The following is a 44,599-nucleotide window of genomic DNA, read 5'->3' as shown; positions in this document are numbered from 1 at the left end:
TTCGCGCCCAGCGTTCCAGGGTGGCCCGCTCATCGGCAGAAAGCGTCACCGGAGTCTTTGGTCGTCCCGTCCGCGCCATAAATTCCACTCTAGACTTAGCCGACGAATTTTAGACGCAGGACACTAGTGGGCGGGTGAAGCGGCCATCGACCATGTGAGGTGTGCCATCGCGCGATGACTTGACCTCAAGTGCTCTTGAGATTCAAGAATGATCCTCATGAGCACGACAATCATTGACGAACAGGCACGCGAGGCCGAGATCGCGACGATCAAGCAAGTGGTCGCCGCGGTGGAGCACGCCCAGAACAATGAGCTGCCCGACGAGTTCGTCGGGCTCTTCCGGGCGGATGCGATCTGGACGACGGGTGGCGGTAAGCGTCTCTTCGGCCGTGATGCGATCTCGACGTTCACGCACCAGGTGCTTCCCGGTGGAATGCGGGGCTCGACGGTCTCGTTCGAGGTGGAGCACGTGCTGTTCGTCCGCCCCGACGTCGCCGCTGTCAAGGTCCGTCAGGTGTACCAGACGCCCGACGGGTCAGAGGTGGGCACTCCGCTGTTCGTGATGGCCAAAGAAGACGGGCGGTGGCGCCTGACCGCCTGCCAGAACACCAGCGTGCTCGACGAGTGACCGAGTTCGACGCGCCTGGGCCGGTTATGCGCCGTCTGGTTCGGAGCTCTGCTCCCACAACGATTTCATCTCGGCGAACCCCTGCTCCATGATCCCCACCATGGCCTCCCGGGCCCGCTCGCCGTCGCGCCGCTGGATCGCCTGGGCCACGTCGGTGTGCAGCTGCAACGCCTGCTCGTCCGGGTAGTGAGGCATCAGGTGGTGGTAGTGCCGGCCGGCGAGCACCTCAGCGACGATCAGTTGCAGTTTCGCGAACATCTCGTTACCGGAGGCGGCCAGCACCCGCCCGTGGAATTCGATGTCCAGGTTGAGGAAGCGCGCTTCGTCGCCGGCCTTCCCCGCGGCCCACATCTTGGCCGCGAGCCCGACCAACTCGCTCGCCTCGTCGTCGTCGATCCGCGCGGCGGTCAACCAGGCGGCGTGCGGCTCGATCGCGGTCCGCAGTTCGGTGATCGAGCGCATCTGTGCCATCCGCCCGTCCGAGGCGAGCCGCCAGCGGATCACCTGCGGATCGAAGACGCTCCACACCTCGGCGGGCTGGATCATGATCCCGACCCGGCGCCGGGTCTCGATGAGACCCATGGACGCGAGCACCCGCAGCACCTCGCGGATCACCGAGCGGGAGACCTGGTAGCGGTCGATCAGGTCGTCGATGCTCAGGACGGAACCGGCGGCCATGCCGCCGCTGCAGATGGCGGTGCCGAGGTGGTCGAGGACACGCGCGTGCAGCCCGGCCTCGACAGGAGCGTGCTGGGAGGGTCCGACACCTGGGGAGGACTGGTTCACGGCACAGAGCATATCAGTGGAGGCTAGACCTTGAATAAATCACCCTTATTGTCCTAGCATCCTCGCATTAAGCAGATGTTAAGAACGCGTGGCGCTCTTCCGAGGGCGGCGACCATGCCAGAAGGGAGAGATGACGTGCGACGTCAATCGATATTTGGTGCGTCTCTGGCCGTGGTTGTCGCCATGGGCCTGTCCGCCTGTGGCGGGGACGACAGCGGTGCGTCCAAGACGGTCCGGGTCACCCTGGCCAACCATGTGTGGACGGATAACGTCAAGCAGGCCCTGCCCGAGTTCGAGAAGCAGACCGGGCTCAAGGTCGAGCTCACCCAGCTCGGCGAGGACCAGCTCTCCGACCAGTACAACGTCAAGCTGAATGCCGGCTCGTCCGACATCGACGTGATGATGTACCGCCCCTTGCAGGAGGGGAAGCTCTTCGCCAAGAACAAGTACCTGGCCGACCTGTCGGAGCAGGTGAAGTCCAACAAGGACTGGGACTTCAGCGACTTCCAGGCCAACCCGGTGGAGGCCACCACGCACGAGGGCAAGCCGGTCGGTGTCCCGATCATCACCGAGCAGGAGGTCCTCTACTACCGTAAGGACCTGCTCGCCAAGGCCGGCCTGAGCGCACCGCCGAAGACCCTCGACGAGCTGACGGCCGCCGCTGCCAAGATCAAGGCTGCCGAGCCGGGCGTCGCCGGCTTCATCGCCCGTACCGGCAAGTCGGCGGCGGTCACCCAGTTCTCCAGCTTCCTGTACAGCTTCGGCGGCGACTTCGTGGACAGCAGCGGCAAGGCCGCGGTCAACAGCGACGCGGCCAAGCAGGCGTACGCCCTCTACGGCAAGCTGATCAAGGACTCCGGCCCGGCGAACGTCAGCACCGACATGGGCTGGCCCGAGGCGATGGCCATCTTCACCCAGGGCAAGGCCGCCTTCTACACCGAGGCCAACTCGCTCTACAAGAACGCCACCGACCCGGCCAAATCCAAGGTCGCGGACAAGGTCGGCTTCGCGGTGTTCCCGGCCGGCCCGGCGGGTTCGAAGCCGTACAACATCCCGTCGTGGGCGCTGGGGGTCAACGCCAACTCGGAGAACACGGGCAACGCCTGGAAGTTCGTCGAGTGGGCCACCAGCAAGGCGCAGACGCTCGCCCAGCAGAAGTCCGGTGTGCCGGGCGCCCGTACCTCCGTCTGGGCGAACCCGGAGGGCACCTCGACCTTCCCGAAGGACATGGTGGAGGCCATCGAGGCCAGTACCAAGTCCGGAGTGAGCCATGACCGGCCGCTGGTCGTGAAGATTCCCGAGGCCCGCGAGATCGTCGGCCAGCCGATCGTTGACGCGATCACCGGCAAGGACGCCGCGGCGGCCGCTGACACGGCCAACGCCGCTTTCCAGAAGTTCCTGGACGACGAGGCCAAGTAAGGGGCGCACACAGGTGGTGGGTTGAGCGCCCGCCACCCGTGTACCCCGCAGGCCCGCCCATCTCTGGAGACCCAATGGCTACGATCACCACCACAAAGGGGTCGCGCAGCGCCCCCACCGGCCCCGATACGCCCGCCTGGGTGCGCTGGGCCAACGACCACCGCAAATGGCTCTTCGCCGCGCCCGCGATGGTCTTCGTCGCCGCGCTGATCGCGATCCCACTGGCGTGGACCGGCTATCTCAGCCTGACCGACACCGAGGGATCCGTCCGCGCGGAGAGCACGTTCGTGGGCGTCCAGAACTACCTCGACGTCCTCTCGGACACCGAACGGTTCTGGCCCGCCGTCGGGCGGACCGCCACGTTCACCGTCGTCGCGCTGTTGTTCGAAGTGGTCCTCGGGATGGCGATCGCGCTGCTGCTCTGGCGGCCGTTCAAAGGACAGAAGTGGGTCCGGGTCGCCATCCTGATGCCGCTCGTCGCCACCCCGGTCGCGGTCGGCATGATGTGGCGGCTCATCTTCGACCCGAACATCGGCATGGCCAACCAGATCCTCGGCTGGGTCGGAATCGGGCCGCAGCCGTGGCTCGCCGGCCAGTACACGGCCCTGCCCACCACGATCTTCATCGACGTGTGGCAGTGGACGCCGATGGTGGTGCTGATCCTGCTCGCCGGGCTCACCTCGCTGTCGGAGGAGCCGCAGGAGGCGGCGCGGATCGACGGCGCCAGCACCTGGCAGCGTTTCCGGCACGTCACCCTGCCGCTGCTGATGCCCACGGTGACCGTGGCGATCCTGCTGCGCGGCATCGACGCGCTGAAGACCTTCGACGTCCTCTACGCCACAAAGGGCCGCGGCGGCGGTTCGTTCCACGAGGTGGAGACCCTCAACGTGTACGCGTACGGCCTCAGCTTCGACTACAACGAGTACGGCGTCTCCTCCACCGTCCTCATCCTCTTCTTCCTGATCATCATCGGGTCGATGTGGGCCCTGACCGCCCGGCGCAAGGAGGCGAAGCGATGAAGGCCAGTCCCGCATACCGGGTGTTCCGGGTGGTGGCGCTCACCGTCGTGGTGCTCGCACTGATCGCGCCCCTGCTCTGGATGATCGCCGCGTCGTTCAAGACCAACGTCGACATCTACGACACGGGCAAGGCGCTGGTCTTCTCGCCCACCATGGACAACTACGTCAAGGTGCTCCAGCAGGCGAACTACGTCCAGTTCATCGGCAACAGCCTCTGGGTGGCGTTCGCCGCCACCGTGGCGTCGCTGGTCCTCGGCGTGCCGGCCGCGTACTCGATGAGCCGGTTCAACATGAAGAAGTCGGCGCTGGTGGTGCTGATGGCCCGGGTCATCCCCGGCGTCTCGCTGCTGGTGCCCTGGTACTACGTCTTCTCCAACCTGAAGATGGTCGGCGGTTCCGGGGTACTGATCCTCAGCCACATGTTCGTCTCGCTGCCCCTCGTGGTCTACATCATGATGGGCTACTTCGACAGCATGCCCGAGGAGCTGGAGGAGGCGGCGCTGGTCGATGGGCTGACCCATATCGGCGCGTTCCGCCGCATCATGCTGCCGCTGTCGGTACCGGGTATCGCCACCGCCGGCATCCTGTCCATCATCTTCTCCTGGAACAACTTCATGTTCGCGCTCGTGCTCTCCGACGCTGACACCAAGACCCTGCCCGTGGCCATCTTCGACTTCGTCGGCTACGCCAGCATCGACTGGGGCGGCCTGATGGCCGCGGCCACCGTGGTCACCGTACCGATCATGCTGATCGCCCTGTTCGTGCAGAAATATGTGGTCTCCGGCCTCACCGCCGGTGCGACCAAGGGGTGACCGCCATGATGACCATCGCGCGCATAGAGACCTTCCTTGTCGCCCCCCGCTGGCTCTTCGTCCGGATGGAGACCGACTCCGGGATCGTCGGCTGGGGCGAGGCCACCTGCGAGGGGCGCTCCGAGACCGTCCGGGCCGCCATCGACCAGCTCGCGGAGCTGCTGATCGGCCGGGACGCGCTGCGCATCGAGGACCACTGGCAGGTGCTGACCAAGGGCTCGTTCTACCGGGGCGGTCCGATCCTGGCGAGTGCCGTGGCGGGCATCGACCAGGCCCTCTGGGACATCGCCGGCAAGCACTTCGGCGCCCCGGTGCACCAACTGCTCGGCGGTCCGGTCCGGGACCGGATCCGGGTGTACGGCTGGGTCGGCGGTGACGAGCCCGGCGAGGTCCGTGACCACGTCGCCGCCCAGGTCGAGGCCGGGCTCACCGCGGTGAAGATGAACGCCTCCGGCGAGATGAGCCCGGTCGCCTCAGTCGCCGAGCTGAACGGCGTGGTCGCCCGGGTGGCCGCCGCCCGCGAGGTGCTCGGCGACGACCGCGACGTCGCCGTCGACTTTCACGGGCGGTTCACCCTGGCCAACGCTCGCCGTGTGGCGCCGCTCCTGGAGCCGTATCGGCCGCTGTTCCTGGAGGAGCCGGTCGTCCCGGAGAACTCCCACCTCATCGGCGAGTTCGTCCGCTCGACCACCACCCCGGTGTCGACGGGGGAGCGGCTCTACAGCCGGCAGGAGTTCCTGCCCGTCTTCCAGGCCGGCATCGCGGTCGCTCAGCCGGACCTCTCGCACGCCGGCGGCATCACCGAGGTGCGCAAGATCGCCGCGCTCGCCGAGGTGTACGACGTGCAGCTCGCCCCGCACTGCCCGCTCGGCCCGCTCGCCCTCGCGGCCTGCCTGCAGATCGGCTTCGCCACGCCGAACTACCTGATCCAGGAACAGAGCATCGGCATCCACTACAACCAGGGCGCCGAGGTGCTCGACTACTGCCTCGACAAGACGCCGTTGGCTTTCGTGGACGGATACGTCGAGCGGCTCACCGCGCCCGGACTGGGTATCGAGATTGACGAGCAGGCGGTCCGCTCCGCCGACAAAAGAGGACACACCTGGCGCAGCCCCATCTGGCGGCACCGGGACGGTTCCTACGCGGAATGGTGACCATGACCCTCGACCTTCACCGCCGGGGCGCCAACCCCGACCGAGGCGTACGCCGTGGCCGGCGGGGCTGATGTTCCTGGAACGGCGAACCGCCGACCTGACCCGGGTGCGCCACCACCGGGCCGGCCTGTAGCCCGGCGGCGCCCTTCGCCGCCACCACCTGTGAGAAAGGCACCTGCGTGAAGATCATCGCGGCGGACGTCATCGTCGCCAGCCCCGACCGCAATTTCGTCACCCTCAAGATCACGACGGACGAGGGGATCACCGGGCTGGGGGACGGCACCCTCAACGGGCGGGAGCTGGCGGTCGCCTCGTACCTGGCCGACCACGTCGTCCCCTTGCTGATCGGGCGGGACCCGCATCGCATCGAGGACACCTGGCAGTTCCTCTACCGCTCGGCGTACTGGCGGCGGGGACCCGTCACCATGGCCGCCATCGCCGCCGTGGACGTGGCGCTGTGGGACATCAAGGCCAAGGCCGCCGGGATGCCGCTCTACCAGCTGCTCGGCGGAGCCTCCCGGAACGGGATCATGGCGTACGGGCACGCCTCGGGCCGGGACCTGCCGGAGCTGTTCGACTCGATCCGCCGGCACCTGGAGATGGGCTACCGGTCGATCCGGGTGCAGACCTCCGTACCAGGCATCAACGCCGTGTACGGCGTGGCCGCCCAGGCCGGCGTGGACGGCAAGCGGTACGACTACGAGCCCGCCCAGCGCGCCGCGCTGCCCGCCGAAGAGGACTGGGACACCCGCGCCTACCTGCGCCACCTGCCCGGCGTCTTCGAGGCGGTGCGCAACGAGTTCGGTCCCGAGCTGCCGCTGCTGCACGACGGGCATCATCGGATGACCCCCATCCAGGCCGCCAAGCTCGGCAAGGCCCTCGAGCCGTACGACCTGTTCTGGCTGGAGGACTGCACGCCGGCCGAGAACCAGGAGGCGCTGCGCCTGGTCCGCCAGCACACCACCACCCCGCTGGCCATCGGCGAGATCTTCAACACCGTGTGGGACTACCAGACCCTGATCCGCGAGCAGCTCATCGACTACGTCCGGTCCGCCGTCACCCACACCGGGGGGATCACGGCCATGCGGAAGCTGCTCGACTTCGCCGCCCAGTACCAGATCAAGTCCGGCATCCACGGCCCGACCGACATCTCGCCGGTCGGCATGGCCGCCGCCCTGCACCTGGACCTGGCGATCCACAACTTCGGCATCCAGGAGTACATGCAGCACGGCCCGCCGACCAACGAAGTGTTCCATCAGTCGTTCAGCTTCACCGACGGCTACCTGCATCCCGGTGAGCTGCCGGGGCTCGGCGTGGAGTTCGACGAGGAGGCCGCGGCGCGGTTCCCGTACCAACCGGCGTACCTGCCGTTCAACCGGCTCAAGGACGGCACCGTCCATGACTGGTGAGCACCGGCGCACCCGGCACATCGTGGTCATGGGGGTGTCGGGCGCGGGCAAGACGACCGTGGCCCGGGGGATCAGCGAGCTGACCGGACTGCGGTTCGCCGAGGCGGACGAGTTCCACCCGGAGGCGAACGTGGCGCGGATGCGCGCCGGCATCCCGCTGGACGACGCGGACCGCTGGCCGTGGCTGCGTAACCTGGCCGCGTGGATGGCCGCCCGGCACGCCGAGGGCGTCTCCACGGTGCTGGCCTGCTCGGCGCTCAAACGCTCCTACCGGGACGTGCTACGGGAGGGCCCGCCGGAGGTGGAGTTCGTCCACCTGGACGGGTCCGCGGAGCTGATCCGGGAACGGATGACCCGCCGCACCGACCACTACATGTCGGCCAGCCTGCTCGACTCGCAACGGGCGATCCTGGAGCACCTCGACCCGGACGAGTCCGGGATGGTGCTGGAGGTGACACTGCCACCGGACGAACTGGTGGCGGCGGGAATCGCCCAGCTCGGCCTGCCACTGGCCACCCCGGCCCCCCGCCCCGCGACCGATCTTCGTCAGCCGGGCGGCGCATCCAGATAGCCGCCCTCCCTACTGCTTGACGCACGGCGGGTGGTCGATCCCGGTTGCCTGGTCGCGCGGTCGACCACCACGCTGCTGATCTTGAGAGGGATGGCGCGGTGGAGCCCGGCTATGCGCTTGCCGGTTATCGGGTCGCCACACGCGCTGAGCGACGAACCTGTGATCTCAAACCGGATCAAGCCCCGGCATCCGGCCGTAGCGGCGGGCCTGCAACATGTACGACTCGTAGTAGAGGCCGCCCAGGGAGAGCAGATCGTCGTGAGTTCCGCTCTCCGCCACCCGCCCGTGCGCCAGGACGTAGGCGCGGTCGCAGTGGCGGACGGCCTCCAGGCGGTGGGTGATGAGGATGACCGCCCGGTCCTCGGCGAACTCCCGGATCGCGGTGAGCAGCGCGTTCTCGGCGGCCGGGTCCATCGCCGCGGTGGGTTCGTCGCAGATCAGCAGCGACGCGTCCCGGTAGAAGGCGCGGGCTGCCGCGACCCGCTGCCACTGGCCCTTCGAGAGTTCCTGGCCGCCCTTGAACCTCCGGTCCAGGAGCGTGTCGTAGCCCTCGGGCAACCCCGCGATCACGGAGTCGGCGCCGGACGCCAGCGCGGCGGACGCCAGCCCGTCCTCGTCGGGCCGGTTGCCCATGACGATGTTGTGCCGGGCGGAGAGCGGCCACTGCGTGTAGTCCTGGGCGATGACGGCGACGTGCCGCCACAGGTCCTCGCGTCTGACGCCCTGGATGTCGTCCCCGTCCCAGCGCACGGCCCCCTCGGTGACCTCGTAGAAACCCGCGAGGAGTTTGGCCAGGGTGGACTTGCCGGATCCGTTCTCGCCGACCAGGGCGATCATCTCGCCTTTCCGCACTCGTACGGACACGTCGTGGATGACACGCGAGTCCGTTCCCGGATACGCGAAACCGATGCCGTCGGCGCTGATGGTCTCGAAGTCCGCCGGCCCGGGGCGCTCGTCGCGCCGGGAGCGGGCGGTGGCGGTGGCGAGGAAGGAGACCAGGTCCTCGAAGTACAGCCCGGACTGGAAGCAGGAGGTGGCCGAGCCCACCAGGTTGCGCAGTGAGGAGTTGCTCACCTGTACCGCGATCACCGCCGTCGCCGCGGCGCCGACTCCCACCATGCCGGTGCCCACCAGGATCGCCAGCGCTCCGTAGACGACGCCGGCGCAGAGCCCGCGGGCGGAGACGCCCTGCAGCCCGACGACGAACTCGCGCCGAGACAGCCGGAGTTCGAGCCGTTCTTCTTGAGCGGAGATCTTGTCGTACTCCTCCAGCAGGAACTCGCGCATCATGTACGCCCGCACCTCCAAGGCGGAGGCGCGGCCGCACATCAGCTCATGGAGTATCCATTTGCGCCGTCGACTGGCCGTGAGCTGGAACATCAGGCGGTAGCGCATCAGGCCCGCCCGGGCGGCCGCCCAGCCGTCCGGCACGGAGGCGATCAGCACCAGGGGCAGCAGGACCGGGTGCGTGGCCGCGAGCACGGACCCCGCGGCGGCGAGACCGATCACCGCCGCGGCGACGTCCACCATCCTCTGGACCATCTCGGGCGCCTCGTGCAAGCCCCGGTCCTTGGCCAGGCGCATGAAATCGTAGAGCTCCGGCTCGTCGAAGTCCGCCAGCGGCAGCCGGGTGCCCGCCATCGCGAGACGGGCGGCGACGATCCGTTCGACCTGGGGCCGGAGGCGGGCCTGACTCCAGGAGGCGAGCGCCAGCAGGGACGAACGCAGTACGGCCAGCGTGCACACCATCACCAGCGGGCCGCTCGCCGCCTGAAGGCTTTCCCAGGTCATGGCCTGCGACAGGAGACGGGACAGCACCACGGTGCCGGACACCAGCCCGGAGACCATGCAGACGCCGGCCAGCAGGTTCAGGCTCACGGCGAGGAGCAGGTCGCGCCGGTTGGCCGCCCACGCCAGCTTCACCGCCTCCCGCATGAGTCTGGGGAACCGGCGCAGGATGCCGAGGGTGGTCGCCGAGGCGACGACGGTTTCATGGGACTGCCAGACCAGCGGCTTCATATCGGTTGACGCCAGCGGCTTCGAGGAGACCAGAGTCATACGCACCTACCGGATCGACGGAGCGGTTGAAGAGGTCGTGGCGGTCACGAGAGCAGCAGCATCGAGTCCCAGCCCGTCGCCGACCGGGTCCCGTTCAGATAGGCGTCCAGCGCGAGCGCGACACCCGCGGCGCCTTCCAGCAGTCCTGGAATGTCCAGGTCGAGGGAGTCGCCCATCCGGTTGACCCGGAACCCGAACGGGAGGTCGTCGTCGTAACGCTCGACGATCCTCTCGACGATGAAGTCCGCGTGCCGGGCGACGTCGAGGTGCGGCGAGCCCTCGGCGTACCTGAGCACCGTCTGCAACACCCCGGCCCAGCCATGGCAGATGAACGCCTGCGGCAGCGGTGGTGCGTCGGCCAGCCTCGCGAGTTCGGCGGTGAAGACGTCGTCGGCCGTCTTGACCCAGCGGTCCTCCCCGAAGGCGTGGCCGGCCAGTTGCAGGGCGCGGGCCACTCCCAGACCGCCGTAACACCACGTCGGCGCCGACTTGACGCCCTTGCCCAGCTGGTACTCGTCCCACTCCAGCAGCCGCGCCCAGTGCGGGCCCGCCTCGTCGGTCTGGACCTTTTCGACCAGCGTCTCGGCGATGGCCGCGGCGGCCTCAGCCTGGTCGGGCGCGCGCCGGCCCGCGCTCCACGCGAGCGAGAAGAGCGCCAGCGGCCCGCTGATCCCGTGGGCCAGGCCCAGGTTGAGGTGTTCCCGGCGGAACGGCGTGATCGGTGAGGCCTGTGTCTCCCCGATCCACCAACCGGGCCGCCAGGCGCCGTCCCACCGGCGGGGCCGTCCCAGCTTGACCAGGCAGTCGAGGACGTCGAGGAGCAGTTCGTCACCAGCGTTGCCTGCCTTGAGCAGATATGCCCCGATCCCGGTCAGGCCTTGGATGACGTCGTAGGCGCGATACATGTTCGCGCCTTTGATCCGTGGTCCGCCGTTCGCGATCTGGTCGGCCCTTTCCCGCACGGACTCCCCGACGGCGGTGTTGATGACGTCGCGAGCGTTTCCGCAGTCGCTCCGGGCGCACGCGTCGAGGATGAAGCCGATGCCCGCTGCTCCCTGGTAGAGGCCGGAGCCTATGATCTCTGCCACGCTCCCCAGGGTGCGCCGGACGTACTCTCGCGCGATGGGCGCGTATTTCGCGTCCGACCGAGCCAGTTCCGCGTAGAAGAGGGCCAGGCCGCCGTATCCGGAACCGAGGCTCGGGCGGTGCCAGATCTCGCGCCGCCCTCCCGTCTCAAGGGCGATCGACGTGCTCCCCGGCTGGATGACGCCGAGGACGTGCTCAGGGTCGCCGAGTCTCTCCGCGATGCGGCTGACGATCTCACGAGCATTCTCATGGGGGTGGCTCATTTCGTGTCCTTCCTGTTGAGGAACGTGCGGGCGGCCGACTGCAGGATCTTGTACGAGAGCCCCTCCGCTTCCCGGTCCACGCCGAGGAGGCGATTGGCGTGCATGTGCAGGAGGTCGATCGCGATCGAGCCGAGCGAGTCGGCCCAGACCGCCGACGGGTCCTGCGCGGAGTACGCCTTCGCCTCCTGGCTGCGGAGGGTCCACGATTGCCGGAGCAGCGTGCCGCCGCGCAATCTGTCGAGACCGGCCCATCCGCCCCGCGGATCCACCGCTCTGAGCTGCCCGCGTAGCCGCGGGGGAGTTCTGACGGCGGAGACCTGGGCGGGAAACGTCCCGGTGGCCCAGTGCGCCCAGTCGAGACCGAGATCGGTGAGGAGCTGGATGTGGTTCATGGCCGCCAGGACCTCGGGGGCCAGGTCCAGTTCTCCCCGTGCCACCAGGTCGAGCTGGCAGAGAACCAGATCGCTGTCCGCCGAGAAGTACGCTTCCGCGGCCGGCATATGGTCAGGGCCTCCATATCTGGCCACCTCCGGGTGGTACGTCCCGGTGGTCCAGTGCGAGATCTCCCCGTCGTCGCTCAGCCGCTCCAGCGTCCCGGCGACCCGCGGCAGCACCTGCGTCAGCAGGTTCCCTGGATCGCCGTGCATGCGCAGCCTGACGTGGTGCTCGGGATCGACGTACCGGATGAAGAACCACTTGTCGACGTGCGGGGCCACGGAGTCCAGCAGCAGCGGGAGGCTCCTGCTCAGCAGCTGGTCCTGGGACTCGGCTCGTGAGTAGAGCTTGAGGTAGAGCCACTCGCTCCCCAGCGGATGACGGGCGGAGCCGCTCGCGGGCCTCGGGGGCCGCCGCAGTGACAGCGCCTCCTTCTCCGCCTGTCCTTTGACGGAGACCACGATCTCCGTGGTACGGCCGGCGAGCCAGGATCCCGGCCGGTCGGCGGCGACCTCCCTGAGCTCGACGCCGGGACGCTTGCGCAGCTCGTCTCGCAGGAGCTCCAGATGCAGTCCCGAGGTCAGGTCCAGGTCCAGCCGGTTGTCGCCGTCGCTGAGTTCGACCCTGTCGGGCACCCGGTAGAGGCGGCGCCAGTCCTCAAGCGCCGTGCACCACTCCGGCCAGGACAATTTCCCGTCCTTCAGCGTCGCGGCGGGACGCCACCTCGCCTTCGCGAGGATCGTCCGCCCGTAGCGCACCCTGGGCAGGTAGGGAAATGTCGAAAAATGCCCCCAATTCCAGCCGAAGGGCGAGGTCACCCAGCCCTGCGAGATCTCCGCGAGCAGCCGAACGGCGTTGGGGGCGAACACGTCCTGGCGCAGCATGTTCGGCACCGCCGCGAAGACGCGGCGTCCGTGCGCCTTCGACCACACGTAGAGCCGCTCGTCGGTCGCGCCGACGGCCAGATCGGTGAGCGGCAGCACGTCGACCCCCGGCTCCTGAGACTCGTACGGCACGCCCACCGGGATGATGTGCGCGAGCACGTTCGGGACCTTGGAGACGTTGAGATGGCGCGGCTGGAAGGGGCTGTACACGAGCTGCGCGGTCAGCCATTCGTCCGCCGGCAGCGGGGCCCGCAGCGAGCCGGCCAGGACCCGTTCCGCCCGAAGGTGCCGGGCGAAGCGCCCGAGAATCGCGCCAGAGGTGGGAACGGCGCCGATCCCGCTCACGGACAGGGTGAAGTCGCCCTCCTGCGCCGCGCGGAGCGATTCGCAGTCCAACGTCAGGCAGAGGTCGAAATAGGCGGGGAGCCTCGCACCGTGGTGCCGCCCCCCGAGGTCTTTCACGACGTCGTCGTCGATCGAGATCTCCTCGGCGCCCGTCATGATCGCCTCTTCCAGGAGCAGGGCGAGCGCACGGGGAAACCGGGGGCCTTCCGGCTCGGCCGGCGCGTTGTGATGGTCTTTGACGTCCGCCGGCATCTCGTAGCCGCGCGGCGCTCCCAGCCCGAGGTGCGGATCCAGCAGTTCCAGCAGCGGAACCAGGGTCTGCTGGCCGTACCGCTCGAGGAACGCCGTGTGGTATCCGCGCAGGCCCGGTGACAGCGCCTGAACGGTCATCGAGTCGAGCCGGCACAGGGTGGCCGTCAGATCCTCGATCTCGTCCTTGACGGTCACGGGCAGCGTCACGTCCACGTCGAGTTCGAGGTCGACCTGCAGGTCGATCGCCTCGCCCGAACTCGCCGCCCGGCCGTCCAGCAGGACTCGGCGGCCCTCTTCCGGAGAGCGGCGGGCGAAATCGCCGATGAAGGACTCCGCCGCGCGCAGCACCTCCGCGTGCGGGTGCGAGCCGAGGCGTCGGATCAGCGGGGCGAGGCCGTCGCCGGACGCCTGGTGCCACTGGAGATCCGACAGCAGGAAGCCGACGTCCAGCAGTTTGAGGAGCAGACCGTCCAGCCGGGCCGGCGGAATCTCCGGGAACCGGTCCGCCAGGTTCGCACGGAGCTCGTCGTAGCGCACGGGGCGCTCCGTGGCCGCGAGGACGGCCTGGACGGCCGGCGTGTCGCGGATGGTTATCTCCTTCGCGGACGACGCCCCTTCCTCCAGGGCTCCGGTGGGGTGACTCGCGTAGGGCAGCACCATGCGGGCGCCGCGTGAATAGGACAGGGAGTTGCGGACGAACGAGAGCGAGGCGAGGGTCTCCGGCGCCTGCTGCCCTTCGCGCAGCAGCGGGGCGAGCCAGGCCCCGTCGGGCCGCACATGCTTCGTGTGGGCATCGCCCCACCGCGCCACCGGCCGTTCGCCGAAGCCGCCGGTCGCCACCCCGGCGAAGAGCCCGAACGGCGTGGGCCGGCACGTCGCCCTGATGACGTACTTGGCGAGGTTGAGGGCGACGCGCCGCACCTTCGCGTTCTCCGGCCGCCGGCCGTCGCGAATCGCCTCCAACTCCCGCGCGAAGTCCGGGCTCGCGACGGCGATGGCCTCCATCAGCACGGAGTCCGTTGACTGCCGGAGGATGAAGCGGTGGAGCCCGTCGAGATACTCCTCGGTCCCCGGCCGGCCCGCGATGAGAGTTTCGTCGCGGCGAGCGCCGTCCAGAATCGCCGCGCGAACCACAAAGGTATTGTCGACAAGCATTGTTTCGCTCCACTTCCCTGGTGCGTGGTCTCGCGACGAACCGATGGAATGCAGCCGGGCCCGGACGAGGCCGATTCGCGGCGTCATCCGGTGGCCCGGCGGTTCTCGCCGTATCAGCAGTCGGGGCAGAGGTTGACGCCCTGCGCGCCGGTCGGATGAACGCAAATGGTCAGGATGTAGCAGGTGTTGCTGGTGCCGCCGGTCTTCTCGGAGCAGAGCGCGAAGTCGCTGTGCCGTACGGCCTGCGACACGACCTGAAGATCCAAATCGAAGTAGTCATTCTCGGGCATTGGATCGCCTCTCTTTTATTTGGTCCGTTCGATGCCGCGGGAACCTTCACGTTCGCGGCGGACCAACTGTTTTCTTGAGATTAGGATCGCCGCGCACACGCAGGGCACATGCGGAGTATTTCGCTCCATTTCCCTGGTGCGTGGGCTCGCGAGGAACCGATGGAATGTAGCCGGGCCCGGATGAGGCCGATTCGCGGCGTCATCCGGTGGCCCGGCGGTTTTCGCCGTATCAGCAGTCGGGGCAGAGGTTGACGCCCTGCGCGCCGGTCGGATGGATGCACACCGTCAGGACGTAGCAGGTGTTGGTGGTGCTGGGCGTCTTCTCGGTGCAGAGCGCGAAGTCGTTGTACCGTACGGCCTGCGACACGACCTGAAGATCCAGGTCGAAGTAGTCACTCTCGGGCATTGGATCGCCTTTCCTTCTTTGGCCCGTTCGATGCCGCGGGAACCTTTTGTTTTGCGGCGGACCAACTGTTTTCTTGAGATTAGGATCGCCGCGCACACGCAGGGCACATGCGGGACACGAAACGAATGAGCCGGGCTTTCGATCGCGTGCGGCAGGAGCTCCGGCGGGCGAGGAATGCTTCTCGGCACCGGCCCGATCTGCGTCTCGAACTGTTCCGAACAAGGCCGAACGCCAAAATTCATTGTCCGGACACCATGGGATGGCGACTCTGTGGTCATCGGCCGCGAACGCCGGCTCGCCGGGGCTCCGATCAACCGGGGACCGAGCGGAAGTTCTCACGTCACTTCGAGAACGGCTGAGCCCTGCCACCTGGCGTGCCAGCGAAGCGGTCGGCGGGTAACAGGGAGGCTGATATGGAGTTCCGCATCCTCGGACCGCTGAGAGTCCTGGTCGATGGCCGAAGACTCCGCCTGGGAGGCCCCCGCCAGCAGACCGTGCTCAGCTGCCTCCTGCTGGACGCCAACCGTCCCATCGCGGCCGAAAGGCTGGTGCAGGCGATCTACGGTGAGGCCCCGCCGACGACATCGCGGAACCAGTTGCAGATCGCCGTCTCCGCGCTGCGCCGGCTGTTCGCCGACCAGGGACATCCCGGAATCATCACCACCCAGGCGTGGGGCTACGCCATCGCCGTCGACTCCGCCCGGCTCGACTCCCACCGTTTCCAGGAACTCGTCGGCCGCGCCCGCGAGGCGCGAGACACCGGCCGGCCCGCCGAGTCGATCGTCTTGTACCGGGAGGCGCTGGCCCTGTGGCGCGGCCCGGTGCTCGACGGCATCCAGTTCGCCGGAGCGAAGGTGAGCGCCGGGAGGCTGGAGGAGCTCCGGATCACGGCGAACGAGGAGTGCGTCGAGGTGGAGTTGGAGTCGGGCGGCCACCACGAGCTCATCGGCGAACTCGCCACGCTCGTGAGGGAGCACCCGATGCGGGAACGGCTGCACGGCCAGTTCATGCTCGCGCTCTACCGCTCCGGCCGGCGGGAGGAGGCGCTGCGGGCATACCAGCGGGCCCGGGACATCATGATCGACGAGCTGGGGATCGAGCCCGAGGAGCGGCTGCGCCGGCTGCGGCACGCCATCCTCACCTCGGATGCCGCACTCGATCTTCCGGTGGCCCCGGCCGGACCCTCCCCGGTGATCCCCGCCGGCCCCTGCCTGCTGCCCACGGACATCGCCGACTTCACCGGCAGGCAGCAGGAGATCGCCGACCTCGAAGCGGTGCTCGCGGCGGACACGGCCCCGCCTGCCGTACCGATCGTCGTGATCGCGGGCATGCCGGGCGTCGGCAAGTCGAGCTTCGTCATCCACGCCTCGCACCGCCTGGCCGACCGGTATCCCGGCGGCCGGCTCTACGCCGACCTGCACGGCGAAGCGTCCTGCCAGGTGAGTCCGATGCAGGTGCTGGAGCGCTTTCTGCGCGCGCTCGGCGTGCCCGGCATCGAGATCCCCGAGGACCTGGAGGAGCGCGCCAAGCTCTACCGCAAGCTGCTCGACGGCCGCCGGACGCTGATCGTGCTCGACGACGCCGTGACGGAGAGCCAGGTCCTGCCGCTGCTGCCGGACTCCGGCGGCTGCGCCGTACTGATCACCAGCCGCACCCGCCTGACCGGGCTGCACGGGGCACACCACGTTCACGTCGACGTCTTCGACGCACACCAGTCGATGAGCCTGCTCGCCCGGATCGCCGGAGACGGACGTGTCCGCTCGGAGACGCGGTCGGCGGAGGCGATGGCCGAGCTGTGCGGGCGGCTCCCCCTCGCCCTGCGCATCGCCGGCGCCCGCCTGTCCGCGCGGCCGCACTGGAGCGTCGAGCAACTCCTGCGGCGACTGGAGGACGAGAACCGGCGGCTCGACGAGCTCCGGCACGGCGGTCTCGGCATCCGGGCCACGATCTCACTGACCTACGAGAGCGTGGGCGATGACGCACGGCGGCTGCTTCGCAGGCTGGCGATCCTCGACACGCCGGTGTTCTCCGGCTGGGTCGCGACCGCGCTGCTCGACGTGCCGATCACGGAGTCCGAGGATCTGCTCGACGAACTGGCCGACGCCCAGCTCATCGCGGCCACCGCTGCCGGCGGCGGGCCGCACGGCCAGTATCGGCTGCACGGCCTGGTCCGCGTGTTCGCCCGTGAGCGGCTCGCCGCCGAGGAGTCCGCCGCCGGGCGCGCCACCCTGCTGCGGCGGGTCCTGGGCGCGCTGCTCGCGCTCGCCGAAGAGGCGCACCGGCGTGCGTACGGCGGGCCGTACGTGCAGGTCCGCAACGGCGCGGAACGGTGGCCGCTGCCTCCCGTGCTGGTCGACCGCCTGATGGCCGCCCCGCACGTGTGGTTCGAACGCGAGCGCACGAGCCTCGTCTCGGCCGTCCGCCAGGCCGCCCACGCCGGCTTCACGGAGCTGTGCTGGGGCCTCGCGCTCGGCTCGGTCAGCCTGTTCGAATCCCGGATGTACCTCGACGACTGGCGCGACACCCACCGGATCGCGCTCGCCGCCGCACAGCGGGCCGGGGACGTACGAGGCCGAGCCGCGGCGCTCTACTCGATCGGCTCGCTGGCCATCCACGAGCAGCGCTTCGACGACGCCCGCCGCAACCTGGAGACGGCCGTCGCGCTGTTCCAGCAGGTGGGCGACGAGCACGCGACCGCGCTCGCCGTACGGAACATCGCCTTCCTAAACCGGGTCGCCGGTCGCCTCGACGAGGCCGCCACCGGGTACGAGGCGGGGCTGGAGATCTTCCGCCGGACCGGGGACCCGGTGGCCTCGGCGTACATCCTGCACAATCTCGCGCAGATCAGGTTGGATCGGGGCGAATTTGACGAGGCGGACAAGCTGCTGGCGGAAGCCCTGGTTCTCAGCCGTGAGGCGGGGGCGAGGCGGGTCGAGGCCCAGGTTCTGCACCGCATGGGCGGCGCCTGCCTGTCGTTCGGTGATCCCCGTCGCGCCGCGGAACTGTTCGCGCAGGCGCTGGTGAGGGTGCAGGGCGACGGCGATCTCGTGGGCGAGGCGTACGCGCTGCAAGGGCTGGGCCTCGCCCGCCTGCGCCTGAGCGAACCGGCCGAGGCCGGCGAGGTGCTGCGCCGGGCGCTGCGGTCGGCCACCTCGACCGGCGCGCGGCTCGTCGAGACGCGGATCCTGCTCAGCCTGGGCGAACTCGCCCTGGACGGCGACGATATGGACCAGGCGGCACGGCATCTGCGGTCGGCGCTGGAGCTGGCCAGGGGCATCCAGGCGGCGCATCTCGAAGCGCGGATCGCCGGGGTTCTCGACACCGTCCGCTCGCAGGAGGAGAGCGCGGGCCTGTAGGCGGTTGCCGGGGGAGCCGGCTCACGGGCCGCCCGCCCAGCGGACCTGCGCCGCGCGGCTCACGGGCCGCCCGAGCGGTCCTGCGCCGCGCGAGGGAGGCCCGGACGCCGGTCCCGCACCACCACGCCGATGAGCACGGACAGCACGATGGCCCGCGTCAGTCCCAGGGGGTGTTGCCCGGGTCCGAGATGATGCCGCCGCCGACCGGAGGGTCCGCCATCGCCGGGGCGGCGAGCCCTGTGGTCACGCCCCAGGCGACGCTCAGCGCGACGAGTACGGTGATGATCCTGCGGAATACGCGTCCCCTGTCGTGACCAGCCATGTGAGCGACCTCTTCCTACCATGCGACGACGGCTTTCCGGCGCTGTGCGCTCGACGGTATTCCGGGCCGCATGCCGCCCCGCTATCGCGCCGCTTTCCCTCGCACGCGGAGAATCGGGGCGGCACGGAAAGTCCGCGAATGCGGCCCGGAAGGCGCGGTGCGGAACTCTTTGAGGGACCCACCACGGTGCGCCTCCGGTACCGGACCCGAATTCGCCGGTCTCGGTGCCGGCGGGGTGTATCCGCTGGTGGCGGTGACCTTCCGAATCAAGGACGAGTCGATCGGGTGCGAGATCCGGCTGACTCCGGCCCCTTGTTCGCCCACCACCCGCCTCCAGGCCGGCCGAGCCGGCCCGGCGGCCCTGACACGTCGGCTCGGGACGAAAGGGTCCCGGTGCCGCCCGCTAGAAGGAGAAAGCACATGTCCACGTTCAAGAGGTTCGCGGCCGCGATCGGCCTGGTCAGCACGATGCTGCTGGGAAGCGGTCTCATCACCACGACCCTGGCCGCGCCGGTCGCCGCGGACGACAGCAACCCGTGATGACGGCCGGGAAGCGGCGCTGCCCGCAGCGTGTCCGGCTGAGCTGAGTCAACGGCCACCGCATATCGGCGACATATGCGGTGGCCGTCGCTCGTGGAGAACAGTCCCCCTGAAACCACGTTCGCCGAATGAACAGGAGGCTATGCCATGTTCTTCCGCCTTCTCGGTCCGCTGCGCCTGGGCGCGGAAGGACCAGGGCCGGGTGACTCGCCCACATGCCGCGGCGTTCTCGCCGTTCTGTTGCTCAACTCCGGCCGGGAGTTGTCCGCGGCGCGGCTCGCCGACATCATCTGGGACGATCCGCCCCGGTCGGCGATGTCCAATCTCCGTACCTACGTCGGCCGGATCCGCGCCCGGCTCCAGGAGCTCGGAATGAGCGGGCGGCTGACCACCACGCGCGGCGGCGGGGAGGTCGGCGCCGCGTACCGGCTCACGGTGGCGGCGGGAGAGTGCGACCTCCAGGTGTTCACCGATCGGGCCGCGCAGGCGCGGACCGCCCTCACCGCCCGCCGGTTCGACCTGGCGGCGAACCTGCTGCGCAGGGGCCTCGCCCTGTGGGAGGGCCCTGCGTGCTCCAACGTGTCGGGCGGCGCCAGCCTCCGCGGGTACATCGCCGATCTCAACGAGCAGGGCCTGCTCGCCCGGGAGGACTACATCGAGGCCAGGCTGAGTCTCGGCATGTCCGGCGGCCTGGTCGGCGAGATCCGCGGGCTGCTGGCTGAGCATCCGCTGCGCGAGCGCGTCGCCGGCCAGTTGCTCAGGGCGCTCTACCTCGGTGGCGACCCCCACGCCGCGCTGAACGAGTACAGCAGGCTCCGCCGTACGCTCGACGAGGAACTCGGCGTGGACCCCTCGCCCCCGCTGCGGCGGCTGCATCATGCGATGCTCCGGCACGACGAGGACGCCGTGCGCGCGCCGGAGGACCACCACCGCTCGCTCGTGAGCTGGGCCTGATCCGCCATGAGCGACATATGCGCTCTGTGTGCCCGTCCTGCCGAGACTGGGCTCATGGTCGACAGCGCGTACCTCAGATATCCGCACCTGTGCGGCGACCTGCTCACGTTCGTCGCGGACGACGACGTCTGGGTGGCGGCCGCGGAGGGCGGCAGGGCCTGGCGTTTCACCGCGGCCCAGGTGGCGGTCTCGCACCCGAGGTTCTCTCCCCGCGGCGACATGATCGCATGGACGAGCGGCGGCGAAGGCGTTCCCGAAGTGTTCGCCGCCGCCCTCGACGGCGGTACGGCGAAGCGGCTGACCCACTGGGGAGACACCACCACCTCGGTGCGCGGCTGGACTCCCGACGGCCGGGTGCTGGCGGTCTCGGCCGTCGGCGAGGCCACCCGGAACCGCATCTGGGCCTGGAGCGTCCCGCTCGACGGCGGCCCGGCGGAGCGCCTGCCGTACGGCTGGGCCAGCGAGGCCGCGATCTCCGGAACGGCGGTCGCCACCGTGTCGTCGCTGGTGCGCGAGCCGTCCTCCTGGAAGCGCTACAGAGGCGGCCGGGCCGGCAAGATCTGGGTCGACGCGGCAGGGAGCCGCGAGTTCACCCGGCTGTTCCCGGAGAGCACGGCGCAGTACTGGTCGGTCATGTGGGTGGGCGGCCGGCTGGCCTTCCTCGCCGACATCGACGGCCACGGCAACGTCTACTCGGCTCTCCCGGACGGCTCCGATCTGCGCCGGCACACCTCCCACGAGGGTTTCTACGCCCGCCACGCCACCACGGACGGGAGCAGGGTGGTCTACAGCCGGGCGGGGGATCTCTGGATGCTGGAGTCCCTCGACGCCGAGCCGCGCGAACTGCCCGTCAGGCTCGGCGGCTCGCGGCCGGGGCGGTCGCCGAGTCCCGCACGAAACCGGGTGACCGCGTTCTCACCGGACCCGGCCGGGCGCGCCAGCGCCGTCGAGATCCAGGGCACGGCACACTGGGTGACCCACCGCGAAGGTCCCGCGACCACGCTGCGGGATGCTCCGGGGGTCGGGGTACGGCTGCCGCGCGCGCTCGGCGCAGGCGGCCTGGCCGTCTGGGTGTCCGACGCCACCGGCGAGGACGGCCTGGAGGTCGGGAGGCCCGGCGAGGAGTTCCGCACGCTGGCCGCCGGCCGGCTGGGCCGGGTGCTCGAACTGGCGGCCTCCCCGGACGGCGAGCAGGTCGCGGTCGCCTGCCACGACGGCCGCCTGCTCGTCGTCGAGGTCGAATCCGGACGCCTCCACCAGCTCGACCGCACCGAGCACGGCGACATCAAGGGCCCGGCCTTCTCGCCCGACTCCCGCTGGCTGGCGTGGACGTATCCGCACGACGAGCGGCTGTCGCAGATCAGGATGGGCCGGGTGGACGGCGGCGAGGTGATCGAGGTGACGCCTCGGCGGTTCGCCGACTTCGACCCCGCCTTCACCAGGGACGGCAGGCATCTGGCCTTCCTGTCGCACCGGACGTTCGATCCGGTCTACGACCCGCAGGTGCTCGACCTGTCCTTCCCGCACAGCTGCCGGCCGTACGTGGTGCCGTTGCTGAGCACGACGGCGGCGCCCTTCGGGCCTGGTGCGAACGACGAAGCCGGAACCCAGGCGACCGAGGTCGAGATCGAAGGGCTGGCCGCACGGGTCGTCCCGGTGCCCGTCCCCGCCGGCCGCTACGGCAACCTCCGCACGGCCGTGGGCGCCCTGCTCTGGGTGCGGCGCCCGCTGACCGGCCAGCTCAACGGCCGGCTCGGCAACGGCGCCGACCCCAACGACGACGCCGTGCTCGAACGCTTCGACCTGACACGGCGCGCCCCGTCGGAGCTGGCCAGAAAGATCGAGTCCTTCGAGGTGAGCGCCGATGGCACCCAGATCGTCATGACCGGTCCCGGCGGTCTGCAGACGCGGTCCACGGCGGACCGCGGCGACCTCGTCTGCATCGACGTGGAAAGCGTCTCGGTGACCGTCGATCCCGTGGCCTCGTGGCGGCAGGCCTACGCCGAGGCCGGACGGCTCATGCGCGACCACTTCTGGCGTGCGGACATGAACGGCGTCGACTGGCAGCGCACGCTGGCCCGGTACGCCCCGCTCGTGGAGCGGATCGGCTGCTACTCCGAGTTGCTGGACGTGCTCTGGGAGGTGCAGGGAGAACTCGGCACCTCGCACGCCTACGCGTACCCGAACAACGCCGCCGCCATGAGCGAGTACGGACGCCCGCCGGGCCTGCTCGGCGCGGACCTCGTCCGCGACGACCACCTGGTGTGGCGGGTCGCCCGGATCCTGCCCGGGGACTCGTCCGACCCCAATGCGCGCTCACCGCTGCTCGCGCCCGGCGTGGCGATACGGCCGGGCGACGCGATCATCGCGGTGAACGGTCGTGCGGTCGACCCGATCCATGGCCCGCTGCCCCTCCTGTCGGGCCTGGTGGGGCGGCAGGCCGAACTCACGGTCACCTCGGCCTCGGACGGTACGACCCGGACGGTGACCGTCGAGCCGATCGGCGACGAGCGGCCCCTGCGCTACCACGACTGGGTCGACTCGCGCCGGTCCCTCGTCCGGGATCTCTCGGCCGACCGGCTCGGCTACCTGCACGTGCCCGACATGGTCGCCTCCGGCTGGGCCCAGTTCCACCGCGACCTGCGCACCGAGATCGCCCGCGACGGCCTGATCGTGGACGTCCGCGAGAACGGCGGCGGGAAACTGTCCGAACTCGTGCTGGAGAAGCTGTCCCGCCGGGTCACCGGGTGGGCCGTGTCCCGTGGACACCGGCCGACGCCCTATCCCTCGGACGCCCCCCTCGGGCCCGTCGTCGGCGTCACCGACGAGTTCGCCGGCTCCGACGGCGACATCTTCAGCGCGGGCTTCATGCAGAACCGGCTCGGGCCGCTCGTCGGCACCCGGACCTGGGGCGGTGTGATCGGCATCGACGGCCGCTACTCCCTCACCGACGGCACCATGGTCACCCAGCCTCGCTACGCCTTCTGGCTGCGAGGTCCCGGCTGGAGCGTGGAGAACCACGGGGTCACCCCCGACGTCGAAGTGGCGATCACCCCTCAGGACCGCGTCGCAGGCCGGGACCCCCAACTGGAGCGGGCGGTCACCCTGGCGTTGACCGCCCTCACCGAGACGCCCCCGGCCTCGCCTCCGCCGCTGCCGCCACCCGCCCACGCTTTCGAGGGTCTGGACTGAGCACGGGTGGGCTTCTTTCGGGAAGCCCAGCCGGTGCCGGCCGTACTGGTTCCCCACACCTGCTGGGAACGGAGAGCAGCGACGCGTGGTCAACGTGGGTAAGATCGGTCGGGTTAATCGATCTCATACAGGTCAGCGTCGTGGTGGTCGGTGGGTGCGCTGGCGTGTCCGTCATGCCACGGACGCGTCCGCACCCGGCCGGGTGGCGGAGCGTGGTCCGGGGCATGACCCGACCCACCGGAGAAAGCATGTCCGACCACCCAACCGCCTCCTCAGTTGACGTGATCATCGTCGGCGCCGGCTTGGCGGGCCTCACCTGCGCCCGTGACCTGCACCGCCACGGCCTGGACGTCGTTGTCCTGGAAGCCCGTGACCGAGTCGGCGGGCGCACCCACAGCGTCGAGCTCGACGGCCAGACCATCGAGCTGGGCGGGCAGTTCCTCGGCCCCGGGCAGGATCGCGCGTACGCGCTCGCCGCCGACCTCGGCGTGGGCGTCTTCCCGACGTACGGCGAGGGCGACCACCTGGTGGAGACCGCCGCCGGGCGAGTACGGCGCTACCGGGGCACCATCCCGCGGCTGAGCCCGCTCGCCCTGCTGGACGCCGCCCAGGCCCAGGCCAGGTTCGAACGGCTCGCCCGGAGGATCGACACCGACGCGCCCTGGCGAAGCCCCGGCGCGGCCGCCCTGGACGGTCAGACGCTCGAAACCTGGATCCGCCGCACCACGCGGACCCGGGCCGGGCGGCGGCTGTTCACCATGGCCTGCCAGGCGGTCTGGTCCTGTCAGCCGAGCGAGCTGTCCCTGCTGCACGCGCTGTTCTACGCCCGCTCGGCGGGGACCCTCCAGCAGGTGATCGCCGTCGAGGGCGGCGCACAGCAGGACCGTCTCGACGGCGGGGCGCACGAGCTGGCCCTGCGACTGGCGCGCCGGCTCGGTGACCGCATCCACCTCGGCACCCCGGTCGACCGCATCGCCCAGGACGAGTACGGCGTGCGAGTCACCGCGGGGGACCGGACCTGGCGGGCGGCGCATGTCGTGGTGGCGATCCCGCCCACGATGTCCGGCCGCATCGCCTACCGGCCGCCGCTGCCGGCCGCCCGCGACGGGCTCACCCAGCGGCTGCCCATGGGCGCCGTGATCAAGTGCATAGCCGTGTATCCGGAGCCGTTCTGGCGCTCGAACGGGCTCAGCGGCCAGGCCACCAGCCTGCGGGGGCCGGTCAGCGCGGTCTTCGACAGCAGCCCGCGCGCGGGCGAGCGGGGCATCCTGCTCGGCTTCGTCGAGGGAGCCGAGGCCCGGTTCCTGAGCGCCCGGCCGGCCCCCGAGCGTCAGACGGCGGTCCTCGGCCAGCTGGCCGAGCTGTTCGGCCCGCGGGCCGCCGCCCCGGCCGGCTATACCGAGCAGGACTGGGGTACCGAGCCGTTCACCCGCGGCGCCTACTCCGCCGTCTTCCCGCCCGGCGCCTGGACCCAGTACGGCCACGCCCTGCGTCCCCCGGCGGGCCGCATCCACTGGGCCGGGGCCGAGACCTCCCCCCGCTGGTACGGCTACATCGAGGGCGCCATCAGATCAGGCGAAGCCGCAGCGGCCACCATCACCGCTTTACCTCGGCGAGATCGGCCTGCCAAAGCCGTGTCAGATGGCGGCCCGGTCCGGAAAAGCGCGACCTGATGGGTCGGTCAGCGTTCGATCATCTGCATCTGCTCCTCGTCGTGGTGGTCGCCGGCGGCGGGCGTGAGGTCGTTGAGCTTGCCGATCGTGCTTCACGAGCGCGGCACGAGTTTGATCGTCGCGGCTCGGGACCCGGGATTGACCACGCCGCCGATGACGTTCGCGCTGTAGCGCCGGTACTTGGTGCGGTAGACCTCGTCTATCTCGTCGTGGACGTCGTCGTCGGGGTCGGCGTCGGCGAAGGTGACGTCCGCCTCGACGCCGCCCGCCTGGATACGGCCTTCGTGGGAGGTCTGGGTGCCGCGGAACCAGGAGCCGCCGCGCCCGTTCATGGAGCGCACGTAGAGGTCATCGCCGACACGGACGACCCACATGATCACTGGGTCGCGCAGGGTGTCATCGCGGCGGGATGACGAGAGCTCCAGCTCCTCCGCGTTTCCGATCTTGGTGAGCTCTTCGCTGGTCCAGGTGGCCATCGCGGACATCTCCTTCGTCCTGTGAGTGGTGTGGGTCCGGAGGTGAGCTGCCTCGCCGTACAACGCTTCAGGAAGCGAACGAGTCGAGCCTGACGTCGTCGGGGTCGGGACCGCCGCGGACCCCGGTGTCGATCGAGTCGATGGCGGACAGCGCACACCGCCGCCACAGACTGACCGAAATGTGATGTCTTGTCCGAGCTGTCCGGTCCCATCGAAAGGGGGCTACCCACTACTCGGGAGGTAACGGCAGGCGGCGGAGAAAGGCGTGACCATCCGGTTGCCGAACTCTTGCCCTTCCCGGCTGCACGTCCTGCCTGACACGCGCGAACGCAGGCCGACCGCGCACCGGTACGGGCACGGTCACGCTGACCCCGAGTTTCGCGGCCATGAGCGGCTCCCGCGCCGGCGGCCCGCGTCGGCGGTGGGGTGGTGCGCCGAATGCGTCCGGGCGGAGCCCGATCCACGCGGCCCGATGTCAGACGAGCCGGGCGACCCCGCCGAACACATAGCCGCCGGCGCTGTGCTCGACGAACGCGGCGTCGTTGCGCCAGTCGGCGACGTCGACCAGGCCGGGAGAGACCGGTTCGAAGCCCTTGAAGAACCGGGTGATGTGCTCCGGCGTGCGGTCCCTGAGCGCCGCCGTCGACTTCTCGTAGACCTGCCGGGCCTCGGAGATGGTCTGCTCGCTCAACCGCCCCTGGCTGCCATGGGAGATGACGATGTGGCTGCCGGGGGCCATGCGCTCGCGGAAGTATCCGACGACGCGCTCGGCGTCGTCGTCGTCCACGAAGTGGAGCACGCTCACGAACAGCACCGCCACCGGCTCGCTGAAGTCGATGAGGCCACGGGTCGTCGGACTGTCGGTGATCTTCTCTGGAGTGCGCAGGTCGGCTTCGACGACGCCGGTACGGCCGCTGCCGGTGAGCATCGCCCGGCCGTGGGCGGCGACGATCGGATCGTTGTCGACATAGACGACGTGTGCCAGGGGATCGACCGCGTGGGCGACCTCGTGCACGTTGCCCCGGGTCGGGATACCCGTGCCGATGTCGAGGAACTGCCGGATGCCCGTCTCGCAGAGATAGCGGACGGCTCGGCCCAGGAAATCGCGATTCTGCCTGATCACCAGGCGTCCATCCGGCCCGACCAGTTCCTGCAGCTTCTCAGCGGCAGCGCGGTCGACGGCGAAGTTGTCCTTGCCGCCGAGCCACCAGTCGTAGATCCGCGCCACGCTCGGGCTGCTGAAATCGATGCCGTTCAGCGCGGCGTCATCCTGACTCAAACCACAACCCCTATGTCGCGTCTCAGGCCCAGGATAGATCAATCCATTCGCCCCACGGTGCGGCGGCCATCCATGGGCGTCGGCGCACCCGCCCTCAGGCGGGCTGATCCGCGCAGGCGAGATCCCCGGCCCAGGGCGAGTCGGCGCCGGCGACCGAGCAGGTGTGCGCGGCGACCCGGACGGCGAAGGACACGGCCCGCACCGCCTGATCGAGGCCGAGATCGTCGAGTCGCCCGCCGAGCGACCCCGCGGCGTGCAGGCGGTGCAGCAGGCCGGCCGTGAAGGAGTCACCCGCTCCGACGGTGTCCACGACGCGCGTGGCGAGGGCGGGCACCTCCGCCCGCTCGCCGTTCACCGAGACGACCGTCGTCCCGGGGCCGCGCGTCACCACGACCAGGCGTACGCCTGCCGCATGCCACGTGTCGCACACCCGGTCGATCCCCTCGTCGGGGTGGATGTGCGCGAGGTCGTCCTCGCTCAGCTTCACCACGTCGGCCAGCGCGCACCAGCGGGGCATCCGCGCCCGGTAGACGGCGGGATCCACCAGCGCCGTGCGCACATTGGGATCGATCGAGACGGTGACCCGCGGCGCGGCGGCCACCAGCAGTTCCTCGATGCGCTCGGCGCCGGGCGCGCGGACCAGCGCGAGGGAGCCGGTGTGCAGGCAGACCGCGTCGCCGAGCCGTTCGACGGTCAGTTCGGCCGCGCTCCACCGCCAGTCGGCCGCGCCTTCGGGATGGAAGGAGTAGCGGGCCTGCCCGTCGTCACCGATGGTGGCGACGGCGAGCGTGCTGGGCTCCGGGGCGGGCACGCAGCCGGTCAGATCGACGCCGGAGCCTTCCAGGCGACGGCGGAACAGGGCGCCGAAGGCGTCGCCGGAGATCCGCCCGAGAAACCGGGTGGGCGTGCCGAGCCGGGCGAGGGCGGTGGCGGTGTTGGCCGGTCCGCCGCCGGGCAGCACGCGCAGGGTCAGTTCGCCCTGCTCCGGGCTTTCGACGACGAAGGCGTCCGCGACGCACTCGCCGAGCACGGCGACCTGAGTGGGGGGCATGGCCGGGCCTTTCCGCTGCGAGGTAGGAGGCGATTTGGCGACGTTGCCAACTTGTTACAGGTCAAGGGCATTGACGTTTCGTCCTGCGGAGTTCATCATCGCTTCCCAGTGGATGTCAACGTTGACATATGACAACGCTGACATTGCAACCCCCTAAGGATCATGGAGTTGCGCATGTCTTCCAGCAGCATTCGTACCGTCGGTGCGCTCGCCGTCTGCACCGTCGCCGCCACGATGAGCCTGACCGGATGCGGGGGGAGCGACTCCGCGGCCACCGGTGGTACGCCCACTTCAGTCAAGGTGGGGCTCATCACCAAGACCGAGACCAATCCCTTCTTCGTCAAGATGAAGGAGGGCGCCGAGGCCGCCGCGAAGGCTCAGGGCGCCGAGCTGATGACCGCCGCGGGCAAGTTCGACGGCGACAACGCCGGCCAGATCACCGCGATCGAGAACATGATCGCCGCCGGGGTGAAAGGCATCCTGATCACGCCCAGCGATTCCAAGGCGATCGTCCCGGCCCTGCAGAAGGCCCGTACAGCGGGGGTCATGGTCGTCGCCCTGGACAGCCCGACCGAGCCGCAGGACGCGACGGACGCGCTGTTCGCCACCGACAACCTGAAGGCCGGGCAGCTCATCGGCGCGTACGCCAAGGCCGCCATGTCCGGCAAGCCCGCGAAGATCGCGACGCTGGACCTGGCCCCCGGTGTCGCGGTCGGGAAGCTTCGTCACGACGGCTTCCTGAAGGGCTTCGGCGTCGCGGAGGGAGACCCGTCGATCGTCTGCTCCCAGGACACCAGCGGTGATCAGGCCAAGGGCCAGACCGCGATGGAGAACTGCCTGCAGAAGGCCCCCGACCTCAATGTCGTTTACACCATCAACGAGCCCGCCGCCCTGGGCGCGTACACGGCGCTGAAGGCCAAGGGCCGGGAGAAGGACGTGCTCATCGTCTCGGTGGACGGCGGCTGCACCGGCACCAAGGCGGTGCAGAGCGGCCAGATCGCCGCGACCTCCCAGCAGTACCCGCTGAAGATGGCCGACCAGGGCGTCAAGGCCGTCGTCGCGTACGGCAAGGGCGGCGCCAAGCCCTCCGGTTACACTGACACCGGTGTGACCCTGATCACCGACAAACCCGTCGACGGCGTCGAGGCCGAGGACACCGCGTTCGGCCTGCAGAACTGCTGGGGCTAAACAGAGATGACCACGACGACGACGCCTCCGAAGCCATCGTTGACCGGGCCGTCCAGAACACGCAGGGCACTCACCACGCCGACCGTCGGCCCCATGGTCGCCCTGCTGGTCGCCTGCGTCTTCTTCTCCCTCAACAACGAGCAGTTCCTCAGCGGCGGCAACTTCTCGCTGATCATCCAGCAGGTGATGGTGGTCGGCACGCTCGCCATCGGCCAGACACTGATCATCCTCACCGCCGGGATCGACCTGTCCAATGGCGCGATCATGGCGTTCGGCGGCATCGTCATGGCCAAGCTCGCCGCGGACGGGGTCGTGCCGCCGCTGGTCGCCATCGCGCTCGGGCTGCTCGTCTGCGCGGGGTTCGGCGCGGTCAACGGACTGCTGGTGACCGCGATCCCGCTGCCGCCGTTCATCGTCACGCTGGGCATGCTCAACGTCGTCTTCGCCCTGACCCACATCTTCTCGGGCGACCAGACCGTGGTGAACCTGCCCGCGCCGCTCACCGCGCTGGGTGGCACCTTCGCGATCGGCGACACCATGGTGACCTATGGATCGCTGCTGACGATCCTGCTGTTCCTGATCTTCGCCTACCTGTTGAGCCAGACCGCCTGGGGCCGGCACGTGTACGCGTTGGGCAACAGTCCCGAGGTCGCCCGGCTCACCGGCATCCGCACCGGCCGCCTGACCGTCGGGGTCTACACCGTGGCCGGCCTCGTGTACGGCATCGCGGCGCTGTTGCTGGTTTCGAGGACCGGAGTCGGCGATCCGCAGGCCGGGCAGACCGACAACCTTGACAGCATCACCGCCGTGGTGCTCGGCGGCACCAGCCTGTTCGGCGGCAGGGGACTGGTCGTCGGCACGCTGCTCGGCGCCCTGATCGTGGGCGTCTTCCGCAACGGTCTGCAGCTCATGGGCGTCCCCTCGATCTACCAGACCCTGATCACCGGTGTGCTGGTCATCCTGGCGGTCACCGTGGACCAACTCTCGCGCAGGAGGATCTCATGACGGAACCCCCCGCCGTCCCGGTCATGCAGGCCCGCGGCCTCGTCAAGCGGTACGGCCACGTGACGGCGCTCGACGGCGCCGACTTCGACCTGATGCCCGGCGAGGTGCTGGCCGTCATCGGCGACAACGGCGCCGGCAAGACGAGCCTGATCAAGGCGCTGACCGGAGCGGTCCAGCCCGACGAGGGCGAGATCCTCCTGGGTGGCGAACCCATCCGGTTCCGCGATCCGCTCGACGCGCGCAGGCGCGGAATCGAGACCGTCTACCAGGATCTGGCCGTCGCGGCCTCGCTCGACATCGCCAGCAACATGTTCCTCGGCCGCGAGATCCGCCGGCCCGGCCCGCTGGGCACGATCTTCCGGATGCTCGACCACAAGCGGATGCGGGAGGAGTCGGCCCGGCACATGGCCGAGCTCAAGATCGGCCTGCGATCGCTGACCCAGCCGGTGGAGTCGCTGTCGGGGGGACAGCGCCAGGGCGTGGCCGTGGCCAGGGCGGTCGCCTGGGCCCAGCACGTCGTGGTGATGGACGAGCCCACCGCGGCGCTCGGCGTCAAGGAGTCGGGACAGGTCCTCGACATGATCCGCAGGGTCCGCGACCGCGGTCTCCCGGTGATCCTCATCAGCCACAACATGCCGCACGTCTTCGAGATCGCCGACCGTATCCACGTGCAGCGGCTCGGCCGCCGGGTCGCGCAACTGAAGCCGGGTGACCACGAGATGGCCGAAGTCGTCGCGATCATGACGGGCGCGCTGCGGGTGGACGCCTCTGACGAGACGGTCGTCGCCGACCAGGGGGCCGCCCGCGCCATCGGCCTCTCCTGACCGATGGTCATGCGTCAAGGGCTGGTTAACCACCTTTAGCCTGTCTTGAGACGCGCAATTCAAGAGAACAGAGTGGTGAACCATGTCCAGAGCCCGCCGCCCGACCATGAGCGACGTGGCTCGGGAAGTCGGCGTGACGGCCAAGACCGTCTCCAGAGTCGTCAACGACGAAGGGCCGGTGTCGGAGGAGACCCGTGCGCGCGTCCTGGAGGCGATGGCCAGGCTCGGATTCCAGCCCAATCTGATGGCGCGGAACATGCGGATCGGCGCGCGCGACTCCACCATCGGACTCGTCATCCCCGACATGGGCAATCCCTTCTTCGGCACCGTCGCGAGCGGAGTCGAGAGCGCTGTACGGCCACGCGGTCTCACCCTGATCGTCGGATCCTCCGAGGAGACTCCCGAGCGGGAACGCTCGCTGATCTCCACCTTTCTCGCCCGGCGGGTGACCGCGCTCCTGGTGGTGCCCTCGGCCGGCGGCGACCACCGTCCGATGCGCACCGAACGGTCGGCGGGCCTCCCTCTCGTCTTCCTGGACCGCCCCGCGAACGGGCTCACCGCCGACTCCGTGGTCAGCTCCAACCGAGAGGGCGCACGCTCCGGCGTCGCCCACCTGATCGGGCACGGACACCGCAGGATCGCCTTCGTCGGCGACCTGCCCGACCTCTACACCAGGCGGGAGCGGCTCCAGGGCTACCGCGACGCGCTGGCCGGCGGAGGCATTCCCTTCGACCGGTCGCTGGTGGAGATCGGGCACGACCACGAGGCCGCCGCGGCCGCCGTGGCCCGTGTGCTCGCCGGACGGAACCCGGCCACGGCCGTCTTCGCGGCCAACAACTTCGCCTCGACCGGCGTCATCCTCGGCCTGGCCCGGCTCCGCCGCCGCGACGTGGCCCTCGTCGGCTTCGACGACCTTCCCCTCGCCGAGGTGCTGGAACCCGCCCTGACCGTGATCGCCCAGAACCCCGCCGCGATCGGCCAGGCGGCCGCCGAACTCCTGATCTCCCGCCTGAACGGCGACCGCTCCAAGGCCCAGTCCGTGGTCGTCCCCACCCGCCTGATCATCAGAGGCTCCGGAGAGGTCCCGCCGTCCTGAACCGCGGGCAGGGGACATCCGGGACCACGGGCTGACCGTGGTCCCGCGTCATGTCACGCACACTGCCGACCAAATGCTGGTCAGCCCTCCAGGGAGCCCAGCAGGCGGCGGGTGATGTCGCTGAGCCGCGCGGCGGCCTCAGGGGAGAACGACCGGTGGTCCAGGCTGATCGGCTCGGCTTGCATGAAGGCGCTGAGCGGGGCGGGAGGCGGGGTGTCGATGCGGGCGACGATGGGCTTGACGCCCTCGGCGACGGGCGCGCCGTACCTTTTGAGCGACTCGACGTGGGCGGCGGTGGCGGCGTCGTACTGGCCACGGAAGGCGGTCGACACGGGCCCGGGGTTGATCAGGACATATCTGGTACGGCCGGCCACCGGCCGATCGGCGAAGGCCACGCCGAGCAGGTCGTTGGCGCGCCCGGCCTGCATCTGGGCCGTCACCCCGGCGTAGCCGCGCTCCAGCATCAGGTCGTCCCAGTGGAGGCGGCCCATGGGAACGCCGGGGCCGGACACGTTGATGATGACGCCGGGGTCGGTCAGGCCGTGGCTGAGCAGGTGGCGGCTCAGATACTCCAGGGCGAAGGTGGCCTCCAGCCCTTCGGCGGTGACGAACCGGGTGGAGCGGAAGTACCTGGCGCACAGCACGAGCGCGTCCACCGTCGGGAATGCGGCGTTGATCTCGTCGATGACCCTCCTGTTCTCACTGACCAGGCTGAGGTCGGCGGCGATGGCATGGGCGCCGGGGAGGGCCTTGCTCTTGTCCCGGCCGACGATGACGACGGTGTCGCCACAGCTCAGGTAGGTGCGGGCGAGCTCTTTGCCCATCCCGTCGGTGCCGCCGGTGATCACCAGGGTCTTCATGTGGATGCCTTTCCGGAGAGTACGGGTTCAGCGGGGATCGACGGACGGCCGGGCAGCAGCGGGACGACCGCCAGAATGATCGCGATCATGGCGAGGACGGCCCAGAAGATGTGACACCGGCGAGACCCGCCGAGCAGGACCACGGCGATCAGCGCCAGGGTTCGGGGAACCAGTCGATCATCATAAGAAATGAACTCACTGGTTCAACATAGTGACCACGTGTGTCAAGTAGCAACTGGGGCGTTCAGCAACTTGAACTCGCCGGTATAGTGAGGGCGTGGCCATATCCAGCGGACGGATCGACAAGCGGCAGGCGATCCTGCGGGGCGCGTTCGCCGTATTCGCCCGCCAGGGCTATGCCCAGGCCTGCGTGCAGGAGATCGCCGACGAGGCGGGGGTGGCCAAGCCCACGGTCTACAACCACCTCACCGACAAGGCCACCCTCTTCGGGCACGCCGTCCAGGCCGCCGCGCAGACCGTGCTGCAGCAGCGGCTGGCCGCCCTCGAACCGCTGGTCGAGCCCGGCGACGACCTGCGCGCGACGCTGGAGAGCGTCGGTCACGAGCTGGTCCGGCTGCACTGCGACGACCACTCCTGCGCGCTGCGACGACTCCTCTACTCGGAGATCATCCGATTTCCCGACATCCTCGACATCGTCACCGAGTTCGGCCCACACCGGCTCACCCAGGCCCTGGCTGACCGTCTGGCCCGCCTCGCCTTGTCCGGCCGCCTCCGCACGACCGAGCCCGAGCGGGCGGCCGAGCAACTGCTCGCCCTGCTCACCGGCCCGTTGGAGGCACGTTCCCAGATGGGCACTCGCCCGCTGGGCGACGATGAGCTGCGGGCGCTGGCCGGCGCCGCCGTCGACACGTTCCTCCAGGCGTACCCTGCAGCCGGCCGAGAGCGGGGCCGCGCCGTCCGCCCCCCGCACGGGTCGCCGGACCCGGTGGCGGCGCCGCGCCCCAGCTGAAGCGCTTGTTCATCGGCTTGACGCGAACACCTGCCCGACGCGCGTGCCGAGGTACGTCTCGAACACACCGATGGCGCGCTCATCGAGCATCACCACCACGCCCGGCGTCGGCTACCGCGTCGTCGGCCCGGCCGATTAGTCGCTCTGCCCCGGGAAGTGCGGTACGCGACTGGCTTCGGCCGCGCTCACCGGAGGAGAACGCATTGATTTCCGGCTGGGCGCGCTCTCGCGAATACGCGCTGGACACCGTCTGATTACGCTGTTCTCGTGCTCGACGGCCATCTCCATCGGCTGCGCCTGCCTGCGCGAGGCCGGCTCGCACAGCGTCGAGGCGATGCCGACTCCACTGCCGATCCCTGCGGTGACCTCGGTGAACGTCTCGACTTCGCCAAGCAACTGGTCGAAATCGCGACCGGGACGGCGTACGGCGGGCAACGTGGAGCTGAGCGGAAGCGCTGAACCTAAACTGACTTGTGAGAATTAAGGCACTCATGAATTGCCGACAGAGTCTTCGTTATCGGCTCAGTATAATTTCGGTTATTCGCCCTAGAGGTGCTGTTTTGGATGGTTCGTCCTGGTTTGAGCTCAATTGGGGAATGGTTTTCCCTTCTTCGATCTTGTAGCCTGCCACTGAATGTCAATGTGTGTCAGGGAGAGCCGGTGCAGGATCGTACAACCGGGACTCCGCGGCCTGAGGACGTGACGACGACGGCGGAGTTCGTCGCGGCGCTCGGGAGACTGCGGAAGTGGTCGGGTCTCACCTACCGCCAGCTCGCGGCCCGCGCGACCGCGGCCGGTGATGTACTGCCGCCGAGCACCACGGCCACCGTCCTGGGACGCGCCAAGCTTCCCCGTGAGGACTTCGTCGCCGTCTTCGTCCGTGCCTGCGGCTTCGACGAGGTGGAGGTGGCACGCTGGGTGGCGGCTCGTAAGTCTCTGGCAGCCGGGACCACACCGGCCCCGATGACACTGGGGGAACAGGATGGGCCCCCGGCCGACGTGCCTGTGATGGCGGCACCTGCCGACGAAATGCTGGACGTAAAGGCGACTCCGGACGATGACGGCGAGGTGCCGCGACGGGTGTGGCGCCTGTTGTCGCCGGCCCGGATCGTCCTGACGGTCACGGTGCTCGCCATACTGACCGTTGTGGCGCTGATGAGGGGGGCCGACGGTAGCGGGAATCGCGATACGCAGGCCACCCCCGCCCCGAAAGGGTCGGTCGTCGCCACCCTCCCCACCGGCTGGTACGGCCTGACCCCGTCGCACGTCGCCGACCGTGATCTGTGCGTGGGCGAGGGGCGGGAGCGCAACGGACGCAGTGACCGGCCGATCGCCGTGCAGCGGCCCTGCGACGACCTGCTGCCCGACACGTCTCTACGGGCCCTCGGCGGGGGAGTGTACGTGATCGAGTGGCACCATCCCAAGGAGGGAGTCGGTTGCCTGGTAGTGGACGGCGCGTTCGTGGGAGGGGACGCGCTCCTCGGGCCGGTCGGCTGTGACGATGCCGCCGACCAGCAGTACAGGTTGGAGCCGACGGGTGAGGGCTTCAAGGTCCGCCCGGTGCACAGCGGCTGGTGCCTCGGAGCTCTGTACGGCCCCCGGGACGTCGGGGCCGGTGCCGAGATCGCCCAGGTGGCCTGCGAGGACAGACCAGACCAGATCTTCCTTATCCGCCCGCGCCCGGCTCCTAAAAAGGACTGAGCCCACCGTTCGCGATGCCCCGCTTCCCTCCCTCGAAAGGCTTCGACGAAGAGGAGCGGCCGAGCCGGTACCAGGCCGAGTTCCCTGGTAGGGCGTGCCGGGATGACCGCTGGTACGCGAACGTCATCCGCACGCGCGAGCTCTCCTGAGCACCGGAGCGGGAGGCCCGGTGAGAACGCGCCCATCACGTGGCTCAGGGAAGCCCGACCGGCAGGCACCATGGTGATCGCGGGTCGGAGCACTTCCTCATGCCTGCAGGGCGAAGATCGTCCAGGACTCGTCCGGAGCCAGGCCGGCCAGTTCGCGGCCGCACTCCTGGAGCACCTGCGGGCCCGAGGTGATGTGCGCGGTGCCGGCGTGGACATCCCTGAACAGCCGCTGGATCAGCCCGTCGCGCAGCGCCGAGGTGCCCCCCGACGCGTAGACGAAGCGGGCCACCTCCGCGACCGTCGACGTGATGTGGTTGAGGGCGAGCCGTACCATCGTCTCCTCGCGCACGTCGAGTGTCCGGCCCGACTCCAGGGTGCGTTCCGTGGCGTCCCAGGTCCCGTGCACCAGGGCCGTCGCCGCGCGGAACGTCGCCTCGGTACGGGCGAAGTCGGCGTGGAAGGCATCGCTGCCGGCGATCTGGCCGGGCCGCCCGGCCCGCGCCCCGGCGTAGCGGATCAGCTCGTCGAGCAGCCGGCGGCCGACACCGAGCGCCCAGCCGGAGTGGCAGATCAGCGCCTGGTCGAGCAGGCCGAGCCGGTAGATCACGCCGCCGCGTAGCGGCTCGTTCTGCGCGAAGACGTGCGTCTGCGACTCCGGCACGAAGGCGCCGTCGATGGCGTAGTCGATGCTGCCGGTCGCACGAAGGCCCAGGACGTCCCAGTTGCCGAGCATTTCGACGTCTTCGATCGGGGTGATGAAGATCCGGGTCTCATCGGTGCCCTCGATGGCGCCCAGGCTGTGAACGTACTGGGCGTGCGGCATGCCCGAGGCGAAGCTCCACCGCCCGCTGAGCCGGAAACCACCGTCCTCCCGTACGGCGGTGCCCGGCCGGGTGCCCTGGCCTGCGAAGACCGGCATCCGCGGGCCTTTGAAGATCCGCTCGATGGCCTCGTCTCCCAGGTACGCGCCGGCCGTTCCGTTCTCCAGGGTGGTGGCCATGACCACCCAGCCCGTCGAGGGGTCGGCGTACGAGAGCTCTTCGAAGACGGCGAGCAGTTCTCTGGGGGACAGTTCGGCGCCGCCCAGCGGAGCGGGCACCCATACGCCGAAAAGTCCTGCCTCGTGCAGGGCGTCGACGACGGGAGTGGTGAGCCTGCCCTGTGCCTCGGCCGTGGCCGCCTCGCGCTCGATCAGGGGGCGTAGCTCGCGGGCCCGGTCCAGCATCGTGGTGCCGGCGGTGTGCAGTCGCGGCGTATCGCTCATTCCAGGTGCTCCTGTCCGTGATCGTCGGCGCTTTACTCCGTCAGATCACAAAAGAGCAATGTTGTCCAGAGCCGACGGTGCGGGCAGGCATCGTTCAGCCGGTCACTCGGCGGGCCAGGTGTGCCAGGGCCGTGGTGATCTGGGCGGGGGTGAGGCCGCGGTCGTCGCGCTGGTAGGCGTAGACGTCGGGGGCGAGCGGGGCCAGCAGCGGTTCGACCAGGGCGTCGGGAGCCGGGTGGGCGGCGGCGGTGAGCAGCGCGCGGACGTGGGCCCGCCAGAAGCCGTAGGCGCCGGTCTCGAAGCGGGAGCGGCCGGTCTCCGCACCGAGGACCAGGTGGGAGTGGTCTTCGAGGAGCCGGACCATGGCGGCGTAGAAGGCGGCCAGGCGTTCGCCGGGCGGGGCTCCCGGGCCGAGGGGCGGGTCGCCGCGCAGCAGCCGCTCCTGCAGGGCGCGTTCGTGCTCGTCGAGCAGGGCCACGGCGATGGAGGCGCGGTCGGGATAGCGGCGGTAGAGCGTTCCCCTGCCCACGCCGGCGGCACGGGAGATGTCCTCCATCGTCACGTTGGGCGCGCCCTTGGCCGCGAACAGCTCCTCGGCGGCGCGCAGGACCCGCATCCGGTTCCGTTCGGCGTCGGCTCTCATGGTCCCAGCATAACTGGACACGCCGTCCGTTTGCTGCCTAACATAAGTGGACACAACGTCCACTTATCGGGAGTCGTCATGCTTCTCCATCTCGACGCCGCCGCCCGCCGTACGTCCTTCTCCCGCAAGCTCTCGCGGACCTTCGCCGAGGCGTGGCGGCAGGCCGATCCCGAGGCGTCGTACGTCTACCGTGATCTCGCGGCGGATCCGGTTCCGCACATCGGGGAGGCGTGGACCGAGCTGTGCGATCACGTCCTCGCCCACGGCATAACCGATATTTCGCGCTATAAAGAGGCCGTCCGTACGGCGGAGCACGCAGCCGCCTGGGCCGTCGTCGAACCGCTGCTCGGCGAACTCGTCGCCGCGAAGACCGTTCTGATCGGCGTTCCGATGTACAACTACGGCGTGCCATCGTCGTTGAAGGCGTGGCTGGACCAGGTCACCTTCCCCCGGATGTCGCTGAAGGGCCGGACCTTCGTGATCGCGGGGGCGCGCGGCGGCGCCTATGGGCCGGGCGCGCCGAAGGAGCCCTTCGACCACCACGAGCGCTATCTGCGCGATTTCATCCAGGGCCACTTCGCGGTGGAGGACGTGACGTTCGTGCACGCCGAACTGACGAACTCCCTCGTCGACCCGGCCCTGGCCCACCTCAGGGCCGCCCACGAGGAGTCCTACGCGGCGGCGCTCGCCCTGGCCGGGAAGGCGGCGACGAGGTGAGCTGGGCCGTGCTGATCCTTGCCGGGCTGGTGGAGGTCGCCTGGTCGCAGAGCATCAAACCGACGGAGAACTTCACCCGGCCGCTCCCCACCCTGGTCTGCTTCGCGCTGGCGGCGGCCGCGGTGTGGCTGCTCTCCCGATCGATGAACACCCTGCCGGTCGGCACCGCCTACGCCGTGTTCACCGGCATCGGCGCGATCGGCGCGGTCACACTCGGCATCGTGCTCCAGGACGATCCCGTGACCGTGGGCCGCCTGGCCGCGCTGGCCCTCATCGTCGGCGGAATCGTCCTGGCCAAGGTCACCGCGTGACCGCCCACGCCATGCTGCCGATCTTCAGTTGAGGAACTGGCCGGCGTACTCGCCGGTGGGCGCGATGTTGGTGATCACGTCGATGAGCACGCCGGTGGGGTCGGCGACGATGAAGTGGCGCTGGCCGAAGTCCTCGCTGCGGATCTCCAGTTCGGGACGCAGGCCGCCCCTGACGACGAGGCGATCCCACTCGGCGTCGACGTCGTCGATCTCGAAGTTGAGCAGCAGGCCTCGCGCGGTGGTGTCGCGGAAGCCGGCGGGGATGGTCGGGTGGGCCGGGTCGAGCAGCGCCAGCTCGTACTCCTCGCGGCGCAGGCTGATGTACCAGTCGGCCTCGAAGGTGATCTCGAAGCCGAACAGGCCGGTGTAGAAGTCACGCGACTCCTGGAGGCGGTTGGTGCAGATGACCGGATAGAAGCTGCCGATCTTCACGGTGGTCCCCTTTCGCGTACCGTTGGTATGTCGAAATTAGTTCACATACCAACGGTATGTCAAAGGAGTTCGAGACGATGACGACGCCGAATACCAGGGCGGTGCTGCGGGAGCGGACCAGGCGGACCCTGCTCCACGAGAGCAGGCGGCTGTTCGCCACCCAGGGGTACGCCGCCGTCGGCCTGTCGGAGATCGTGCGCGCGGCGGGCGTCACCAAGGGCGCGCTCTACCACCACTTCGAGAGCAAAGCCGAGTTGTTCCGCGCCGTGCTGGCGGAGATCCAGCAGGAGGTGGGGGAGCGCGTGGCCGCCGCCGCGGACGCCGAACACGACCCGTGGACGCAGCTCGTGGCAGGGTGCCAGGCCTTCCTCGCCGCCGGCGCCGACCCCGACGTGCAGCAGATCATGCTCGTCGACGGCCCCGCGGTCCTCGGCTGGAACGAGTGGCGAGCGCTGGACGAGGCCGCCTCGGCCCGTCACCTGGCCCAGGCGCTGACCGAGCTGATGGCGGCGGGAGTGATCGTCGAACAGCCGGTCGCACCGCTGACCAGGCTGTTGTCAGGGGCGATGAACGAGGCGGCGTTGTGGCTGGCGTCGACCGCCGACCCGGGCGACCTGGCCGACACCCAGGCCGTGCTGTCGCGGCTGCTGGAGTCACTGCGCGCGCGTTGACCATTGTCCTTTGAAGCGCCCCCCACGGCCAAAAGCCATGGTCGGGCTGGTGGGGATCAGGACGATCAGTATGGCCGGGTTGACGGAGGACTGGGTACCAACTTGCTCACCGTGGAGTCCGGCACCACGCTGCCCGGCGAGGAATCCAGGCTGCCTCCCGAAGCGGAGGGGCAGCCGACGCGGAACAGGACCGGACAGCAGCGGTGACGGCGCGCCTTCGTACGCCTGGGGGCGAGGCGGGCTCTCAGCGTTCGAGTTCGCGCAGATAGGCGCCGAACTTCTCCAGGCCGTCCACGATGCGGGGCCCGCTGATCGCCTCGTTGTAGTCGATGATGTGGAACCTGTCGTGGCGTACGGCGGGCACCGAGCGCATCCGGGGCGAGGACTTCAGAAAGGCGATCTTCTCCTTGGCGGGCTTGTCACCGTAGTCGAGGATCATGATGATCTCCGGCTGGCCCTTGACGACGGCCTCCCAGCCCACGGAGGTCCAGCGGCCGTCGAGATCGCCGAAGATGTTCGTCCCGCCCGCCGTTTCGATGATCTCGTGGGGAGGGGCCTGGTTGCCTGAGGTGAAGGGCTGGTCGGTGCCGGAGTCGTAGAGGAACACCCGTGGCGAGTAGCCCTTGGGTGCTTGTTCCCGGACCGCCGCCACCCGCTTCTTGAGCTGGTCGGTGACCCTTCTGGCGCGGTCCTGGGCGCCGAAGATCGCGCCCAGGCGTTCCAGGTCGGTGTACAGGCCCTGGAACGGTGCCACCTTGAACGGATGGTCGGGGTAGTTGTAGCAGGTCTCGCTGTGCATGAAGCTCTGGATGCCGAGACCGTCGAGGATCTCGGGCGTGATGCCGCGCTGGTCGCTGAAGCCCGACTGCCAACCGGCCACCACCAGGTCGGCCTTGGCGTCGACCACCAGTTCACGGTTGAGGAGGTCGTCGCTGAGCATCTTGACCTTGGCGTACTCCGCGGCCCACGGCGATCGTGTGACGGGTGGGTTCGCCGGTGGCATGACGTAACCGGCGACATGGTCGGTGAGCCCGAGGACGAACATCTTGTCCGCGCTCCCGGCCTCGTAGACCACCGTGCGTTGCGGGCGGTGATACTCCACCTCCTCCGCGCAGCGTGCGACCTTGACCGGTGCGGGCGCGCCCTGCCGCGCGGTGACCTGGGCGCCGCAGCCGGTCACCAGGATCATGCCGGCCATGGCGGGGATCAGCATCGCGCGCAACGGGGAGCGCCTGCCGGGTGTGGGTTCGATCATGAAAAGGTTCTCTCCGTGGTGGTGGATGGGGAAAGGGAGTAGAGAAGCTGGGGATCTCCGGTCAGCGGGTGTGACACGACGCTCGCCTCGACCCCGAACACCCGCCGCACCAGGTCGGTGGTCAGCACCTCGCGCGGTGTGCCGTAGGCCGTCAGTGAGCCGTCGTGCAGAACGCCCAGCAGGTCGCAGAGCGCGGCGGCCAGGTTGAGGTCGTGCAGGACGATCAGCACCGTCAGCCCGGTCCGCCGCAGCAGCGACAACAGTTCGATCTGGTGTCGCACGTCGAGGTGGTTGGTGGGCTCGTCGAGCACCAGTACGGAGGGCTCCTGGACCAGCGCGCGGGCCACGAGGACCCGCTGGCGCTCGCCGCCCGACAACGCGAGCACGCCGCGATCGGCCAGATGCAGGACGTCGACCTGTTCCATCACCCGCCGGCACCGGTCGCGTTCGCCGGGGCTCAGGGGCCGGTTGCCGCGAAGGTGGGGCGTGCGTCCCAGCGCGACGACCTCCGCCACGGTGAAGTCGAGGTCGGTCTGGTTCTCCTGGGCCAGCGCGGCGACGGTTCGCGCGCCCTGGCGCAGGGTGAGCGTCGCGAGGTCGTCGCCGCCGATCCAGACCGTTCCCGTGGTGGGACGCAGGGCGCGGTAGACGCAGCGCAGCGCGGTGGACTTGCCGCTGCCGTTGGGTCCGACGAGCCCGACGATCCGGCCGCCGGGGACGTCCAGCGACAGGCTTCGCAGCAGGGTCCGGCCATTGACGACGACGGAGAGGGCATCGAGTCGGAGGTCCATGTCAACGCCCCCCGAACAGATAGCCTCTGCGGCGCATCAACGTGATGAAGACGGGGACTCCGACCAGCGCGGTGATGACGCCCAGCGGGAGCTCGCGGGGCGCGAGAAGGGTGCGGGACACCAGGTCCACCCAGACCATGAAGACGCCGCCCGCCAGGGGAGCGACGGTCAGCACCCGCGCATGGCCCGCGCCGACGACGATGCGCACGAGGTGCGGCATGACCAGCCCCACGAAACCGATGGCGCCGCTGACCGCGACCATCGCGCCGGTCATCACGGAGGTGAGCACGAACAGCCTCCCGCGCAGCCCGGCGGTGTTCACCCCGAGGCTGGCGGCCGTCTCATCGCCCAGCGCCATGACGTCGAGGGAACGGCTGTGTCTGCGCAGCTCCACGACACCGGCGATCACGACGGCGGAGACCAACGGCAGGGACCCCCAGGCGGCGGCTCCGAAGCTGCCCATCGTCCAGAACAGGACCGTGCTCGTCGCCTCGCCGTCGGGTGCCAGGTAGATGAGCACGCTCATCAGCGCCTGGAATCCGTACGCCATGGCGATCCCGGTCAGGACCAGGCGCAGCGGCGTCAGGCCCGCCCGGGTGTAGGAGGCGAGGTAGACCAGTGCGCAGGCGGCGAGCGCGGAGAGGAAGGCGCCGGCCGACAGGGCGTAGACGCCCAGCGTGGTGAGCACGCCGAACACGCTCACGGTGACGGCTCCCACCGAGGCGCCCGAGGACACGCCGAGCACGAACGGGTCGGCCAGCGCGTTGCGGACCATGGCCTGGATCGCCACGCCGACGACGCTCAGGCCCGCTCCGACTACGACGGCGAGCAGGACCCGGGGCGTGCGGACCTGCCAGATGATCTGGTAGGTCGTGAAGTCGTCCGCCGAGACGGCGCCTCCGGTGAGCGCGGCCCAGACGTAGCGGGCGGTCTCGTCTGGGGGGATGACGGCGGGACCGAGACCGATGGCCACCAGGACGGACGCTGCCAGGATCACGGCCAGCGCGATCACGGTGAGGGTGAGGCCGGTCGGGGAGCCGAACCACTGCCCGGTTCGTTCCGGCTCCGCCGAGGCTGGAGGCGCGGAGTCCGCGGGCAACCGGTCAGCCGGAGACACACGCATGGGGGAGGTTCGTCCAATCTTGGAAGTGAAAACCGTTATCAATCACGCTAGCATAGTGATTGGTGTGACATATTTGCGATTGAGATGTTTTTGCGAGCAATGTGCATCTGGTGCTCGGTGGGAAGGCGAGACTGTGACGTTCGCCGGCTCCGCGCCGATGATGCCGGGGCTCATGTGCGTCGCTCGCTGCCCGGCCGGATGATCCGCGACCGGGCGATCCCCGCTGTCGTGCTGCTGACCGCCCCCCAGCGGGCACCGCCGCACGACCGGCCCTACCACGGAACGAGGCTGGCCGATCCCCCATGACGCAAGAGATGAAGGAACAGGTCCCCGGCGACCTCCGTATGGCCGGCTCCTTGTGGCCGTACCTGGTCGCCTCGGCGGTCGGGTTGCTGCCCTTCACCGTCTTCAGCACCTTCCTGGTGCCGATCGCGGATGAGACGGGCACGAGTGTGGCGGCCGTCGGCGGATTGCGCGGCATCGGCGGGCTGGCCGCCCTGGTGATCGGCACCGCACTCGCCCCGTTCGTGGACCGGGTGCCCCGGGGATGGGCGGTGGCCGGCTCGCTCGTCCTGCTGGGCGCCTCCTCGGCGCTGGGCGCGGTGGGCGAGTTCCTCACCATGACGATCTTCTGCGCGCTGGTGGGGGCGGCCATCGCCGTACTGAACCCCGCGTTGACGGCCGCCGCGGCGGACCGGTTCGGCTCAGGGGCCGCGGCCGGTCGCGCGGCGACCCTGGTGACCGCGACGCAGTCGCTGGCCGCCGTCCTGGCCGCGCCGGTGATCGCCCTGCCGGCTCTGCTGTGGGGCTGGCAGGGCAACCTGCTCGCGGTGGCCGCCGCAACCCTGATCCTCGCCCCGGCCTTCCTCATCGGAGGTGTCCGAGGCGCTCACGACTCCGTCACCCGGTCCGACCGGCTGGGTTACCTCGCGTCGTTCAGAGCCCTGGCCGCGGTGCCCGGCGTGGTGCCCCTCCTCTTCGTCGCGGCCCTGCGGACCGCCGCCTTCATGGGTTACCTCGCCTACCTGGCCGCCTTCTACCACGAGCGCTTCGGGCTCTCTCCCGGACAGGTCACCCTGGTCTGGAGCCTGAGCGGGGTGTCGTTCTTCGTCGGCAACCTGCTGGCCGGTCGCGCCGGTGCCGGCCCGGGGAACCGGCTGGGCCCGGAGACGATGCTGCGGCTCGGCCTGCTGGTCGCGCTCGTGTCCATGGGCGCCCTGTACTGGGTCTCGCTGCTGCCGCCGGCCCTGGTGCTCACCGCGCTGCTCGGGGCGAGCCACGCGACCGTCGCGGCGTGCGTCGTCAGCCTGCTGGTGAGACGGTGCGGGGCGCTTCGCGGCTCGGCGCTCAGCCTCAACGCGGCCGGGATGAGCTCGGGCGTCTTCGCCGGAGCGGCGCTCGGCGGGCTCGGTCTGGGGCTGGCCGGGTATCCGGGCATGGCGCTCGCCTTCGCCCTGCTCACCCTCACCGCCCTGCTGATCAGCTTTCGCGTTCGCGGAGCGTCCGCCGCGTGATGAGGCCGCGACCGGATGTGGGGCGGCACGATCCTGCTTCGCAGACCCGTGAGGGCACGCCGGGGGAGTGGGGATGGGGCGCGGGTCTCACCGTCTACCGGATCGTGCAGGAGGCGCTGACGAACACGATGAAGCATGCCGGCCCGCAGGCCATCGTGCGGGTACGGCTGGGCTACACGGGTTTGACCGCGGCGAGGCAAGGCCCGGAGACGGCGTGTCGGGGCACTGCCCCGGATCTCCGTCGGCCTGCGTCCAACCGCTTTCCCCGCC

Annotated in this window: 40 protein-coding genes; 23 read left to right on the top strand and 17 right to left on the bottom strand. The window is 69.7% G+C overall.

What is annotated here, in order from left to right; genetic code table 11:
- Positions 1-217 precede the first annotated feature (217 nt).
- Complete coding sequence (locus MBA17_RS32830) at positions 218-628, top strand: SgcJ/EcaC family oxidoreductase (RefSeq protein WP_238500833.1); 411 nt, start codon at positions 218-220, stop codon at positions 626-628.
- 24 nt (positions 629-652) lie between these two features.
- On the opposite strand, the gene MBA17_RS32825 is transcribed toward MBA17_RS32830, so the two are convergent.
- Positions 653-1,414, bottom strand: a complete 762-nt coding sequence (locus tag MBA17_RS32825) for a FadR/GntR family transcriptional regulator (protein WP_238500806.1) — start codon at positions 1,412-1,414, stop codon at positions 653-655.
- A gap of 135 nt (positions 1,415-1,549) precedes the next feature.
- Here MBA17_RS32825 and MBA17_RS32820 point away from each other — a divergent pair, with 135 nt between their 5' ends.
- The 6 genes from MBA17_RS32820 to MBA17_RS32795 all read left to right on the top strand — a co-directional run bounded on the left by MBA17_RS32820 (position 1,550) and on the right by MBA17_RS32795 (position 7,798).
- The gene (locus MBA17_RS32820; RefSeq protein ID WP_238500801.1) at positions 1,550-2,833 is read left to right on the top strand and encodes an ABC transporter substrate-binding protein; all 1,284 of its coding nucleotides are present in this window, start codon (positions 1,550-1,552) and stop codon (positions 2,831-2,833) included.
- A 74-nt stretch (positions 2,834-2,907) separates the two neighbouring features.
- On the top strand, positions 2,908-3,852 hold the full coding sequence (locus tag MBA17_RS32815) for a carbohydrate ABC transporter permease (protein ID WP_238500793.1): 945 nt from the start codon (positions 2,908-2,910) through the stop codon (positions 3,850-3,852).
- The gene (locus tag MBA17_RS32810; protein WP_238500791.1) at positions 3,849-4,664 is read left to right on the top strand and encodes a carbohydrate ABC transporter permease; all 816 of its coding nucleotides are present in this window, start codon (positions 3,849-3,851) and stop codon (positions 4,662-4,664) included. Before MBA17_RS32815 ends, MBA17_RS32810 begins: the two co-directional genes overlap by 4 nt.
- A 5-nt stretch (positions 4,665-4,669) precedes the next feature.
- Entirely contained in the window at positions 4,670-5,818 is a 1,149-nt protein-coding gene (gene dgoD / locus MBA17_RS32805) for a galactonate dehydratase (protein ID WP_238500777.1), read from the top strand.
- Between the two features lie 179 nt (positions 5,819-5,997).
- Positions 5,998-7,227, top strand: coding sequence for a D-mannonate dehydratase ManD (gene manD, locus MBA17_RS32800; RefSeq protein WP_238500775.1), 1,230 nt, complete (start codon positions 5,998-6,000; stop codon positions 7,225-7,227).
- Positions 7,217-7,798 (top strand): gluconokinase, encoded by a 582-nt coding sequence (locus MBA17_RS32795; RefSeq protein WP_238500773.1) that lies wholly within the window; start codon positions 7,217-7,219, stop codon positions 7,796-7,798. The genes manD and MBA17_RS32795 overlap by 11 nt, the downstream gene beginning before the upstream one ends.
- A gap of 165 nt (positions 7,799-7,963) precedes the next feature.
- Here MBA17_RS32795 and MBA17_RS32790 read toward each other — a convergent pair whose 3' ends face one another.
- The 5 genes from MBA17_RS32790 to MBA17_RS32770 form a co-directional block, all read right to left on the bottom strand.
- A complete protein-coding gene (locus tag MBA17_RS32790; RefSeq protein ID WP_238500770.1) occupies positions 7,964-9,817 on the bottom strand; it encodes an ABC transporter ATP-binding protein in 1,854 nt (617 codons plus the stop codon).
- An 83-nt stretch (positions 9,818-9,900) separates the two neighbouring features.
- A complete protein-coding gene (locus MBA17_RS32785; RefSeq protein WP_238500768.1) occupies positions 9,901-11,205 on the bottom strand; it encodes a lanthionine synthetase C family protein in 1,305 nt (434 codons plus the stop codon).
- Complete coding sequence (locus MBA17_RS32780) at positions 11,202-14,276, bottom strand: lantibiotic dehydratase (RefSeq protein WP_238500766.1); 3,075 nt, start codon at positions 14,274-14,276, stop codon at positions 11,202-11,204. Before MBA17_RS32780 ends, MBA17_RS32785 begins: the two co-directional genes overlap by 4 nt.
- A gap of 113 nt (positions 14,277-14,389) precedes the next feature.
- Positions 14,390-14,566, bottom strand: coding sequence for a hypothetical protein (locus MBA17_RS32775; protein WP_238500764.1), 177 nt, complete (start codon positions 14,564-14,566; stop codon positions 14,390-14,392).
- Between the two features lie 229 nt (positions 14,567-14,795).
- The gene (locus MBA17_RS32770; RefSeq protein WP_238500763.1) at positions 14,796-14,972 is read right to left on the bottom strand and encodes a hypothetical protein; all 177 of its coding nucleotides are present in this window, start codon (positions 14,970-14,972) and stop codon (positions 14,796-14,798) included.
- A 413-nt stretch (positions 14,973-15,385) separates the two neighbouring features.
- Here MBA17_RS32770 and MBA17_RS32765 point away from each other — a divergent pair, with 413 nt between their 5' ends.
- Positions 15,386-18,328 carry an AfsR/SARP family transcriptional regulator gene (locus MBA17_RS32765; protein ID WP_238500762.1) on the top strand — a complete coding sequence of 981 codons (2,943 nt, stop codon included), beginning with the start codon at positions 15,386-15,388 and terminating at the stop codon, positions 18,326-18,328.
- A 157-nt stretch (positions 18,329-18,485) separates the two neighbouring features.
- On the opposite strand, the gene MBA17_RS32760 is transcribed toward MBA17_RS32765, so the two are convergent.
- Positions 18,486-18,650 (bottom strand): hypothetical protein, encoded by a 165-nt coding sequence (locus tag MBA17_RS32760; protein ID WP_238500761.1) that lies wholly within the window; start codon positions 18,648-18,650, stop codon positions 18,486-18,488.
- A gap of 687 nt (positions 18,651-19,337) precedes the next feature.
- Between MBA17_RS32760 and MBA17_RS32755 the strand changes: the two genes are divergently transcribed.
- The 3 genes from MBA17_RS32755 (at position 19,338) to MBA17_RS32745 (ending at position 25,009) form a co-directional block, all read left to right on the top strand.
- The gene (locus tag MBA17_RS32755; RefSeq protein ID WP_238500760.1) at positions 19,338-20,144 is read left to right on the top strand and encodes an AfsR/SARP family transcriptional regulator; all 807 of its coding nucleotides are present in this window, start codon (positions 19,338-19,340) and stop codon (positions 20,142-20,144) included.
- 54 nt (positions 20,145-20,198) lie between these two features.
- On the top strand, positions 20,199-23,336 hold the full coding sequence (locus tag MBA17_RS32750) for a S41 family peptidase (RefSeq protein WP_238500758.1): 3,138 nt from the start codon (positions 20,199-20,201) through the stop codon (positions 23,334-23,336).
- Between the two features lie 248 nt (positions 23,337-23,584).
- Entirely contained in the window at positions 23,585-25,009 is a 1,425-nt protein-coding gene (locus tag MBA17_RS32745; RefSeq protein ID WP_238500754.1) for a flavin monoamine oxidase family protein, read from the top strand.
- Positions 25,010-25,101: 92 nt separating this feature from the next.
- Here the strand turns inward: MBA17_RS32745 and MBA17_RS32740 are convergent, their stop codons facing one another.
- The 3 genes from MBA17_RS32740 to MBA17_RS32730 form a co-directional block, all read right to left on the bottom strand.
- Entirely contained in the window at positions 25,102-25,485 is a 384-nt protein-coding gene (locus MBA17_RS32740; RefSeq protein ID WP_238500753.1) for a DUF2255 family protein, read from the bottom strand.
- A gap of 475 nt (positions 25,486-25,960) precedes the next feature.
- Complete coding sequence (locus MBA17_RS32735) at positions 25,961-26,764, bottom strand: SAM-dependent methyltransferase (protein WP_238500752.1); 804 nt, start codon at positions 26,762-26,764, stop codon at positions 25,961-25,963.
- 94 nt (positions 26,765-26,858) lie between these two features.
- Positions 26,859-27,815, bottom strand: a complete 957-nt coding sequence (locus MBA17_RS32730) for a carbohydrate kinase family protein (RefSeq protein ID WP_238500751.1) — start codon at positions 27,813-27,815, stop codon at positions 26,859-26,861.
- A 174-nt stretch (positions 27,816-27,989) separates the two neighbouring features.
- Here MBA17_RS32730 and MBA17_RS32725 point away from each other — a divergent pair, with 174 nt between their 5' ends.
- The 4 genes from MBA17_RS32725 (at position 27,990) to MBA17_RS32710 (ending at position 31,928) form a co-directional block, all read left to right on the top strand.
- Positions 27,990-29,003, top strand: a complete 1,014-nt coding sequence (locus tag MBA17_RS32725) for a sugar ABC transporter substrate-binding protein (protein WP_238500749.1) — start codon at positions 27,990-27,992, stop codon at positions 29,001-29,003.
- A gap of 93 nt (positions 29,004-29,096) precedes the next feature.
- Positions 29,097-30,008 carry an ABC transporter permease gene (locus MBA17_RS32720; protein ID WP_238500747.1) on the top strand — a complete coding sequence of 304 codons (912 nt, stop codon included), beginning with the start codon at positions 29,097-29,099 and terminating at the stop codon, positions 30,006-30,008.
- Positions 30,005-30,832 (top strand): ATP-binding cassette domain-containing protein, encoded by an 828-nt coding sequence (locus MBA17_RS32715; RefSeq protein WP_238500745.1) that lies wholly within the window; start codon positions 30,005-30,007, stop codon positions 30,830-30,832. Before MBA17_RS32720 ends, MBA17_RS32715 begins: the two co-directional genes overlap by 4 nt.
- Positions 30,833-30,938: 106 nt before the next feature.
- Positions 30,939-31,928: a LacI family DNA-binding transcriptional regulator gene (locus MBA17_RS32710; RefSeq protein WP_238500857.1), complete on the top strand. Its 990-nt coding sequence runs from the start codon at positions 30,939-30,941 to the stop codon at positions 31,926-31,928.
- An 80-nt stretch (positions 31,929-32,008) separates the two neighbouring features.
- On the opposite strand, the gene MBA17_RS32705 is transcribed toward MBA17_RS32710, so the two are convergent.
- Positions 32,009-32,788 carry an SDR family NAD(P)-dependent oxidoreductase gene (locus tag MBA17_RS32705; protein WP_238500744.1) on the bottom strand — a complete coding sequence of 260 codons (780 nt, stop codon included), beginning with the start codon at positions 32,786-32,788 and terminating at the stop codon, positions 32,009-32,011.
- Between the two features lie 277 nt (positions 32,789-33,065).
- On the opposite strand from MBA17_RS32705, the gene MBA17_RS32700 reads away from it, so the two are divergent.
- The 3 genes from MBA17_RS32700 to MBA17_RS32690 all read left to right on the top strand — a co-directional run bounded on the left by MBA17_RS32700 (position 33,066) and on the right by MBA17_RS32690 (position 35,459).
- The gene (locus tag MBA17_RS32700; RefSeq protein WP_238500740.1) at positions 33,066-33,758 is read left to right on the top strand and encodes a TetR/AcrR family transcriptional regulator; all 693 of its coding nucleotides are present in this window, start codon (positions 33,066-33,068) and stop codon (positions 33,756-33,758) included.
- A 267-nt stretch (positions 33,759-34,025) separates the two neighbouring features.
- Entirely contained in the window at positions 34,026-34,217 is a 192-nt protein-coding gene (locus MBA17_RS32695) for a hypothetical protein (RefSeq protein ID WP_238500738.1), read from the top strand.
- Between the two features lie 201 nt (positions 34,218-34,418).
- On the top strand, positions 34,419-35,459 hold the full coding sequence (locus MBA17_RS32690; RefSeq protein WP_238500736.1) for a helix-turn-helix domain-containing protein: 1,041 nt from the start codon (positions 34,419-34,421) through the stop codon (positions 35,457-35,459).
- A 246-nt stretch (positions 35,460-35,705) separates the two neighbouring features.
- Here MBA17_RS32690 and MBA17_RS32685 read toward each other — a convergent pair whose 3' ends face one another.
- Both MBA17_RS32685 and MBA17_RS49805 read right to left on the bottom strand, forming a co-directional pair.
- Positions 35,706-36,872 (bottom strand): acyl-CoA dehydrogenase family protein, encoded by a 1,167-nt coding sequence (locus tag MBA17_RS32685; protein WP_238500734.1) that lies wholly within the window; start codon positions 36,870-36,872, stop codon positions 35,706-35,708.
- 94 nt (positions 36,873-36,966) lie between these two features.
- Entirely contained in the window at positions 36,967-37,515 is a 549-nt protein-coding gene (locus MBA17_RS49805) for a TetR/AcrR family transcriptional regulator (protein ID WP_274386292.1), read from the bottom strand.
- Between the two features lie 78 nt (positions 37,516-37,593).
- On the opposite strand from MBA17_RS49805, the gene MBA17_RS32675 reads away from it, so the two are divergent.
- The gene (locus MBA17_RS32675; RefSeq protein WP_238500727.1) at positions 37,594-38,232 is read left to right on the top strand and encodes an FMN-dependent NADH-azoreductase; all 639 of its coding nucleotides are present in this window, start codon (positions 37,594-37,596) and stop codon (positions 38,230-38,232) included.
- Positions 38,229-38,543 (top strand): DMT family transporter, encoded by a 315-nt coding sequence (locus tag MBA17_RS32670; RefSeq protein ID WP_238500725.1) that lies wholly within the window; start codon positions 38,229-38,231, stop codon positions 38,541-38,543. The genes MBA17_RS32675 and MBA17_RS32670 overlap by 4 nt, the downstream gene beginning before the upstream one ends.
- Before the next feature lie 24 nt (positions 38,544-38,567).
- On the opposite strand, the gene MBA17_RS32665 is transcribed toward MBA17_RS32670, so the two are convergent.
- Positions 38,568-38,975: a VOC family protein gene (locus tag MBA17_RS32665; protein ID WP_238500724.1), complete on the bottom strand. Its 408-nt coding sequence runs from the start codon at positions 38,973-38,975 to the stop codon at positions 38,568-38,570.
- A 77-nt stretch (positions 38,976-39,052) separates the two neighbouring features.
- Between MBA17_RS32665 and MBA17_RS32660 the strand changes: the two genes are divergently transcribed.
- On the top strand, positions 39,053-39,646 hold the full coding sequence (locus tag MBA17_RS32660; RefSeq protein ID WP_238500717.1) for a TetR family transcriptional regulator: 594 nt from the start codon (positions 39,053-39,055) through the stop codon (positions 39,644-39,646).
- Positions 39,647-39,890: 244 nt separating this feature from the next.
- Here the strand turns inward: MBA17_RS32660 and MBA17_RS32655 are convergent, their stop codons facing one another.
- The 3 genes from MBA17_RS32655 to MBA17_RS32645 are packed head-to-tail and all read right to left on the bottom strand — an operon-like array spanning position 39,891 to position 42,815.
- Positions 39,891-40,901 (bottom strand): ABC transporter substrate-binding protein, encoded by a 1,011-nt coding sequence (locus MBA17_RS32655; protein WP_238500716.1) that lies wholly within the window; start codon positions 40,899-40,901, stop codon positions 39,891-39,893.
- Positions 40,898-41,692: an ABC transporter ATP-binding protein gene (locus MBA17_RS32650; RefSeq protein ID WP_238500711.1), complete on the bottom strand. Its 795-nt coding sequence runs from the start codon at positions 41,690-41,692 to the stop codon at positions 40,898-40,900. The genes MBA17_RS32655 and MBA17_RS32650 overlap by 4 nt, the downstream gene beginning before the upstream one ends.
- A gap of 1 nt (position 41,693) precedes the next feature.
- Positions 41,694-42,815, bottom strand: coding sequence for a FecCD family ABC transporter permease (locus MBA17_RS32645; RefSeq protein ID WP_238500709.1), 1,122 nt, complete (start codon positions 42,813-42,815; stop codon positions 41,694-41,696).
- A gap of 174 nt (positions 42,816-42,989) precedes the next feature.
- Here MBA17_RS32645 and MBA17_RS49800 point away from each other — a divergent pair, with 174 nt between their 5' ends.
- Both MBA17_RS49800 and MBA17_RS32640 read left to right on the top strand, forming a co-directional pair.
- Positions 42,990-43,121: a hypothetical protein gene (locus MBA17_RS49800; protein ID WP_274386291.1), complete on the top strand. Its 132-nt coding sequence runs from the start codon at positions 42,990-42,992 to the stop codon at positions 43,119-43,121.
- Between the two features lie 8 nt (positions 43,122-43,129).
- Positions 43,130-44,329, top strand: coding sequence for an MFS transporter (locus MBA17_RS32640; protein ID WP_238500707.1), 1,200 nt, complete (start codon positions 43,130-43,132; stop codon positions 44,327-44,329).
- Positions 44,330-44,599: the final 270 nt, after the last annotated feature.

This window comes from Dolomitihabitans soli, from assembly GCF_022213955.1.
GTDB classification, from domain to species: Bacteria; Actinomycetota; Actinomycetes; order Streptosporangiales; family Streptosporangiaceae; genus Streptosporangium_A; species Streptosporangium_A soli.
The sequence above is the reverse complement of the archived record's forward strand: the minus strand, read 5'-3'. Positions and strand labels throughout refer to the sequence as shown.

Bases quoted from the DNA above. Each gene is read 5' to 3' on its own strand.
- MBA17_RS32755 (WP_238500760.1), top strand. From the start codon at position 19,338: ATGTTCTTCCGCCTTCTCGGTCCGCTGCGCCTGGGCGCGGAAGGACCA.
- MBA17_RS32640 (WP_238500707.1), top strand. From the start codon at position 43,130: ATGAAGGAACAGGTCCCCGGCGACCTCCGTATGGCCGGCTCCTTGTGG.
- MBA17_RS32645 (WP_238500709.1), bottom strand. From the start codon at position 42,815: ATGCGTGTGTCTCCGGCTGACCGGTTGCCCGCGGACTCCGCGCCTCCA.
- MBA17_RS32765 (WP_238500762.1), top strand. From the start codon at position 15,386: ATGGAGTTCCGCATCCTCGGACCGCTGAGAGTCCTGGTCGATGGCCGA.
- MBA17_RS32745 (WP_238500754.1), top strand. From the start codon at position 23,585: ATGTCCGACCACCCAACCGCCTCCTCAGTTGACGTGATCATCGTCGGC.
- MBA17_RS32810 (WP_238500791.1), top strand. From the start codon at position 3,849: ATGAAGGCCAGTCCCGCATACCGGGTGTTCCGGGTGGTGGCGCTCACC.
- MBA17_RS32710 (WP_238500857.1), top strand. From the start codon at position 30,939: ATGAGCGACGTGGCTCGGGAAGTCGGCGTGACGGCCAAGACCGTCTCC.
- MBA17_RS32785 (WP_238500768.1), bottom strand. From the start codon at position 11,205: ATGAGCCACCCCCATGAGAATGCTCGTGAGATCGTCAGCCGCATCGCG.
- MBA17_RS32760 (WP_238500761.1), bottom strand. From the start codon at position 18,650: ATGGCTGGTCACGACAGGGGACGCGTATTCCGCAGGATCATCACCGTA.
- MBA17_RS32675 (WP_238500727.1), top strand. From the start codon at position 37,594: ATGCTTCTCCATCTCGACGCCGCCGCCCGCCGTACGTCCTTCTCCCGC.
- MBA17_RS32815 (WP_238500793.1), top strand. From the start codon at position 2,908: ATGGCTACGATCACCACCACAAAGGGGTCGCGCAGCGCCCCCACCGGC.
- MBA17_RS32780 (WP_238500766.1), bottom strand. From the start codon at position 14,276: ATGCTTGTCGACAATACCTTTGTGGTTCGCGCGGCGATTCTGGACGGC.
- MBA17_RS32795 (WP_238500773.1), top strand. From the start codon at position 7,217: ATGACTGGTGAGCACCGGCGCACCCGGCACATCGTGGTCATGGGGGTG.
- MBA17_RS32750 (WP_238500758.1), top strand. From the start codon at position 20,199: ATGGTCGACAGCGCGTACCTCAGATATCCGCACCTGTGCGGCGACCTG.
- MBA17_RS32715 (WP_238500745.1), top strand. From the start codon at position 30,005: ATGACGGAACCCCCCGCCGTCCCGGTCATGCAGGCCCGCGGCCTCGTC.
- MBA17_RS32725 (WP_238500749.1), top strand. From the start codon at position 27,990: ATGTCTTCCAGCAGCATTCGTACCGTCGGTGCGCTCGCCGTCTGCACC.
- MBA17_RS32705 (WP_238500744.1), bottom strand. From the start codon at position 32,788: ATGAAGACCCTGGTGATCACCGGCGGCACCGACGGGATGGGCAAAGAG.
- MBA17_RS32730 (WP_238500751.1), bottom strand. From the start codon at position 27,815: ATGCCCCCCACTCAGGTCGCCGTGCTCGGCGAGTGCGTCGCGGACGCC.
- MBA17_RS49805 (WP_274386292.1), bottom strand. From the start codon at position 37,515: ATGAGAGCCGACGCCGAACGGAACCGGATGCGGGTCCTGCGCGCCGCC.
- MBA17_RS32720 (WP_238500747.1), top strand. From the start codon at position 29,097: ATGGTCGCCCTGCTGGTCGCCTGCGTCTTCTTCTCCCTCAACAACGAG.
- MBA17_RS32740 (WP_238500753.1), bottom strand. From the start codon at position 25,485: ATGGCCACCTGGACCAGCGAAGAGCTCACCAAGATCGGAAACGCGGAG.
- MBA17_RS32830 (WP_238500833.1), top strand. From the start codon at position 218: ATGAGCACGACAATCATTGACGAACAGGCACGCGAGGCCGAGATCGCG.
- MBA17_RS32790 (WP_238500770.1), bottom strand. From the start codon at position 9,817: ATGAAGCCGCTGGTCTGGCAGTCCCATGAAACCGTCGTCGCCTCGGCG.
- dgoD (WP_238500777.1), top strand. From the start codon at position 4,670: ATGATGACCATCGCGCGCATAGAGACCTTCCTTGTCGCCCCCCGCTGG.
- MBA17_RS32770 (WP_238500763.1), bottom strand. From the start codon at position 14,972: ATGCCCGAGAGTGACTACTTCGACCTGGATCTTCAGGTCGTGTCGCAG.
- MBA17_RS32775 (WP_238500764.1), bottom strand. From the start codon at position 14,566: ATGCCCGAGAATGACTACTTCGATTTGGATCTTCAGGTCGTGTCGCAG.
- MBA17_RS32685 (WP_238500734.1), bottom strand. From the start codon at position 36,872: ATGAGCGATACGCCGCGACTGCACACCGCCGGCACCACGATGCTGGAC.
- MBA17_RS32655 (WP_238500716.1), bottom strand. From the start codon at position 40,901: ATGATCGAACCCACACCCGGCAGGCGCTCCCCGTTGCGCGCGATGCTG.
- MBA17_RS32650 (WP_238500711.1), bottom strand. From the start codon at position 41,692: ATGGACCTCCGACTCGATGCCCTCTCCGTCGTCGTCAATGGCCGGACC.
- MBA17_RS32660 (WP_238500717.1), top strand. From the start codon at position 39,053: ATGACGACGCCGAATACCAGGGCGGTGCTGCGGGAGCGGACCAGGCGG.